The sequence below is a fragment of the Acinetobacter sp. BY419 genome (assembly GCF_019038395.1).
Lineage (GTDB): Bacteria > Pseudomonadota > Gammaproteobacteria > Pseudomonadales > Moraxellaceae > Acinetobacter.
Genome location: NZ_JAGFXZ010000020.1, coordinates 1 through 57,671 on the forward strand (window position 1 = coordinate 1; position 57,671 = coordinate 57,671).

Genomic DNA, 57,671 nt, shown 5'->3' on the forward strand with positions numbered 1-57,671 from the left:
TCTTGGGTAAGGTGAGTATAGTTCATGATGCAACTTTGACTTTGGTCGGTCGGAAGCAAAATGCTAGCTCATCTTGCTTCTTTCCAATAATTTAATCTCTGTTGCACTTCATTTGAGAATCTAAGAAATAAAAAAGCGACCTCTTTCGGTCGCTTTTTTATGGCTGCTGTAATTGCTTTTTGCGCTGCAATAAAGTGTGGCCTGTGGCCGCTTTATAAGCTCTGGCCAAAGCCGACTGATCGGAATAATCCAGCTGCTCGGCAATCTCGGTCAGACTGAATTCCTGCTGCAGCAAGACTTCGCAGCGTTTGATTCGCTGCTGTTCCAGAAGCTTTTTAAACGAGGTATCATGGGCATTGAACAAGCGCTGCAAGCTTCGTTTCGACATTAGCAGCTGCTGAGCAAGCTGTTCAACTTTAATCGCCTGCTGCCGGGTTCTCAGCTGCTCGGCAATGATTTGTTGTGCTTGCTGTAAAGTACTTGCAAATTGTGGTTTGGCCGCAATCGCCTCTTCTGCCTGACGAATCAGCAACTGTAACAGCATGGGATCGGCCTGCTCCGCCCCATGTGCCAGTCCTTGCAAGTCCAGCTCTAGCCCATAATGAGACTGGGAAAATTTAACTTCACTGGCATAAAACTGTTGATAGTGCATTTGCGCCATGTCAGAGGCATGTGCAAAACGTACACAGCGCAGTAACAGCAGATGATCCTGCAAAATGACGCGCCCCAATTGCACCATCGCCGCCATGGTCAGCTCATTGAACAGATTATATTTTTCGTCTAAATAGGCCCAATAGAGTTCAATACTCTGCTCATGCTGTTTTAGCAGCAAAGGAACGACTTCACTGCCATCAATGACCAGTCGTTGAAAGCGCATGATATGGCGGATCATTTCCGAGACACTGCTGCTTCGCGAAGCCATATAACCGAGCACACCAAAATGCTCCGGGCGAATGAGCTGTACAATCTCGAAAATCAGCTGCGGACAATTTAAATATTGCCGGGTGGTTAAAAGAAGATGGTTGAGTAAGTCCAGCGGCACTTGGCTATCAAAAGGCTGGTCGATCAGTGTTACCAGTGGGCCATGTACATCTTGCAGAAAGTCTGCAGTTAAAGGTTCAATCCCCAAACTACGTAAATAAGTTGCCCAGAGCTGAATGTAGCCATTCGATATTTTAATTTCCTGCATGCGCGATTCTCGATGACAGCTGCAATCTGGCCGGTCTTATTTTCATTTGGCATAAAATGTATAAAAATTGGCAAGCACTGTCAAAACAATTGCTGTATTCCCCGACATACTGTCAGCATCGTCACAAAAAAGAATGTACAAGATGAATGCCGTATTAAAATCTTCGATAAAGCCCGTGGTACGGACCCAGCTTGATTTTAAACTGGATGAAATCCCGCGTTACTGGTTTGGCGGCGACCCCTTTCTGACCCGTATGTTTGATGCATTAAGTCTGACCTTTCCTGATGGCGAGCGTTATTTTATTCAGAGCGTTCGCCTGTTCCGCGATCAGATCACAGACCCTGACCTGCAACAACGTGTGGCAGATTTCATCCGGCAGGAGGCACAGCACGGCATTGCCCATGAAAAAATGAACCAGCTGATGCGTGAACAGGGCATGCCAGTCGATGATTTTATCGAGCGATTGAATAAGATTTTCGCCTATGACCTTAAACATCGTTCAGCACAGTTCAATATTGCAATCACTGCTGCTGCAGAACACTTAACCGCACTCATGGCGGAAACTTTTTACGGCCAGAAATCCACGTTAAAAGATGGTCATCCTTATGTGCGCGCCATGTTCGCCTGGCATGCAATTGAAGAAATGGAACATCGGGATGTGGCTTTTGACGTGATGAAAGATGTCGCGAAGACACCTGAATGGATGCGCAAAATAACCTTGCTCAGTACCACATGTTTGATGTTTGGTTTTACCACCTATCGCGCCAATGTGATGCTCAAACATGATGGATTCAGCCCCTTACAACAGTTACAGATGAACTGGAAAGGGCTTCCCTGGTTCTTTGGTCGCCACGGGATATTGACCCGTATGGGTCCACAATATCGGGACTGGTTTAAAAAAGATTTTCATCCCAGCCAGCATCCAGTCATTGCCCAATACGATGTATGGGTGAAGACTTTAGCAGAAACCAATGACCCGATTCAGGCCGGCGAAGCCTTCTGGCAGGCCGCCAAAGACTAAGTTTAAATCTAAAAAAGCCTTCAAGATTGAAGGCTTTTTTAGCTAGAAATGTCTTATCATCAATGTATCACCACTTGGCATAATGCTGCTCAAGCAAGGCATATTCATTCAATAAAATAATTTCCTGATCATCCTGCTGAATGGTGCCGCAGACTTTGGCCTGCCATTGGCTAAACTGGCTGCCGACCAGACGCAGATTCAGGTTTTCATAACGGCGCCAGCCTGTGCTCACCATCAGATTTAATTTTTCATCCAGCGATTTAATCGTCCAGTTGTTTTCAGATTCCTGCTGAAACAAGACATCAGCCAGTGGATAAATCTTGCCATTGATCCACAGACAGTTTTCATTGCCAAAACTTTCATTCACGCCTGAAGCCAGATTAATTCCAATCCGGTTCTGGTTCACATCCCAGAAATTACAGGACAGCCAGAACCAGGCAGTTTCCGGCCGCAAAAAGCCACAGGTATCATCGAGAGAGGCAAAGCTGCGTTCATTAAACTGGATGGTTTCACCCTGCTTGTTAATGAAAAAACCCTCACAGCCCAAAGTGGTCAGTTTCTGGGTATAAGTCCAGCCATTAATGCCGTTCGGACTACACATACTCAGTGGATCAGTGCCGGCGCAGAAAATTCGCGCACTGAGTTTAATCTCGCCATATTTAGTAACGTTGATATAACGAACGCCATTGGCATGCTGGATATCAATCTGAAAAGGTGACTTGTGAAAATAACTATGATTAAACAGTGGCTGTTCATCCAGCACGGTATTACGTGACAGGAAATTAATCGCATTCCATTCCAGCACATCATTGGTCATATGGTTATAGACATAGACAAAACCATGCCCTGCCCAAGCAATATCGGCAATTGCCAAGCCAATGGTATAATGCTCGTGCTGAATACTACAGAACTTGAACTTTTTATATTTTAGATGCTTACGCCAGCCTGATAGCACATGACCATAAGGATTTTTGTATTGATATGCCTGATAGTCAACACTTTTTGGAAGCTCTTTGAAACGTCCGTAACGCGGTTGTCCATTTGCCTGAATTAAATCCATTTAAGACATTCCATCTCAGTCAAAACTGTTATTCCTTGACAGTATTATGCCGATTATTAGATTTTGATAAAGATTTTTTTACGTCATTCGTCGAATCATCCAGCCCGCCTTGGTGTAACTAAATCATAAGCAGCCTCAAATAGTCAAATAGGTATTTTCCCAGCAATTCGCGCTAAAACCTCCTTCTACCAGTTGTATGTAGCGACCATAAACCTGATCAATCGCAATACAGTCGTCTACATCCAGCACACGGTCGGTATGCTGCTTTTGCCAGTGCCTGGCGAAATGGGCTTTACCGCGCTGTTTGGCCACCATGGCATTCTGCGCAATCACCAGCACATAACGATGCAGCTCGCCAAACTCGCGTGGATCATATCCACCCAGATTAATCAGCCAAAGTTTTTCATTGGCCTGATTCGAAGCAGCATCAGCAAAGTGAAGTGCATAGGATTTACCCTCGAACTCCAGCCCGTTGATTTGCGCCCAGGCATCAATATGCAGACCTTTCTGTTCAGCAAACCAGGCATTTTTCAATTGCGGATAGGTGTCTTCAAGATTCTCCCCCACTGCCAAGACCACATCATGAACTTCTGTATTGGCACGGGCATGACGTCCACCGAGCATCACAATAAACAGGCTGGGCATATATTTTCCTTTTTAATCGATTTTTTCAGTTTCTCTAATTTAAGGATAATCAAGCGGATTCCAATGCGTCAATGCGATGAATATTTTCAGTTCTGTCCAGTAAATATTCTTATATTGAGCTGCAAGTAGCGACTTTAAGTCCAATGCAGTCATCTGGTCCTGATAGTGTAGTTTCAGAATGGCAAGCGCTCGGCTGGGGATCAAAATTCATGTTGCATGTACCAAATCTGATCTTGATCAATTTCCAACCAAAACCCTCGGGGTTTTTAGCACTAAGAGATTAATTTTCTGTACAAAATACAAACACCGCCAAACCACACAAATCTGTACGAATTTTCACCCAAATCGCAATCAAAAAGCATATTTCATTGACTGAAATGCGCTGAAAGACGATACTCTCAATGTTTATATTCAAGCAAATCGGTTCGAAGAGGCTGGGCCAAAAGTTCGGTCCTCAGAAACTCAATCCAACGCAAGGGGCTATATATGGCTGGTGGAAAGTCAACTATCATTTACACACTGACCGACGAGGCGCCATTACTGGCGACTTATTCTCTGCTGCCGATCATTGAGACCTTTACTAAGCCAGCTGGCGTTGAGATCGTCAAAAGTGACATCTCTGTAGCTGTGCGCGTGCTCTCCGAATTTTCAGATTACCTAAGCGAAGAGCAAAAGGTGCCTGACACTCTAGCTGAGCTAGGTCGTCTTACACAAGATCCAGACACGAACATTATCAAACTCCCAAATATCAGTGCTTCTGTTGGTCAGCTAACAGCGTGTATCAAGGAACTTCAGTCCAAAGGTTATGCAATCCCTGACTATCCTGAAAACCCGACCACTGATGAAGAAAAAGCAATCAAGGCACGTTATGGCAAGTGCTTAGGCTCTGCCGTAAACCCTGTACTACGTGAAGGTAACTCAGACCGTCGTGCGCCTGCTGCCGTTAAAAACTACGTTAAAAAACACCCGCACTCTATGAGCGAGTGGAAACAGTGGTCTCAAACTCACGTTTCACACATGGATGAAGGTGACTTCTACCACGGCGAAAAGTCAATGACTTTAGACCGCGCACGTAATGTGAAAATGGAATTGATCACTAAGTCTGGTGAAGCGATTGTTCTTAAGCCTAAAGTTGCGCTTCAAGAAGGCGAAATCATCGACTCAATGTTCATGAGCAAGAAAGCACTTTGCGACTTCTACGAGAAAGAACTTGAAGACTGTCGTGAAGCGGGCATCCTGTTCTCTTTACACGTTAAAGCAACCATGATGAAGGTGTCTCACCCAATCGTATTTGGTCACTGTGTAAGAATTTACTACAAAGAAGCATTCGAAAAACATGGCAAGCTTTTTGACGAGCTTGGCATTAATGTCAATAACGGTATGGCGGGTCTTTACGAAAAGCTTGAAACTCTACCAACCTCTGTACGTGAAGAAATCATTGCCGATTTACATGCTTGTCAAGAACACCGTCCAGCTTTAGCGATGGTTGATTCTGCAAAAGGCATCACTAACTTCCATTCACCAAACGATGTGATTGTAGATGCTTCTATGCCTGCAATGATTCGTGGTGGCGGTAAAATGTGGGGCGCTGACGGCAAGCCTTACGACTGTAAAGCAGTCATGCCTGAATCAACTTTCGCACGTATTTACCAAGAAATGATCAATTTCTGTAAATGGAATGGCAACTTCGATCCAAAAACAATGGGTACTGTACCTAACGTTGGTTTGATGGCGCAAAAAGCGGAAGAATACGGTTCACACGACAAGACTTTCGAAATTCCTGAAGCAGGTGTTGCGAACATCACTGACCTAGAAACAGGTGAAGTGTTGATGTCTCAAAACGTGGAAGAAGGCGATATCTGGCGTATGTGTCAGGTGAAAGATGCACCGATCCGCGACTGGGTAAAACTTGCTGTAACACGTGCACGTAACTCTGGCATGCCGGCAATCTTCTGGCTTGACCCGTACCGCCCACACGAAAATGAATTGATCAAGAAAGTTGAAAAATACTTGAAAGATCATGACACTGACGGTTTAGACATCCAAATCATGTCACAAGTTCGTGCAATGCGTTACACACTTGAACGCGTTGCTCGTGGTCTGGATACGATTTCTGTAACAGGTAACATCTTACGTGATTACCTGACTGACTTGTTCCCAATCATGGAACTTGGTACTTCAGCGAAAATGCTTTCTATCGTGCCATTAATGGCGGGTGGTGGCATGTACGAAACAGGTGCAGGCGGTTCTGCTCCTAAACACGTGCAACAATTGGTTGAAGAAAACCATTTGCGTTGGGACTCTCTAGGTGAATTCATGGCTTTGGCTGTGTCACTAGAAGAGATGGGTATCAAAGAAGACAATGCTGCTGCGAAGTTATTGGCTAAAACTTTAGATAAAGCGACTGGCAAATTGCTGGATAACGACAAGTCACCTTCACGTCGTACTGGCGAGTTGGATAACCGTGGCAGCCATTTCTACCTGGCAAAATACTGGGCTGAAGAACTTGCTGCGCAAGACGAAAATGCTGAATTGAAAGCGAAGTTTGCTCCGCTTGCAAAAGCACTGGCTGAAAACGAAGACAAGATCATTGCTGAACTTGCTGAAGTTCAAGGCAAACCAGCAGACATCGGCGGTTATTATGCTGTGGATCAAGCGAAAGTAAATGCAGTAATGCGTCCAAGTAAAACCTTGAATACAGTGCTTGCAACTGTTTAATGACTTGAAAAAATCAATTTACCCTTAGGTTAAATTGATTAAAAAAAACCGGCGTCTAGGCGCCGGTTTTTTATATATTGTTATTTGAAATCATTACTTAAGCCAATCTTTGTTGGTATTGAATACATCAACGAATGACAACAATACGCTTAGTTAGCGTGAATCATCTGCTCAGTCATACCAAAATTCTTTCGCCATGCTTGTGGACTAGTGCCATATTTTTCACGGAAGTTTTTTCTAAACAGTACTGTGGTATTAAACCCGGAAAGCTCAGATATCTTTTCGATAGAGAGCTGAGTGGTTTCCAGTAATTCACAGCTATAACGGATTCTTTCCGCATTCAGCCATTCCACCAAGGTCATGCCCGTAGCCTTCTTAAAATGACGACTAAAGGTTCTGCGGGTCATATTCACCTGCCCTGCCAAGGCTTCAATACTGTGCTGATGCGCTAAATTTTTTCTTAGAAAATCCAGCAACAGATTGATTTGTGCATCCTGACTCGACTTTGCCATTGGCTGCTCAATAAACTGTGCCTGCCCGCCCTCACGATGAGATGGAATCACCATCACCCTAGATACCTTGTTGGCAATTTGGGCATTATATAGTTCACGTACCAGATACAGGCAGCAGTCCAAAGCAGCGCCTGTTCCCGCAGAAGTAATGATGCCGTGATCTTCAACATAGAGTGCATCGCGATCAAGCTGAATTTGTGGAAAACGCTGACTAAAATCCTGCTCCGCCATCCAGTGGGTCGCAGCCTTTTTATGATCGAGCAAACCGGCATATGCCAATGCATAGGTGCCGTAGCATAGTCCAACTATTCTTTTTCCAGCTTGCTGAGCACGCTTCAATCCAGCAATCAGTGCCTGATCGGGCTGGTGATTAAAATCATCCCAGCCTGGAATAATGATGACATCGGCATCCTGCATCAGCTCAGGCCCTCCATCAGGCATAATCATCATCGATTGTTCAGTGTTTACCGGCTGAGCATCCAATGAAAATATTTTCAGTTCAAACAAGGCCTGATCTTCAATTTTGATCTTAAAAATAATATAGGGAATAGAAAAGTGAAAGGGATTGATATGGGGATATACAAATAGTCCAACCACAGGTAAAGCCATTTCATCCACCTCCTTTTAAAGAAGTAATATAGCATTTTGTCCCAATAGTTTCGATGATTGTCTTTAAGGACAGTTTTTTGAGTTTTTGATTTCTAGCATCATGCCAGCATCAATCAATTTCTGGACTTCTAAGATGAATAAACTTTTAAGCAGCTCGCTTATCGCCCTTTCTCTGGCCACAGCGTCATTGAACCTATCCGCACATGATCAGGCTGTACCACGCGATACTTCAAAAGCCATCCATATACAGGAAATCCGTAATGCGACCATTAAAGTCACTTATGCCGACACGACTTTTTTAATTGACCCGATGTTTGCCCCAAAAGGCTTTTATGAAGGCTTCCCAGATACTCACCGTAGTTATCTGCGGAACCCATTGGTCGATTTACCGATGAAGCCTAAAACCGTTTTAGAAGGTGTAGATGCTGTGATCATCACGCACACGCATTTAGATCATTGGGATGATGCTGCACAAGCAGCGATTGCGAAAGATACGCCAGTATTTGTACAAAATGCAGCAGACCAAAAAATCATTGAGGCTCAGGGCTTTAAAGATGTTCGTATCTTAACCAAAACAACTTTTGAAGGGATTCAATTAACCAAAACCGGTGGTCAGCATGGTACCGATGCCATGTATCGAAATCCGGCGCTAAAAGCCGGGCTGGGTGAAGCAATGGGTGTGGTATTTGAAGCAGCAGGTCATGAAACTGTTTATGTAGCGGGTGATACCATCTGGCGCCCTGAGGTGGATCAGGCGATTAAAACATTCCAACCGGAGGTGATTGTATTGAATACCGGCAATGCGCTGGTCAATGGCTTCAAAGAGTCTATTATTATGGGCAAGGAAGATACCTATCGTGCCACTCAACAAGCCCCAAATGCCAAAGTAGTTGCAGTTCATATGGATGCAATTAATCATATGTCCGTCACACGTGCCCAACTTGCTGAATACGTCAAAGCCAAAGGCATTCAGGATAAAGTCTTGATTCCGATTGATGGTGAAATCCTGTCTTTCTAAGCTGATTTAAAAAAAAGTGGATGTCATATCCACTTTTTTCGTTTAAAGAAAAAAGAAGCGTCACAACCATAAGCTTTATTAATTTTAATCTTGTAAATTCAACTTATTATTGAGGATTTTCCTGTCTTTGCTGTGAAACTTTCAATAAACACCCACACTTATTCAGATACTTATTTAGGTACTCATTTCCCAGAGTGATCATCTTATTCGGATTGAATAAACTGCAAGAAAATAGCGAAAGCATTTAGTTCAGACAATAAAAAACCCCAAGACTGAATATGCTTGGGGTTTTTAAAATTTTGGTCCCGAGGGTCGGACTCGAACCGACACGTCATCTCTGACAGCGGATTTTGAGTCCGCCGCGTCTACCAATTTCACCACCTCGGGAGTGGATGAAAGGTATATTACCCTGTTTCGAACAGATGTCAACGCAGAATATTTACATTTGTTTATTTTTAAAACAAATGGCATTTTTTCGTTTTAAAATCGAGCAATTCCCGCCATAAAAAAGAAAAAAGTTTATACTAGCCGCAGTTTTTTTAGCGTAAATTATCATGCAACTTTCTGATTTTAATTTTGATCTCCCCGATGAGCTAATTGCTCGCTATCCTCTGGAAACACGCAGTGCCTCTCGCCTGCTGCATCTCGATGCACAAGGTCAATATCATGACCATCAATTTACCGACATTCTGGATTTACTCGAAGACGGCGACTTGTTGGTATTAAACGATACCAAAGTCATGAAAGCCCGCTTAAAAGGTAAACGTGCTTCAGGCGGTGCAGTAGAAGTACTGGTTGAGCGTATGATGGATCAGTTCATTGCACATTGTCATATCAAAGCCAGTAACTCACCGAAAGCCGGTGCGGAACTGTTTATTGGTCCGGACGCAGTTAAAGTGACGGTGCAAGGCCGTCATGAAAATCTGTTTATTGTGGAATTCTCACAACCGATTCTAGACGTTTTAGACCAATACGGTGCGTTGCCAATTCCGCCTTATTTCAACCGTGAAGCGGAAGAGATTGATACCGAACGTTATCAAACTGTGTTTAATGATCCAACCAAACTGGCCAGCGTTGCAGCACCAACCGCCAGCCTGCATTTTGATGCCGAGCTGCTGGCAAAACTCGAAGCAAAAGGAATTCAAAAAACTTTTGTAACCCTGCATGTTGGCGCAGGTACTTTCTTGCCAGTACGTACCAATGACATTCAAAATCACATTATGCATAGCGAGTGGTGTCAGGTGTCCGATGAATCGATGGCACTCATTAAAGCAGCAAAAGCACGCGGCAATAAAGTGATTGCCGTCGGCACCACCGCTACCCGTGCCACTGAAAGTGCAGCACAGGCCAATGGTGGTGAACTGAAAGGCTGGACCGGTGATACCCAGATTTTCATTTATCCGGGTTATGAGTTTAAAGTGGTCGATCGTTTGATTACCAACTTCCATTTACCAGAATCGACCCTGTTAATGCTGGTGTCTGCCTTGTCCAATCGTGACAATATCCTGAATGCCTACAAGCATGCTGTAGACAGCAAGTATCGCTTCTTCAGTTATGGCGATGCCATGCTGATTGATCAGGCACAATAAGCGAGCATACCTGCCCATGCCGATCGAGTCTGTGCAACAGTCCATTCATATTCGTCGCAAGAAAAATGCAGTGGTGTTTCAGAATATCGCTCGGCTCTGGGATTTAGGCCGTCAAGCCAATAGTCATCAGGATCTGCTGGATGGACTGCATCCCTGGAATGGTCCTATTACGCTCAAGTTTGAGAACAACTTACCGCTCGCGCTTGCCGGAATTGGACTTTTTCTGATGGCAAGTGTTTTTATTGCCCCGGAAAATATCTGGATTCAGAGCAGTATTTTTCTCGGCTGTCTATGCATCTTCTGGGCCTATATTTGCTATGAACAACAGCAACCCTTAGAAGAAGTCATTGCTTTTCTGGAAGAACAGGCTCTGGCCAAAAAATATCAGCTTGCCTTTCAACAACAGCCGCAGCATATTTCAATTCCTTTAAATCCCTTGCAGTTTATTGGGCATTTAAAACGCTTATTCCCAGTATTCAATCAGGGCTCTTTGAGTAACGAGATCCAGCGTTATGCCAGCACGGTGTGGGAAGATGAAAACGGCCAGCAACATCAGGTGCTACTGTTTCAATATCACTATATTGATGAAGTACAGGTTCGCAACAAAGAAGGTCAGCCGGTCAAACTGATGCAGGTCCACAAAGACCTGTGGGGCGTATTTGTGTTTGATATCCAGATTCAGGGACTGGCGGTCACGACCTCCAGAAAGAAATTTTATTATCCTTATAGTCATCCCTGGCACAGCAGCGATATTCATACCAATCAGCGCTTAAGTTTTTATGGCTGTGATCCGATGCAGACTGCCAAATTACTCAGTCCGGGCTTTGTACTGCGTCTGGCCGATTTTTTTGAACAGCGTCAGGGTGATTTGCTGTTTCATCCGGAAAATAAAATACTGTGCTATCTGGGGCCACATGATTTATTTCAGGTGTCGAGCAAGCAGAATAACATTAGCGATATTCCCACATTGCGCGGTCATCTGAGAACATTTAAATTAAAACAACTCGAAAAGTTACAACATGATCTGCTACAGTTTTTAAAATAACTTTTTCTGCATCATTTTTAAAATATGACTATGTATTGGGGAGATCTCGGATGGGATTTTTGATTTTATATTTAATCATCGTTGCACTGATTGTTGCGATCATCATGATCCGCAACAATATTGTCCGCCACCACAACTCCACGATTCGCGCCTGGTCTGATGTCGCCAGTTATGAACGGCAAAAACTGAAAATTCTGGACGGGCTGCAACCGCTGGTCGAACAATATTCCTCTTTTGAAAAAGGCACACTGGAAAAAGTCACCGAACTGCGTCAGAACATCATGAACCTGAATATCACGGATGCCGATATTTCCCAGTTGCAGCGCATCGAAAGCCTGAACAAACAGCTGATGCATAGCCTGAATGTAGTGATTGAAAATTATCCTGAACTGAAAGCTAATGAAATTTATCTGAAAATGATGGGTGAAATTGAAGAACAGAATGAAAATGTTGGTGCTGCAATTACGATTTATAATCGCAATGTCGAGCTGTTTAATAACCAGATCCAGATTTTCCCGCACAACATCATTAACAATATGCTGCTCAGGAAAAAAGTGGTGCGCCCTTTCCGTGATCAAAGTGTGGCCCAGAGTTTTGATTATCGTCCAAATTTTCACTAAGAATCTATTTGACCGAATCCGCAGTTTCTGGTCCTGCCCCAAAAAAATACAGGAACTGCAGAATAATTTCTGCTTCTTTATAAAAATTCAATTGAATGATGCACAAATAAAATTACAGCGTTGAAACTCTAGAACGCTAGCGTTTAGTGTCGGAATCAAGGAAAATAGCGCCCTTTAGCTACTAACCATCAGCGAACTGTTTTTTCGCCTTGATTTGGAACTCCTATGAAGTTTGAAAAACTAGCGCAGTCGGGCCGTGCCCGTCGTGGTCGTTTAACGCTTGAACATGGCGTGGTTGAAACCCCGATGTTCATGCCAGTGGGGACTTACGGTACGGTCAAAGGCCTGTTACCGCGTGACATCAAAGAGATTAAGTCTCAAGTAATTCTGGGCAACACCTTCCATTTGTATTTACGTCCAGGACTCGATGTGATTCGGGAACATGGCGGTCTGCACGAATTTATGAAATGGAATAATCCGATTTTGACCGATTCAGGCGGCTTCCAGGTATTCAGTCTGGGTGCAATGCGTAAAATTAAAGAAGAAGGTGTGACCTTCCGTTCACCCATCGATGGTTCAAAAGTATTTTTATCTCCTGAAATTTCAATGGATATTCAGCACACGCTGAACTCTGACATTGTGATGATTTTTGATGAATGTACCCCCTACCCCGCGACGCATGAAGAAGCACAGAAATCGTTGCAACTGTCTTTGCGCTGGGCTAAACGCTGTAAAACCCAGCATCATGACGTACTGAAAAACCGCAATGCTTTATTCGGCATTATTCAAGGCGGTATGTATGAAGATTTACGTGACGAATCTTTGAAAGGCCTGCTTGAAATCGACTTTGATGGTTATGCGATTGGCGGTCTGTCTGTCGGTGAGCCTAAAGAGGAAATGATCAAGGTACTGGATTATCTTCCAGAAAAAATGCCAGCAGACAAACCCCGTTATTTGATGGGTGTCGGCAAGCCGGAAGATATCGTAGAAGCAGTGCGCCGTGGTGTGGATATGTTTGACTGCGTGATGCCAACCCGAAATGCACGTAACGGTCATTATTTTGTGACAGATGGTTTGGTGCGGATCCGTAACAGTCAATATCGCCATGATCAAGGTCCACTTGATCCACATTGCGATTGCTATACCTGCCAGAATTTCACCCGTGCTTATTTATTCCATCTCGAGAAATGCGGAGAAATGCTCGGCTCAATGCTCGGTACCATTCATAATCTGCGCTATTACCTGCGTTTGACTGAGGCCATGCGTGATGCATTGGACAATGGCACATTTGATGAATTTGTCCATGACTTTTATGCCCGCCGTGGTCTGGAAGTGCCACCTTGTCCGCAAGATTAATCCATCAGCATTTGCGCTGAGGAAAAAGACAATGTAAATTGCAAGAATATGTCAATTTATTATCGAGTTGATCACCAGTTTTTTATTTTAGGAAAATATAATGAGCCTTTTTATTTCGACTGCTCACGCTGCAGGTGAAGCTGCTGCACAACCCAACATGATGGCAAACATTTTGATGATTGCGGTTTTTATTGCAATCTTCTATTTCTTGATCTGGCGTCCTCAATCTAAACGTGCCAAAGAACACCGTGCTTTGGTCGAAAGCCTTGGCGTTGGCAGTGAAGTGGTATTTGCAGGCGGATTAATGGGCAAGATCACCAAGATTGAAGGTGACTTCGCAGTGGTTGAATTAAGCCGCGGTGTAGAAGTCAAAGTTCAACGTGCAAGTGTAATCTCAGTTCTACCTGAAGGCACTTTAAATAACCTTTAATCAAAAATAGTCGTGCCCTCGCACGACTTTTTCATTTTAAGAAGAAAACGAATGCGTTACCCAGCATGGAAATATGTACTGATCCTGGTTGTCCTGGTGATCAGTACTTTATATGCCCTGCCAAGTTTGTATCCAGATGAACCTGCTGTACAGATTTCGGGTGCCAAAGCTGGTACTCAAATTGATGCAAGCATCGTACAAAAAGCAGAGCAAATTTTAAAAACTGAAAATATTGCCACTCATGACAATAGCTTTAGCAACAATGCGGCCTTATTACGCGTAGATTCAAGTGAATCGCAACTTAAAGCCAAAGAGGCTTTACGTCGTGGTTTAGGTGATAATTACGTGGTTGCGCTTAACCTTGCCCCAACCACCCCAGAATGGCTGCAAAAAATTGGTGCCAAACCAATGAAGCTCGGTCTGGATTTACGTGGTGGTGTTCACTTCTTGCTTGAAGTGGATATGGACAAGGCCATTGCCCAGCGTATGGAAACTTCTGCGACGGATCTACGTCGTCAGTTGCGTGATAACAACCTGAAATTTAATAGCCTGAACTTAAGCAACAACACGATTGTGGTGCAGTTTGCCAATAACGATGATCGTGCTGCAGTGATGGACTACTTGCGCCGTAACGGCAATGAGTTTACCCAGCAGGCTGTTGCGACCGATACCGGTTCGACCTTACGTTTGAACTATACGGATGTGCGTAAGCAAGAAATTGAATCTTATGCAGTGAATCAGAACTTGACCACTTTACGTAACCGTATTAACGAGTTAGGTGTGGCTGAGGCACTGGTTCAAACCCAGGGCAGCAACCGTATTGTGGTTGAATTGCCGGGTGTACAGGATACAGCGGAAGCGAAACGTGTCTTGGGTCGTACCGCGAATCTCGAGTTCCGTCTGGTGTCTGACCTGAATGATCAATACATCGATCCATATACCGGTCAGGCAGCGGGTGCATTGCCACCAGGCACAGAAGTATTCGCTTATGAATCACTGGACAGTGGTCGTCAGCTACTCTTGAACCGTAACCGTATCTTAACCGGTGAACGTGTTCAGAATGCATCGAGTGGCTTTAGCCAGGACACTGGCGGTGCTGAAGTTAATATTACGCTGGACAGTGCAGGTGGCAAACTGATGTCGGATGCGACCCGCAATGCGGTTGGCAAACGTATGGCAGTCTTGTTCATCGAGAACAAACAGCGCATTAACTATGTGGAAGACCCTGCGACTGGCACTCAAACTGAAGTTCGTACACCGTATACTGAATCTGTGGTAATCAATGCTGCAACCATTCAGGCGGTACTGGGTTCTCAGTTCCGTATTACCGGTCTGGACTCACCGCAAGAAGCTGCTGAACTTGCATTAATGCTACGTGCCGGTGCTTTGGCTGCGCCAATGTACTTCGTTGAAGAACGTGTAATTGGTCCAAGTCTGGGTCAAGAGAACATCGACAAGGGTGTACTTTCAACTCAGATCGGTTTCCTCTTGGTCGCAATCTGGATGGTGGTGTTCTTCCGCCTGTTTGGCCTGATTGCCAATTTTGCGCTGATATTTAACCTGGCCATGATCCTGACAGTCATGTCATGGATTGGTGCTTCGCTCACCCTTCCGGGTATTGCCGGTATCGTGATTACCATCGGGATGGCGGTCGATGCCAACGTGCTGATCTGTGAACGGATCCGGGAAGAAATCAAATGGGGGGCTTCGCCGAAACAGGCGATTGTGGCGGGTTATGATCGTGCTTATAACACCATTTTTGACTCCAACCTCACCACCTTCTTGGTTGCATTCATTCTGTTCGCGATTGGTACAGGTCCGATCAAAGGCTTTGCTGTAACACTCATGATTGGTATTGTCTGCTCGATGTTTACTGCTATTACAGTAACCCGTGCGATTGTACAGCTCATTTATGGCAAAAAACGTAACTTGAAAAAGTTGAGCATTTAAGGAGATCAATGATGACTGAAAATACTCAACTCAATCCAAAACAGTATGGTCGCCCTGAAGACGAGCGCATCATTCCGTTTATGAAGATTGCGATGCCTGCGGCATTGTTTTCGATTCTTATCACTGTTGCGAGTCTCTTTTTTATTGCCACCAAAGGCTTAAATCTGGGTCTGGATTTTACTGGCGGTATCGCGGCCGAGCTGAACTATACCAATCCGGTGAAGCCCGAAGATGTTTCCAAAGCACTGAGCCAGGCCGGCTTTAATGATGCAGTGGTTCAGACCCTGGGTTCTGAACGTGACCTAATGGTGCGGATGCCAGTTCAGGACGATATCGAAGCAGAAGATCTGCCCAACATGATTACCACTGCTGTACAGTTGCCAAACAATCCGGCAGCGGTACCCAAAGTGGATGTAGTCGGTGGTCAGGTCGGTAACGAGCTTTATGTCCGTTCTGGTGGTGCTGTAGCACTGGCGCTCCTGTTGATGCTGGTCTACGTCACCATCCGCTTTGAGTTCAAGCTGGCTATGGGTGCAGTGTTGTCACTATTCCATGATATCGTCGTAACCCTCGGGATTTTTGCGATGATGCAGTGGCCGTTTGACCTCACCGTACTTGCAGCACTGCTGGCAATTATCGGTTTCTCACTGAACGATAATATCGTGGTCTCTGACCGTATCCGTGAGAACTTCCGTAAGATTCGTGGTGCAGAACCGGTAGAAATCGTCAATATTGCCCTGACTGAAACCTTACGTCGTACCATTCATACTTCGATGACTTTATTACTGGTAGTCGTTGCCATGATGATCATGGGGGGTGATGGTCTGAAATGGTTCTCGATCGCGATGTTTATCGGTGTCTTTGTCGGGACCTATTCATCCATTTATATCGGTACGGCATTTGCCTTATGGCGTGGCCTAAACCGTCAGGACTTTATTGTTCAGGTGAAGCCAGAATTTGAAGACGATAACCAGATTCCATAATCTGTTATCTTTCATTTTCATCTTTCAGCCCGTCTTATGATGGGCTGAATTATTTCTGCTGTCTGGATATGCCGTAGCAGGAAGAACCGCAATAACAGGATGGATTTTCTCAATATCGGTTTTTTGAAAAATGACCTTCCGGCTCTCATCCAGACTTTGAAATTCATAATTATCCTGAGTTTCGCCTACCCGTTCCAAAATGAGCTGCAAGCCATTGGCCAGATACACACAGCACATGCCGGAAGTGGACAACTCGGCATATTGGTCACAAATCAGCCACCAGCCTGGTTTTAAGCTGGGAAAATAATACGATCCTGCCACCTGAATCGCATAATGCTGCGCTTGCAGATGAAAAACATCCTGATTGAATGAATGGGCTGAATCCATGGGCATGAGCATAAATGCCTGCTGTTGTACCACCTGCATGTGTAGCAGTACGCCTTGCTCATGAATTGGAGACAATTCAGCTTTCGGTTCAACCGACTGATCCAGAGTCAAGACCTCCAGATTCAGTTGTTGCTCCAGCTCCCTTGCCGCTTTCTCGCCAATCTGGCGTTTGCTATTCAGTAATTGCGTGATATATGACGCAGACAAGCCATAATGTTCACAGATCTCTTTGCCGGTTTTAAAGTGCTGCATCTCGATCAGCAGATCAATCACCTTGGCCAGATTATTTCGTCTACGTTCAAATATTTCAGTCGCGCTCATCTCGGTCTGCTGGTCTGTTTTTTATCCATGTCATTCAGATACATTACAATAAAAAAGCCCGCAATTAAATTGCAGGCTTTTTTAAGCTTAAGCGTCAGGAATTAAGTACCCTGTACCAGACGGCGTGCACTGATAATTCCCGGTTGCTGCTCAAGACGGGCCAGCAGCTTGGAAAGTTGCGCCAGACCTTTTACTTCAATCAGGAGCTTCATATTGGCTATACCGTCCGCTTCCGAAATGGTATTGACCTGACGGATATTGATCTGATCCGAGAAAATCACCTGGGTCAGATCTTTCAGCAACCCACGTCGATCATAAGCTTCCACCACTATCTGTACGCTCTGACCACGTGTTGGCTGCATTTCCCAATCAGCTTCTACAGCACGTTCAGGCTCTTGGGTGATCATGCGGATATAATCTGGACAGGCCACCTTATGAATGCTCACCCCACGATTCAGGGTAATATAGCCGGCAATCGATTCACCATGCACCGGTTGGCAACATTGCGCTACATGCAACTCAACATTATCCAGACCGTCAATCAGAATGCCATGGGCTGACAGCGTATGACTGGCACGCGGATTCAAGGCCGGTTTCAGCACCAGCTCAGGTTCATCCTGATCCAGATGCATGTGACGATTCACCTGATTAATCAGGGCATGCAGGCTGATATCACCATTGACCAGGTTGACCAGAATGTCATCACCGGTCTTGACATTAAAATGGTTGCAATAATCACTCAGATCAATCGATTTCGGGTGAATCGCCAGACGTGACAACTCTTTGTTCAGCACTTCACGGCCGACTTCCAGATTCTTGCTTCGGTCCTGCTGACGGAACCAGTGACGCAGCTTGTCTCGCGCCCGGGCAGTCTTGATATACCCCAATGAGTTGACCAGCCAGTCCCGATTTGGTTCCCGATCTTTTTTGGTCAGAATCTCGACCTGTTCCCCGGTTTTCAGGGTATAGGTCAGTGGCACATAGCGCTGGTTCACCCGTGCCGCATAGCACTTGTTCCCCACTTCGGTATGTACATGATAAGCAAAGTCGAGTACGGTCGAATCACGTGGCAGCTCTTTGATATCACCATCACGACTAAACACATAAATCTTTTCGAAACCTTCAAAATCCTGAATATGCTCAAAATTTTCTATTTCATCTTCTGATTCTTTATGGGCGCTTGTTTCATTACGTTCTTGATAATGTTCCAGCACCGCACGCAAGGAATGTAAACGATGATTAAAGGAGCGATCCGTGGTTTTTGAGCCTTCCTTATAATTAAAGTGTGAACATACTCCAAGTTCAGCTTCCTCATGCATAACATGGGTACGAATCTGAACTTCAAGCGATTTGTTTTCTGCAATTACAGCGGTATGCAGGGAACGATAGCCATTGGCTTTTGGATTGGTAATATAATCATCAAACTGATGCGGAATATGACGCCAGATCTGATGCACAATACCTAAAGTGTGGTAACACTCCGGCACGCTTTTGACCAATACCCGCAAGGCACGAATATCATACAGCTGATCAAAACTCAGGTTCTTGCTTTTCATTTTCCGATAAATCGAATAAATGTGTTTCACCCGCCCATTAATTTCAGCATCGATGCCATGTTCAGACAATTCATTGCGTAATTTCTCAATCACAAACTGAATATACTGTTCACGCTCCAGGCGTTTTTCATTCAGTAGAGAAGCAATTTCTTTATAACGTTCGGGTGCAAGATAACGGAACGCCAGATCTTCCAGCTCCCATTTCAACTGGGCAATACCCAAACGGTGGGCCAGCGGCGAGTAAATGGTCAGAATTTCTCGAGCAACCCGTTCCTGACGCTCGCGTGAGGAATTAGCCAGTTCACGTAAGGCATAGGTACGTTCGGCCAGTTTGACCAGAACGACACGCACATCTTCGGTGACCGAAATCAGCATTTTGTAAATGCCGGACAGATGTTCACGCTGGTTATTATTGAAATGATCTTCCAGACGTTTATTTTTTTCAATTAGTTCAGACAGCTTACCCATCGCCAGCGTGCCTTTGACCAGGCTATGCACCTGTTCACCGAACTTTTCCAACACTTCGCTAAGTGGCATAACGCCTTCACGTACCGCCCGATACAGCATGGCTGCGGACAAAGTATCTTCATCGACATGCAGATGTGCCAGAATATCCGCCATCTCAATACCGGTATAGAAGGTATTGGAGCGGTGCTGGACCGTACTTTGCAGCTCTCTTTCTAATGTTAAGTGGGCGACTTCTTCGAGCTGCGTTAAAGGTGCGCCATCTAATATGCCACGAACCCGATCTAACCATTCGGTCAGATCGTGGTGTGCTTGTTCGGCATGTTCTACAGTCGTCTCCTGTGACAACTCATTGAGTCGCCCAGGGAGTTGCTCACGTACTGTGACCATACCCATCTCCTACTTTTAAAAACATCATTTCTTTAATCGTTTATTTGATTTTCTTTTTCGAACAATGCGATTGATTCCACATGTCCAGTATGTGTAAACATATCCATCACTCCCGCTTGGGTGAGACGATAGCCCTGTTGTACCAATAGTCCTGCATCTCTGGCGAGTGTCGCAGGATTACATGACACATAAACGATTCTTTTTGCTCCAAACTGAGGGATATAATGCATCACTTCTTCTGCCCCGGCACGTGGCGGGTCGATTAATAATGCATCAAAACCTTGATTTGCCCAAGTATGGTGCGAGAAATCTTTGGTTAAATCTTGTGAATAGAACGCTATTTGTGCAATACCATTGTTTTTGGCATTTTCCGCACCACGGCGAACCATTTCTTCACTTCCTTCTACAGCAATCACTTGGCCCGACGCACCAACACAGCGCGCCAGCGGCAAAGAAAAGTTTCCTAAACCACAAAAGAGATCCAGAACCCGCTCCCCCTGTTGCAGTTGTAGCAAATCACATGCCAATCGCACCATTTGCGGATTGATACTTGAATTTACCTGGGTAAAGTCCAGAGGATTAAAGCCGAATTTCACATCAAAGTCATCAAGACCATAGTGTAAGCGTGAAGATCCCTCTGGCTTATCTATCCGCGAGAGTGTCTCTTTGCCGGCAGGCTGTAAATAGAGGTGCCAACCTTTCTGTAACGTAAATTCGCGCAATTGGTTGACATCTTCGGCAGATAATTTTACAGTTTCGCGCACCAGCAAGGCAATTTCCTGATCACCCATGGCCAATTCTATATGACCAATGTCGGCCTTACCATTGAGACGTTGCAGCAATTGTTTAAGCGCTGTAACCGAACCGAATTCCCGATCCAGAATCATGCAGCGATCAATTGAGGTCAGCTTATTGGACTGATTTTCCCGAAAACCCACCAGCAACTGGTCTTTAGCAGGCAGATAACGCACCCCGATCCGGGCCTTGCGGCGATAATCTTCTCGCTGTGAACGTAATGGTGGCAACCATTGCTCAGGCTGAATACCGGCAAAATGCTGCAGATGCGATTTCAGCACATTCTGTTTCAGCTCAATCTGGGCATCTGGCGCAATATGCTGCATATTACAGCCACCACAGATCCCAAAATGCGGACAGATCGGTTTGACGCGAATGTCAGAAGCATCGCCCAGCAACTCAAGACTATCGGCTTCTTCTAGTTTTTTGACTTCACGGGTAATGCGGGCACGCACGGTTTCACCCGGCAAGGCATAACGAATAAAAACCTTCTTGCCGTGTTTATGCTGTGGATGATCCGGATGTGAACCATAATGAGCGATGCCACGTCCCTCATGCGAAAGTGACTCAACCTGAAAAATATACTCGGGTTGCTGGGTAGGACGTGTTTGCGCTCGATGTTTCATGAAAACCTAGGATGTGGAGATGGGAAAGTCAAAACGGGTAAATTCAGTTCGTTGCGAAGTCTCACGCCAAACTGACAAGAAGTCCGCATGCTGCGGCTGAGTATGCAAATATTGAATCGTACTTTGCAGCAGATGCTGATAATCTGGCAGTAACAGCTGTCCTTTTAACAACAGCCAGCGAATATAGACCAGCCAGGTATTCAGGACGTCCCCTTCACAATAAGAGGTCAGTTCGGTCCATTGCTGATTGCGGACATACTCGGGTATACGGTAAACGCCATCACCGCGCTTGCCCGGATACCCCAGCAAATGTGCAACATCGTCCAGCTTCTGGAAATGACGGGCATGGAACATGGCCATCACATCCATCAGGTCGACATGACGATGATGGTAACGATTCTGGTAGTTATTATAACGCTTTTGCGTATCAATTTCGCCCTGATCGAACAGACTCGGTGCAGAGAGTCCATGATACATGGCGCGATATAAAATCACTGGTAAATCAAACTGTGAGCCATTCCAACTGACCAGTGTCGGGTGACGCTTGTCAAAAATAGACAGAAATTTTTTTAAAATTTCCGCTTCAGAATGCTGTTCCCGGCTAAACGAAAACAGCTTCATGCCCTGTTCGTCGATCCATAAACCAGAAATACAGACAATTTCATGCAGCGGCAAACGCTGAAAATCCGAACCTGAATCCTGACGGCGTAATTTGGTCAGGGCCTGATCTAGATCTGCCTCAGGCAGCTCCAGACCAAACAGATGCGCGCCTGATTTGAGATCGGTTTGGGTTTCAATATCGAAAGTTAAAACAGGCAGACGCATAAAACAGTGCTCAAATAATTATTCAGGATCTTGTACAGAGAATAACCCTGTAGACAAGTAACGGTCACCACGGTCACAGATAATACACACAATCACGGCATCTGGATTTTCTTCTGCCAGTTTGATTGCAGCCCAAACTGCACCACCAGACGAAGTTCCGGCACTAATACCTTCTTTCTGCGCCAATTTGCGCATGGTTTTTTCAGCTTCAATTTGTGGAATATCAATAATACGGTCGACCCGGCTACGATCAAAAATCGTTGGTAGATATTCTTCCGGCCAGCGACGGATCCCGGCAATACTTGAACCATCTGATGGCTGTAAACCAACAATCTGGATATCAGGATTCATTTCCTTCAGGTATTTAGAGACACCCATAATAGTACCGGTTGTACCCATAGAACTGACGAAATGAGTAATCTTGCCAGCGGTTTGCTGCCAGATTTCAGGGCCTGTGGTCAGGTAATGTGCTTCGACATTGTCCGGATTTCCGAACTGATTCAAAACCAGACCCACGCCATCATTTTGCATTTGGGCAGCCAGATCACGTGCGCCTTCCATGCCCTGTTCTTTGGTCACTTCAATCAGCTCGGCACCATAAGCCCGCATCGCGTCCTTACGTTCCTGACTCATATTGTTCGGCATGATCAGCTTCATTTTATAGCCACGCATCGATGCGACCATCGCCAATGCAATCCCCGTATTTCCGCTCGTCGCCTCAATCAGGGTATCACCCGGTTTGATCTGCCCGCGTTTCTCGGCCTGCATGATCATATTATAGGCCGGACGGTCCTTGACCGATCCTGCCGGGTTATTGCCTTCGAGTTTCGCGAGTACTGTAGCTTGAGTGTGACTTGCCAGACGCTGTAAACGCACCAGTGGCGTTTTGCCGACATAATGGTCTAACAAAAATTCGTCTGCTTGAAAATCAGGGGTGGTATTACTCATTATTTGCACCTATATCGAGGTGCGGCTATTGTATGAAAAAATGCTTTTCCCTGCACCCATTTAGCAAGGCTTTTTCAGAAAACTCGCTAAAACTCACTGAGTATCAAGCCTTACACCCTATTTTCCAGTTATTTGGCAAGATGAAGTAGCCAGCTTAATATTTAATAGAAGATAAAAACTCTATTTCAGTCGGGCGCTTTAAAATATTGCAGTCCCCGGCTCTTTACTCTTGTTTAACTTGAGCAAAATTGACTGAAATATCATGTATATTTTAGCGCTTAATCCAAACATTTATAAAAATAATGCTTAAATTTTAACTGTGGATTTAAAGCATGCTAATATGCCAAGCATAATGAAAATACTGCTTAAATCATGTCAACGATCAACAAAAAGCTGTTTAAACGCCTACACTTAAATCATGCCTATGGACAACTGATTGCGCTCATTTTTGTGCCGATTACCATTTTGGCCTGCGTCGGCGCCATGCTGGTGTTGACTGAAACCTCGAATGCCGCGCGTGCACAGCAAAAGCAGATGGCTATTGCGATCCTGACCCGATTTCAAGGCACTTCAGAATATGCGCTGGATATCTTGAGCCTGTACCCATGGCAATTTGACCAGGCCCACAGTGCCATGCAAAACATGCTGAATGAAAAGCATCTGGTGCGGGCAGCGGTGCTGGACGAGAATGGCAAAAGCCTTTTGGGTATCGGCTTTCAGGAACAGGCGCCTTGGCCTCATTTTGAGAAAAGTGGCAATTTTGTTGGTCCGATTCTATATAAAGACAATCATATCTATGCCATTAAAGTAAATGAAAACAGTTTTTCTCCGGGTTGGCTGGCAATTGAACTGGATAACCAGCCCTTGGCGATTGCCCGCTACCGGGTATTAATCGTACTGATTGCGACCGGATTACTAACTTTATTATTGCTGCTCCTCTGTCTGAATTTCTATTCACGGCGCTGGATTGCCCCGATGTATGAAATTCGCATGCAGTTGCAACGCCTGAATGCCGATACCCTCGGCCAGCATATGGTGATTAACAGCACCGGAGAGCTGCGCTTATTGCAACGTGATATCGCCAATGTGGTGAAACGTCTGCATTTCAGCTTTATGGAACTGCGTGAACATACTGAACAGACCGAAGATGACCTGCGTCGTACCCTCGATACCTTAGAAGTACAGAATATTACCTATCGTCAGGCACGTGATCAGGCAATCTCGGCCAACCAGGCCAAGTCAGTGTTTCTGGCCAATATTTCCCATGAATTGCGTACCCCGCTGAACAGTATCGATGGCTTTATTCACCTATTATTGCGTCAGGGCAATCTCAGCAATGAGCAAAGCCTGTACTTGCAGACCATTCGTAAATCTTCTGCGCATTTGCTGGCGCTGATTAACGATGTACTGGATTTCTCCAAAATTGATGCCGGCAAACTGGAACTGGAAACCGCCCCTTTCGATCTGGAAGAGGCCATCTTTGATGTAATGGACATGCTGTCGCCACTGGCCGCGCAAAAACATATCGATATGGCGTTCTACTATGCAGACAGCGTGCCTAAACACGTGATTGGTGATGCCTTACGTTTTAAACAGATTCTGACCAACCTGATTTCGAATGCGATCAAGTTCACCCCAGATGGAGAAATCATCGTCAGGGCACGTGTAGAACATGATGGTGTTGAGCAGTGTGTTTTACATTTTAGCGTGCAGGACAGCGGCATTGGCTTAAGTGGTACCGACCGTAAGAAGCTGTTTGAATCTTTCTCGCAAGGTGACACCTCGGTGACCCGTCAGTTTGGCGGTACCGGTCTCGGTCTGGCCATTTCCAAGCAGCTGGTCAGCCTGATGCATGGCCAGATTGGCTTTGAAGACAACCAGGAACGTGCCCCGACCGAAAAAGGTTCAACTTTCTGGTTTACTGCGCAGTTCCTGGTCGATGAAGATACCGTGATTGAGCATCCAGATTTTAGCGAATTGACTGTGGTGTCTTATCTTGCGCATCCGGCAACAGCAAATGTATTGCGTCATTATCTGGAAAATTATCAGGTCAAGCATGTTGAATGTGCATCGATTCTGGATCTGTTTAGCCGTCTAAATCATTTACAGAATACAGAGAACACCTGGCTAATCGTGGATCATAGTGGCGACAGTGAAGTCCTGTTACGCGAGATCCGTTCGCGTTATCAGGGGCATTTGGCCGTATATGGTTACCAGATGCAGCTGGATCCGAGTATGCTCAACGACCATCGTGCCCGTGCCCTGCATCAGCCCTTAAGTCGCAGCGCGCTGATTCAGTTACTCGGCAATCAGCCTGTCTTCGACCAGGAATATCATGAGGATTTTAATGGTCAAGGCCTGCATATTCTGGTCGTCGATGACCATTTACCCAACCTGATTGTTCTGGAAGCGCTACTTGCCGAACTGAGTGTGACTACCACCAAAGCTTTGAGTGGACAGGAAGCGATTGATATCATCCAGCGCCGTTATGAGCAGAAACAGCCGGCTTTTGATCTGGTATTTATGGATATTCAGATGCCCGTCATGTCGGGGATCGATACCACCCGTGCCATACGCTCGCTGGAATCCACCTTTGAAAATCATAGCCGCCTTCCGATTATCGCTTTGACGGCGCATGCGCTTTCTGATGAAAAACATAAATTATTGCAAAACGGTATGGATGATTATGTCACCAAGCCTATTCAGATCGAGCAGATTGTGCAGATTCTGACGCACTGGACCACTGAGCATTTTAAACGGCTTCCGGTGCTGGAACGGGCGCATGTCATTGATGCACTGGATCCGAATATTCTGGATTGGCAACAAAGCCTGCAACTGGCAGCCAATAAGGAAGATCTGGCGGTGGATCTGTTGCGCATGCTGGTCGACAGTTTTGCCGATGAACTCACTGAAATGCAGCAACTGATTGAACTGGAAGATTTCCCGCAACTGGAACATGTGCTACACCGTTTATACGGCGCAACCCGCTATGTCGGCGCACCGACTTTGCAGAAAGTCATGGGCGGCTTTGAACAGTTCGTTTCAACCCTGCGCAAAGAACGTCGCAAGGCTGACGAAAGTTTTGTCCAGGATGTGCTGAAATATTTTGATGAACTCAAGGCCGTGGTCGAACAAGTTGAACAGGCCGCCCAGCAAATTTTGAGACAACATTTGAATTAAACGCTGAAGCTGCTCAGTCCATGACTGAAGAAGTGTGACTGGGCTGTCATGCAAGCCCCAAGGCTGCATGCTATGCTCAGAACAGGTAAAAATAAGGAAGAATGCCATGTCACTTGTGCGCTTGGAAAAAAATAAGGGCATTGCCACTGTTACACTGAATCGTCCCGATAAACGCAATGCCATGAGCTTTGCCCTGCTGCGCGAACTGGTCGCGACTGCGCAGAAAATCAAAAAAGATAAAAGTATCCGTTGTGTGATTTTAACCGGCGAAGCTCAGGTCTTTAGTGCCGGTATTGATCTGGCAGATTTAAATAATCCTAAAAATCGTGCCTATGCTGCCTGGGAGCTGATTCGTCCGGGTCAGAGTCTGTTTCAAAAAGCTTTTCTGGTCTGGCAGGAATTGCCTGTCCCCGTGATCGCTGCAATAGAGGGATTCTGTTTTGGTGCCGGCATGCAGCTTGCTCTGGCCGCAGACATACGCATTGCACACCCTGATACTAAAATGTCGATCATGGAAACCCGTTGGGGACTGGTGCCAGACATGGGACTCAGCCGTTCTCTGAAAGGCTTGATTAGTATTGATCTGGCCAAAGAGCTAACTTTAACTGCCCGGATTTTTGATGGTGCGTATGCCAAAGAGATTGGTCTCATCACCCATGTCGATCAACAACCTTTGGCAAGAGCACAAGCTTTGGCTGAGGAAATGCTGCAACGCTCTCCAGATGCCTTGATGGCCTCTAAATTTGTGCTGGATGCCATGCAGCACCGTCCGAACAAATCCCTGCGTATGGAAAAAATCTGGCAGCTCAAATTACTGCTAGGTAAAAACAGCCAGCTGGCCCGCAAAAAAGACAAGAACCCAGAGGTCCAGTTTGTGCCACGCCAATATAAATAAAATCGAGTCTGAGTTAAAGTAAGGAATAAGAGAAAGTATGCAGTTGAATCGCGATACTAAAATTGCCTTTTTAGGCATGGGTTTAATGGGCACTCGCATGGCCACGCGTCTGCTTGAGGCAGGGTTTCAGGTAGCGGTCTGGAACCGTACTCCTGCTGCCTGTCATCCCTTGCTGGATTTGGGTGCGACTGCACTGTCTTTAAACCAGATTGCCGATTATCCGGTGATTCTCACCTGTCTGGCAGATGATCATGCGGTGCAATCAGTCTTTGAGCAGATCGAGCCCTATTTAGTCACTGATCAAGTGATTGTCGATTTCTCCAGCCTTTCGGTACAGCAGACCCAACGACTTGCTGTACAAGCGCAGGCCAGACAGGTGACCTGGATTGATTCTCCGGTTTCAGGAGGGACGGTCGGTGCTGAACAAGGCAGTCTGGTGATTTTTGCCGGTGGTGATGCCGCAACGATTGAACATCTTGATCCAATCTATGCCGCACTTTCACAGCGCGTCACCCGTATGGGCGATACCGGTACTGGTCAGGCCACTAAAATCTGTAACCAGCTGATTGTCGCGGCCAATAGTACCTTGATCGCGGAAGCAGTAGCATTGGCGGACCTTGCTGGGGTAGATACCCGCTTACTGGCACCTGCCTTGGCCGGTGGTTTTGCCGACTCCAAGCCTTTTCAGATTCTGGCACCGCGTATGGCCACGCAAACATTTGAACCGGTGCAATGGAAAGTACAGACCTTGTCTAAAGATCTGAATAATGCCGTGCAACTGGCCCAAAGCTTTGATTTGGATGTTCCGGTCGCGACTCAGGCCTTATCACAACTGCAAGCCCATCAGGCTCAAGGCTTTGCCGAAGCTGATCTGGCCACTGTGATCCAGCAGCTAAAACATACATAACACTTGATTTATGCAATCTTGAATATTTAAGAGAAATACATGATTAAACTCGCTGTCAACCTGTCAATGATTTTTACTGAAGTGCCACTCATTGAACGCTTCGCACTGGCTCGAGCACAAGGCTTTAATCATGTGGAAATCCAGTTTCCTTATGAGCTCGGTATTGGGCAGATTCAAAACCTGCTCAGCACCCATCAGCTGAACTTATGTCTGATCAATGTTCCTGCAGGTGATTTAATGCAGGGTGGTGATGGTCTGGCCGGCATTCCAGGAAGGGAAATCGAGTTCCGTCATGCTATTGAGCAGTCCATCCAGTATGCCACGGCATTGAATGTCCCCCGGGTCAATATTCTGGCAGGAAAACAGCCTCTGGATTGTGACCTGTTGCCCTGCCTGAATACGCTGGCGAGTAATCTGAAAATGGCCTGTTCAATGCTGGTTGAACATCAAATTGAACCGGTCTTTGAAATGATCAATGGCACCGATATGCCACGTTTTTTAATTCAAAATGTTGCACAAGCACAGGAAATGCTGGAAGCGGCCCATCATCCGGCTTTAAAAATGCAGTATGACTGCTACCACATGGCGATGATGGGCGAAGATGTACTGGAAACTTTGCAAGAAAATATTGCCTCGATTGGTCATATCCAGTTTGCGGATTGTCCGGGGCGGCATCAACCCAATACAGCCTGTATTCAATATCATGATATATTTCAGTGGTTAAAACATAGCCAATACCAAGGATATGTCGCTGCCGAGTATAAACCCAACGGGCATTCCAATGATTCCTTTGGCTGGAAAGCCGAGTTCTTTGCTGAGCATGACTGAGTGGGCTGCAGCTTCATTTGAAATTCCGGACTAAAACCGCTATATTAGACCATGCATAATTGTTAGGAAATTACACACCCCATGAATTTAGAACCATCGCCCAGCGCTTCTAATTCTCACGATCTTACTATGAATTCAAATTCTCAGGCTGTACAGAACTGCTTAAAAGTCGTACATGCTGCACTTGAAGATGTAAAAGCAAAAGAAATTGTTGAGCTTGATGTCAGCGGTATCAGTAATGTGGCTGATGCTATGGTCATTGCAAGCGGTACATCGACACGTCATATCAAATCACTGGCCAATAACGTTGCTGAAGAAGCACGTAAAGCTGGCTTCCGCCCGCTTGGTATTGAAGGCGAACGTGATGCTGAATGGATCCTCATCGACCTCGGTTATGTTGTGGTTCATTGCATGCTTCCAACAGCGCGTAAATTCTATGACCTAGAAAGTTTATGGCGCAATCCTGCAGAAACAAACTCTGTAGCGTAAAATCGAATATTAAAAAAAGCGACCTGTGTAGGTCGCTTTTTTATGTCTTCAAATTCTGAATGCGCTATATTTTTGCTGCCGGTCGTGCCTGAGCCGTTCCAGATTCAATCTATAAAAATTATTTTGATATCTAAGCTCAATCGTTTGAGGGCGTTATATTATTTTAAATTATTGGATTTATTTTAAAGTCGCCTTTGTTCATGGCATTGAGTGATGTATCAATTTCCCACAATCTGACTTCTATCCATGTATAAAAAAACCACCCGAAGGTGGTTTTTTTATTTTTTATAATTTCCGCTAATCCCTCTTTACAAAAAAGGGGAACTTAAGAGGATTCTAATTAGTGCCCACCGCCATTAATGGCTTTGGTCATGTCTTCAACCACTTTTTTCGCATCACCGAAGATCATCATGGTCTTGTCATTATAGAACAAGTCATTGTCCAGACCTGCATAACCGGTCGCCATAGAGCGTTTGATTACCATGATGGTACGTGCTTTATGTGCTTCCAGAATCGGCATACCATAAATTGGTGATGCTGGGTCATCTTTTGCCGCAGGGTTCACCACGTCATTTGCACCAATTACCAATACCACATCTGTTGCCGGGAAGTCGGAGTTGATTTCGTCCATCTCTAAAATGTCTTCATAGGGTACGTCGGCTTCTGCAAGCAATACGTTCATATGACCTGGCATACGACCTGCTACCGGGTGAATCGCAAAACGTACTGTCACGCCCTGTTCTTTCAACAAGTTAGCCAACTCTTTAACTGCATTCTGTGCACGACCTTGTGCCATACCATAACCCGGCACAATCACCACACTGTCTGCATTCGACATCAGGAAGCCCGCATCATCTGCAGAACCTGAACGATGGTTACGTGGCGCTTTATCGCCTGCATCTGCTGCTGCAACCGCTGTACCGCCCATCGCACCACCAAACAGGACATTGATGATCGAACGGTTCATGGCTTTACACATGATATAAGACAGAATTGCCCCCGATGAACCCACCAGTGAACCTGCAACGATCAGCATGTTATTTTCAAGCGTGAAACCAATCCCTGCTGCAGCCCAACCCGAGAATGAGTTAAGTAGTGAAACCACCACCGGCATATCACCGCCACCGACTGGTGCAATCCATACCCAACCGAATGCCAGTGCAAGCGCAGTCATTGCCCAGAACGATGTCATATCACCGGTCAGGAAGAAGTGAATACCAAAACCTAACATTGCAATAAAGATAATCGCTTGGACTGGTTTTACCCATGTACCAGAAATGGTTTTTGCCCATTTCTTTGCAGCCAGTTTACCGTAAGCAAAAACTGATGCCGTAAAGGTAATCGCACCGACAAAACAGCCCACGAACAATTCAAATAGATGAACACGGCTCATTGCATGGAAATTGACGCCATTGGCAGCCAATAGGTCTGGACCAAGTTCGATCAATTTGTTGTTGTGAATAATTGCTGCAACTGCAATCAACACCGCAGCCAAACCCACCAGGGAATGCATCAAGGCTACAGTTTCTGGCATCTGGGTCATGGGTACGGTACGTGCACGGGCAATGCCCACGATTGCACCCAGTACCATTGCACCAATGATCATCCAGACCACCGGATTGTCTGCAACGAAGAAAGTAGTCAATACTGCAATCGCCATGGCGATCATGCCGTAACGGTTGCCTTGAATCGCAGTTTTAGGGCCTGATAAACCACGTAACGTCAGGATAAAAAGAACGGCACCAATCAGGTAGAACCAATCCGCATATTCTCGAATCATTTCCATGGATTAACCCTCTTTTTTCTTTTGCTTAGGTTTAAACATTTCCAGCATGCGTGCAGTCACTGCAAAGCCACCAAAAATATTAATACTGGCCAGGAACACCGCGATTGCACCCAATACACTCACCACGTTAATGGTCTGGAAATCGACACTGCCTTCCACGCCGATCACCGGCAAACCAACGGTCTGGATCATCGCACCGACAATAATGATCGAGGACAAGGCATTGGTTACTGCCATCAACGGCGTATGCAATGCTGGTGTTACACCCCACACCACGTAGTAACCTACGAAAATGGCAAGGACAAAAATCGTAATTGTTTCAACCATGAGTCTTCTCCTTAACCACGTTTCAGCAGCACTTGGCCGCCATGAGTGACAAGTAGGGCTTTTTGAATTTCTTCTTCTGGATTCAGTACAAAATTCTTGTCGGCATCAAATAACGTTTCAACGAAGTTAAATACGTTACGTGCATATAAAGCCGATGCTTCAGTCGATACAGTTGAGGGGATATTTGGAATACCGAGAATTTTGACACCGTTTTCAGTATGTACAGTTTCACCGCATTTCGAACCTTCAACGTTACCGCCCGATTCAACTGCCATATCTAAAATGACTGAACCCGGTTTCATCTTCGCAACTGTTTCAGCACGGATTAAACGAGGTGCATCACGGCCTGGTAAAAGCGCTGTGGTAATCACGATGTCAGCATTCGACACTGCCTTATCAACAATTGCAGCCTGATCGCGGATGTATTCTTCACCCGGCATCCAGCCATAACCATTCTTGGCAGCATCAGCCGCTTTCTGCTGTTCTTCAGCCGACATCGGTACATCCAGCCATTTACCACCTAAAGACTCCACTTGCTCTTTGGCGGTTGGACGCAAGTCTGTGGCTTCAACGATGGCACCTAACCGTTTTGCTGTTGCAATCGCTTGCAGACCCGCCACGCCTACACCCATGATTACGACACGAGCCGGTTTGACCGTACCCGCAGCAGTCATCAGCATCGGGAACATGCGCTGGTATTCAGCCGCGGCCAAAAGCACCGACTTGTATCCTGCAAGGTTGGCTTGAGAAGACAAGACATCCATGTTCTGCGCACGAGACAAGGTTCGTGGCAAAAGTTCTAATGCAAATGCAGACACGTTTTGTGCCGCGAATTGGTCAAGCTCAGTATTACGGTAAGGATCAAACATCGCCACGATGGTGGTGTTCGGATTGAGTTTTTGAATTTCCTCACCTTTGGGTGCACGAACTTTTAAAATCAATTGACTACCGGTGTAGGCATCATCCGTAATTTTGGCACCAACTTGTTCATAGGCACTATCGATATAGGCAGCTTTAAGCCCTGCACCACGTTCGACAATCACGCTATGTCCTGCGCTGATCAATTTCTTTACTGTCTCTGGCGTCGCAGCGACGCGATTTTCACCGACAACAGTTTCGGCTGGAATTCCGATCTGCATGAGCGTTCCTCAAGCTAATTTTTCTTAAGTAAACATCGCTTAAACGATGCTTCCCCTCAGGATGTGTTTTTGTTGAATTTTTGGATTCTAATCAAACTATTTGAAATTACTACCTACTATTTATTTAATAAATGCCTATATATTGAACTGATGATTCATAAAAATGCTGCTGTCATGGTAGATGGCTTAAATACGCCAAATATTTATATTTGATTATTTTATAAACGATATTCATTCCGCTGAATGAAATACCCAGATTCTGTTGTATTAAACAGGCACAGATTTCCGATTTATTTTGTTACATTGATCATTCTGACAATTATTACCTTATTTCTAGGTACATGCGCAGATTTTGAATCTATCTAATCCCTACAGATAGCGGCGCTTTAGCCCAGCCATTTTTTTATTGTTGACTTTTCTGACAAATTTAGCACTCAAGCAAGAGCACTGATTTTAGATGCTAAAATCGTATTTTATGTAATGATATAATTTGTTTTAAGAGGATCCTTAGCAGAGAAAATTGATGCATCTGACAAAAAATAATCTCCAAAAATTTATAAGACTCAGGTCTCAAACCCTCAGATAAAGAAGAAGAAAAAACATTGAGGACTATTTATTATATTAATATCCGGAACCTGATTAAAAATTAAAAATCCAGTTTTTGCACCAAATTTGGGCAAAAAAATTAGAGTAAATATTCAACTTTATGGACCTTATTACTCTTTTTTTGTTCTTCCTGCAGGGAGATGCGCTTTAAAAACGCGACTCCCTCATGAACAGACAATAAATCCTGTAAATATTCACACATGCTTTCCGTTGCAAATTACTTCTTTATTTAAGCTGCATGAGTCCTGAGCATTATCAATGCTGGAAATATTTCTCTACTTTTAAAACATTAACTTCTAGCCTATAGTGCGCTCAATTCCGACATTATTCTCCTTCCTCATTTAAATTCTTCTGGTCTTAAGACAAGGTTAGCGCCATGAACACGCCTCTCGATATTAGTCAAAATAAGCCTTTATTATGGCTGATGGCGATTGCATGCGGTTTATGTGCCGGAGCCAACTATTATTGCCAGCCGCTGATTTCATCGATTCAGCAATATTATCAGGTGCCTGAATCACAAGTGGCGCTCACCGTCACCTTTGCTCAAATCTCTTATGCCTTGGGTCTGCTGTTTATTGTGCCTTTGGGTGACATACTAAATAAAACCAAGCTGATTCCCTTTCTCATGCTGGGTGCGGCGGCAGGTTTATTTATTTGTGCCGCTGCGGTGAACCTGCCGATGCTCTGGGTGGGTACTATCATTGCCGGATTGTTTTCTGTGGCTGCGCAGATTCTGATTCCCTTGGCCACCATGGCAGTCAAACCGGAAAAAACTGGAGAAGTGGTAGGTTTCCTGATGAGCGGCTTGCTGGTCGGTATCCTGCTCTCGACCAGTATCGCTGGATTACTGTCGGATCTGTTTCACTGGAAAATGATTTACATAGTCAGTGGCATCAGCATGCTGGCTTTAAGTTTTTATTTAAGAGGAAAATTGCCGAGTCTTCCGCGTCTAAGAATCAGCTATGCAGCGATTTTTAGATCCATGGCACAATTACTTCAGCAGGAACCGCGTCTGGTTTTGCGTTCACTTACAGGTGCCTGCGCTTTTGCTGCCATGAGCATGTTGTTCTCGACCATCGCTCTGCTGCTGACCCAAGAACCTTTTCAGCTTTCTGATGTTATGGTTGGTCTGGTGACACTGGTGGGAGTGTTTGGTGCACTTTCCACACAAGTAATTGGGAAATGGGCCGATCGTGGCCATATCAAAACCCTAAGCTGGGTCGGCTGTTCTATCCTGATTGGGAGCTGGCTGTTCCTATATTTTGGTGCGGTATCGCTGCTCAGTTATATTCTGGGTTATGGACTCATTAATCTCGGACTCGCAATTACTCATAGCTGTAACCAGAACGTAATTTTTCGCCTGCGCCCGGATGCCAAATCACGGGTGAACTCACTCTACATGACCTTGTACTTTATTGGGGGAGCTTGTGGTTCGGCCTTAGGCGTATACGCCTGGCATCATGGTGGATGGAGCATGACCTGTCTGGCAGGGCTCGGGCTGGCTCTATTTGCTACATTATTCATCCTGCTGGATCAATGGCATCATGCACGGAAGTTAGCATGATGCTTAATCCTATTTAGCTGACTTGCGCTGCCGGATAATAGGGCTTATTCAAATCCAGCGTTTTTGAGTTTTCCAATAAAATACAGATAAAAACTGGCAATAATGCTGCCAGAATTCGGCAACTTTCCTCGAATGACTTATGGTTCAATGAACTTTGGCAGGTCATGCCGCCATGTATGAGCTGATGATGTAAGGTATATAAACGATCAAATAACAGCTTTAGAACTTCAACTGAATTTTTTTCCTGCAAGGCATTCTGTATTTGTTGCTTCTGATTCTCAAGTACTGCCTGACAGTTTTCCAGACTAATTTTTTGATTGCGATAATCCCAAAAGCTTTGATTTAAATATGAGCTATCTAATAGTGAATGAATCGGCTGGCTATATTTTTCCCAGACAATATGGCTGATTTTCTGCTCTGTATCGTTATGGCAAAGTATTTCTAAAAATTGATGTAACTTGTCTTGCCCCTGAATCAGATCGCCCTCCTCTGCATAAATAGACTGAAAGCTGATCCACAAGCTGATAAATTTAAAATCCAGATCTCGATCCAGCTCCAGTGATTTTTTAAACCAGCTCACTCCACGATGAATTCTTAAATTAAAATGTGCCGAATTTTGTGCTTTATAGCTTTTGTAAATTTCCTCCAGTAACAGCATCATTGTTCTCCTTATTTATGGCGTTTTTTATTCCTCTCTCACTATTAAAATATACCACTGAGAAATGACTGGGAATTCCAATTTCATTTTTAGCTGACATTGTCATAGCTCAACAGGAAGCTCGCCCTACTAGGCTTGTTTTTTAATTTTATTTTCCTCCCCCTCTTTTTTTTAATATCAGCAATTCGGTACGAGTACATCAGCCGTACCTACCAGGTACCAAAGCATTATTTTTTCCTCTTTTTTCGAAAAAGCATAAATGGAAAGTGTATTGAAAATGAACAATAAATAAGGCTTTAAACTGATTTTTGAGCGTGAGAACTATATAGGCTTATTCAGATAATATTTCTAAACCCCCTTATCTAAAATAAATAGTTCGGGAATTAATCTAACTTAACCCCTCATTATATTATTTTCGTCACAATAAAATAAACGTTTATAATATCAAAAATACACACCACAATTTAATATAAAAATTAAAACCTAATATAAGAAAACCACCTTACACCAAGAATTAAAATTAATGAACATTTAAGTTAATATTCATTAAAAATAAATTATTTTTAAATTCCAAATAATACCAGGATTAAATATATAGTAACAATTACTCTTTAATATGTGAAAAATAACATATTGACCTTAAAACACTTTTCAAAAAAGATTATTAATTACAAAGTTTTAAAAAAATTAAATAAAACCAAGTTTAAATAAAATAATATTTTCATTAAATAAAATATATACTTACATAAAAATCATATTTTGTTCCAAAATGTAACTAAACCTCAAAAACTTCTTTAAAAAAAATATTATAAACACTAAATATTTGATTAAATTAAGTTCAATATAAAAGAACATGATTTGCATTTTTCTCAATCAAGCATAATATTTTTATAAAGTCACAAACAAATATATCAAATCAAAAAAAATAGATCAATTAACACAATTTATAGTGAGTCTATAAAATGATGGAATGGATACAAAATGAATTAAGTCAAAGCCCTTCAATTCTATTGTTTTTATCTTTGGCAATAGGCTTTTGGATTGGTAAATTTCGATTCGGTAAATTCCAGCTTGGCGGCGTTGCTGGCTCATTGCTTGCTGCCGCTGTACTCAGTCTTATTGGTGTAACTGTTGATAATGGCGTCAAAGCCATACTCTTCGCAGTGTTCATTTATGCAGTCGGTTTTGAAAGTGGTCCACAGTTTTTTAAATCGCTGGGACCAAAATCTATGAAAGAAGTTCTGTTAGCGGTATTTTTGGCAGTTTGCGGACTGGCTACCGTGCTCATCATGGCAAAAATCTTCCACCTAGATAAAGGGATGGCAGCAGGTTTGGCATCAGGCGGACTGACCCAGTCGGCAATTATTGGTACAGCAGGCGATGCAATTTCCCGTCTCGACTTGCCTGCCGCGGAGATCCAGAAGCTTCAGTCAAATGTCGCGGTTGGATATGCATTAACCTATATTTTCGGGTCACTCGGTGCCATCATTATCTGCGCAAGTACCGTGCCAAAATTTATGGGCCGTAGTATTCGTGATGATGCGCTCAAGGCTCAAGCTGAACAGCTAAAAGGTGCTTATCAACTGGCGCCTGGGCAGGAACCGGCCATGCCTGAAATTGTTGGGCGTATTTATAGAGTCCAGCAGGCCTCAGGACAAACAATTGCAGAGCTTCAGTCAAAAATCCCCAACATTACCATTGAACGGATTAAACGCGGCACTCAATTTATCGATGCCTCTCTAGAAACCAAGCTCGAGACAGATGATATTATTCTGGTGATTGGTCGTAGAGCGGGTGTCGTTTCAATTGCTCAACATATCGGGACTGAACTGGAATCCTCCGAAGGCATGGAAATAGTCATGTCTACCACGGATATGATTCTCAGAAACTCCAAATACATCAATCGCACCCTAGGAGATGTGAGGGCTAACACCCCAGAGTATCTAAAACATGGTGTTTATGTGATTGGAATTAAAAGAAATAATGAATCAGTACCCATGGATGATAATACTGTTCTTCGTAAAGGAGATGTCATTACTGTCTATGGTACAAAAAATGATCTTGACCGGATGGTCAAAGAGGGTGGTCGTGCTATATCCCAAAGCATAAAAACAGATTGGGTTTTCCATGGCCTAGGTTTGGTTGTTGGTCTGTTAATCGGTTTAATTGTTATCCGTATTAGCAACATGCCGTTAACGCTAGGTGCAGGCGGAGGAGCACTTTTATCCGGTTTATTGTTTGGCTGGCTGCATAGCCGCAATCAGGTACGAGGCAATATGCCTCTGGCTGCCTCTCAAATTCTCAAAGATTTAGGTCTGGCCGGTTTCGTGGCGGCCGTAGGTCTGGAATCTGGCTTGCAGGCCTATCATACGATTATGCAAAGTGGCCTATCCCTGTTTATGATTGGAGTCGTGATAACAGTGGTTCCACTCATTCTCTCCATGTTTTTTGCCCGCTATATACTCCGTTATGACAACGTCGCAGTAATGGCCGGAGCATTATCAGGTGCCCGAAGTGCCAACCCTGCTTTTGGTGCGGTTTTGGATAAAGCCGGGAACTCTATCCCAACCGTTCCATTTGCCATTACTTATGCATTAGCCAATGTATTTTTAACCTTGCTTGGTCCACTCATTGTGGCGCTGGCTTAAATACACAAATAAATTTTAATTTGATCCAGCTTACAATAATTTTGGAGATTCCCCATGGGAAACGTTGATTATTCAAAATACTCAAAACTCAGTCCATTTGAACTTAAAGATGAACTGATTGCATTGGCAACCAGCCGCACGGATCGCATGATGCTGAATGCAGGCCGTGGTAATCCAAATTTTCTTGCCACTGTTCCACGGCGTGCCTTTTTTCAACTCGGTTTATTTTCTGCAACTGAGTCAGAATTTTCATTTTCGTATATGCCTGAAGGTCTAGGCGGGTTTCCACGTTCACAAGGATTACAATCGCGCTTTGAACAATTTATTTTAGCAAATCGCGATAAACCTGGTGTCGTTTTTCTAGGTAAAGCAATTTCCTATGTACGTGACCAGCTGGGACTGGATGCAGACGCTTTCTTGCTTGAAATGGTCGAAGGTATTCTAGGCTGTAATTATCCTGTTCCTGACCGAATGCTCAGAATCAGTGAAAAGATTATTAAAGAATATGTACTTCGTGAAATGGGTGTCCAGAGTATGCCGAAAGAAGGACTGGATCTGTTTGCAGTAGAAGGGGGTACTGCTGCAATGGCCTATATCTTTAACTCATTAAAAGAAAACAAGATAATTTCAAATGGTGACCGTATTGCCTTGGGTACGCCTATTTTTACCCCCTATATTGAAATTCCCAAACTTAATGATTATCAGCTTGAGGAAGTCATGATCCAGGCTGATCCTGAGCTTAACTGGCAGTATCCGGAATCTGAATTGCGTAAATTAGAAGATCCATCCATTAAAGCATTTTTTCTGGTCAATCCAAGTAATCCACCTTCAGTGAAAATAAATGATGAAGGACTGGCCATTATTGCAGATATTGTCAAGAAACGTCCTGACCTGATTATTTTGACTGATGACGTATATGGAACATTTGCGGATAATTTCACTTCACTATTTGCAATATGTCCTGACAACACCATATTGGTCTACTCCTTCTCAAAATATTTTGGAGCAACGGGCTGGCGTCTGGGCGTCATTGCACTCACCAAAAACAATATTCTGGATCAAAAAATTGCAGCACTGTCCACCAAGGATAAAAAGGAACTTGCAGAACGCTACTCCTCAATTACCACTGATCCGGCAAGTATCAAATTGATTGACCGGATGGTGGCAGATAGTCGAAATGTAGCCTTAAATCATACTGCAGGCTTATCCACCCCCCAGCAAGTACAGATGGTCCTTTTTGCCTTGTTTAATATGATGGATTCACGTCAAAACTATAAAAAAGCTGTTCAATCGGTCGTACGTGAACGGGATGCAGCACTGTATCGACAACTGGGGGTAGAAGTTCCCCAAGACCCAAATAGTGTGGATTACTACACGCTGGTAAATCTGGAAAATACTGCACGTACTTTATACGGTGATGACTTTGCAGACTGGATCATGAAAAACAAAAATCCAACTGAACTGTTGTTCCGAATCGCTGATGAAACTGGTGTGGTACTTCTACCTGGTTCCGGTTTTGGTGTTCAACACCCTTCAGCCCGTGCATCACTAGCAAACTTGAATGAATATCAATATGCTGCGATAGGTATGTCTTTAAGTAATCTGGCTGCTGAAGCTTATGAAGAATACAAAAAAGAGGGTAAAAAGAAAAAATAATATTTGAATGAAGCAGGCTAAGCCCATATCAGGATCCAAGAATCTAACTAGAGCATGTTTCTGATTCTTTAGTAAATCCTTGCTCCGAGTGGACTGAAATTGCGAGCAGGAATTAGCAAAGAATAATATTTTATATCTGCCCTAAAAGACCTCAATGATCTTTTAGGGCTTACTTAATAAATAACAGAGAAACTTTATGCTTTCCTATGAGCCATTTTCTGACTCCAGTCAACTTAGCAAAGAGTGATAACTCTGGGCGGCCTATAAGCCGCACCAGCAAATGAATCTATTTTAATAAGAATTTATATCAAATAATAATTTGCTTCCGCTACACTACACATCTTGTTCTTCGTTTAGAAGCTGAAGTACATGGTTTAAAAAACAGATGGAATGCACTTCACTTCAATGATTATACCCAGCCAAAGCTACTGATTTTAATTTAAGATCTATGGTGATTTATATACAAGCTATTAATTTATATAAATATATTTCTGTATTTTCTCTTTAGTCCTGCCCTTAGGCCTTCTCTCCTCTATTTCTTATACACCTACCCGCTCAAGTCTGTTTACTTTTTGAGTTCCCTCTCAGCAAGACTAGCTTTCCGGTTGATCCCGAAGCTGTCATGATATTTAATTAACACTTTCCAATGCTCTTTTACCTCCAATCACCTTGAGCAATTTATAGCATGAATTATTTTTGAATTATGGTGTAAAATTTGGCGCTAAATGCAAACTGCATCCTCTATCTAAATATAGATTTTTTGCAGCTTGCACCACCATGATTAAAGGCATGATTTTTTAATGACTCTCACTAATCCCATTGAAACCACTCAATCTCCACGAATCAGTGTCGCACCGATGATGGACTGGACGACCAAAGACTATCGTTTCTTTGCCCGCCTGTTTAACCCGAATGTCATTATGTACACTGAAATGGTGACTACAGGTGCGATCATTTATGGTGATGCCAAACGTCATTTGGACTTTAATGCGGAAGAACAGCCCATCGTCTTGCAACTCGGCGGCTCAAATCCAAAAGATCTCGCGATCTGTACCAAGATGGCACAGGACTGGGGCTATAGCGAAGTCAATTTAAATGTGGGTTGCCCGAGCGATCGGGTGCAGAATAATAAAATTGGTGCCTGTCTAATGGCAGAGCCTGATTTAGTTGCAGAATGTATTGCTGAAATGCGGCATGCGGTGGATATTCCAGTTACGGTGAAACACCGGATCGGGATTGATGATATGCACTCTTATGAAGAGATGCTGCATTTTGTCGATACCGTAGCCAAAACCGGCTGCAATAATTTTATCGTGCATGCACGCATTGCCTTATTAAAAGGCCTATCGCCTAAAGAAAACCGCGATGTTCCGCCACTACGTTATGAAGATGTCTATCGTTTAAAACAGGATCGTCCTGATCTGCTGATCGAGATCAACGGCGGAATTAAAACCTATGCCGAAACGCTGGAACATCTCAAACATGTAGATGGCGTGATGATTGGTCGTGAAGCCTATCATAATCCTTACTTACTGGCTGAACTGGGTCAACTGTGGAATCTGGATACACCAGACCGTTTTGACATTATGCAGCAGATGTTGCCTTATATTGCCCAGCGAATGGCAGAGGGTGCACCACTCTCAATTATTACCCGTCATATTTTAGGTCTATTCCAGAATTTGCCAGGTGCACGTAAGTGGCGCCAGGCCTTGAGTGGTGGCAACGCCAAAACCTTGAAAGATGTGGAAACTGCGCTGTTTAATATTCAGGAAGCGATGCAGCGTACAGAAGATTATCTACGTGAACAGCAGCAGGTTGAATCCTAAATAAAAAAGCACCGATCATCGGTGCTTTTTTATAGAGACTATGCACTGCTTATTGTGTATAAGCAGTGATATTGCCGACTGGAATCGGCTCTTCTCGATAAGAAACGCTGTGTAATGCTGGTTCAGCCACGGGAGTGATCAGAGGGAGCTGCTGTTCTTTTGGCTCACCTGCGGGTTCTAGGCCATCTAAAGCTGAGGCCAGTTGCTGTAATTCCAGGTCCAGCTGCTGGCGATACTTTTCAATTTCAATCTCATCGATAAAAGCAAAGGCATCATCTTCAATCGACCAGCTATAGCCGCCATCTACCTGAAAGACTTTCACATGGATTGGATATTCCTCACCCTGATAATTCAGATGAGAAACTGCCTGAAACTGATTGCCCTGACGCTGGATAATTTTGACCTTTTTCACGGTAAAACGATAGTGTTGATAATCCTGATTGGAATTAAGTTCACGTTGCATCTGCGTTTGGATATTTCTGGCCAGTTCATCCATTGAGACAAAATAACTGCACCCAGCCAGACAGGCGACCATCCATAACATCATGATTTTTTTCATAGCGCCCCACTCTTTTTCTTTCCACTTCCTGCTTATAGTTTATATATGCAGTATTTTTATCTTTGCTTATTCTGTGACCCATTTTATGCTTTTTTACAAAAACAATAAACAAACAACGCTTCGATTAAGACTAAATATTTATGGTTTTTAAGGATTTTTTTGAATTAATAATAAAAAACCAGTTAAAAAAAGCCCTGATTAATTCAGGGCCTTTTTTATACAGATCGTTCTAAAAATCATCGTCACTGGACGGATCACGATGCAAGGCATCATGAATGGCTTCGACCAACTGCTGGGCAATTTCCTGCTTGGAGGCTTTTTCGAGATCACGTTTATCGAGCTGATATTGCTCGGCAAAGAATACCGTCATAGCATTTTCATCCGAAGCAAAACCGATATCCGCACGCGAAACATCATTGCAGGCAATCATATCCAGTTTTTTCGCCACCAATTTACCTGCAGCATATTCTTCAATGTTGCGGGTTTCTGCAGCGAAACCGACCATAAATGGTCGCTTTTCCTGCTGGGCAATGGTTGCGACAATATCCGGATTTTTCACCAAGGCTACATTCAGTTCATCCCCAGCTTTCTTGATTTTATGCTCGGCCACTGCCGCCACACGATAATCAGCCACTGCCGCCGTAGCGATAAAAATATCGCAACCATTTTCCAGCATTTGCATACTTTCATTCAGCATTTGAACGGCAGAAGATACATTCTTACGTTTCACGCCATTTGGCGTACCCAAACTCACCGGACCTGCGATCAAGGTGACATTTGCCCCTGCAGCATAACAGGCTGCGGCCAGTGCAAAGCCCATTTTCCCGGTACTGTGATTGGAAATATAACGTACTGGGTCAATCGCCTCGCGGGTCGGACCTGCGGTAATTGTGACCTGCTTTCCAGCGAGCAGACCAAATTTTTCGGCAATTGCACGCTGGGCTTTATGGAAATATTCGGTCACCTGCCGGGCTAAATCTTCTGGTTCAGGCATACGGCCCAAGCCAACATCACCACAAGCCTGTGAACCGGCATCCGGCATGATTACATGCACACCATCTTCGATCAGTGTCGCAAGATTGCGCTGGGTGGCTTTGGCTGCCCACATTTGCTGGTTCATGGCAGGTGCCACCCAGACCGGTGCTTTCGTCGCCAGATATAAAGTACTTAACAGATCATCCGCCAGACCTGCTGCAAATTTTGCCAAGGTATCACAGCTAGCTGGTGCTACCATTAACAGATCTGCCCAGCGTGCCAGCTCGATATGTCCCATGCCGGCTTCTGCTTCAGGGTCCAGCAATTCGGTATGTACGGGATTGCCCGATAAGGCCTGAAAAGTTAAAGGTGTAATAAAAGCCTGTGCACCGTGGGTCATCACCACCCGCACATCAAATCCGGCATCTTTCAGACGACGAACCAGAATCGCACTTTTATAGGCAGCAATACCGCCAGTGACGGCCAGAATGATATTTTTATGCGGAATTACACTTAGATCAAAGCTCACGAACAGATTACCTTGCTGTTGCAGTGGGGCTCACAATAGCATTAAATAATCGCATTCCCAAGAGATCGGCTTGCGGGAAAACTGATAATTCATAATAAATAAGTATAATCATCATGCAATTTTCTATTAAAAACTGGCCGGAACAAGAACGGCCGCGAGAACGCTTAATCCAATATGGGGCAGAAAGTCTCTCTGATGCCGAACTACTCGCCATCTTTCTGCGCTCGGGTTCACAGCAGCATTCGGCAGTTGATCTGGCTCGTTTGCTGATTCAGCATTTTGGTCATTTGACTGCGTTACTCGATGCCCCTTTACAGGAAGTTATTCAGTTTCATGGCATGGGCATCAGCAAATACACCCAACTGATGGCCGTCAAGGAACTTGGACGGCGTTATATTGCCGAACACCTGAAGCAGGATGCACTGGAACTGACCAATTCCAAGCGGCTAAGAGACTATTTACGTTTTGAACTGCTCGGTGAGACTCAGGAAGTATTTGCCGTACTGTGTCTGGATGCCAGTTTAAGAAAAATCGCCTTTAAGAAACTGTTTTATGGCTCAATCAATGCATGTGATATTTCTATTAACCAATTGCTGCGTTATGCCATTAGCCAACAGGCGACCTCGATTGTGATTGCGCATAATCATCCACTAGGTCGGCCCTCTCCATCCAAGGCCGACCTGGCATTGACCCGCCAGATTCAACAGGCCTGCCAGCTGGTAGATATCCATCTGATCGATCATTGCATTATCGCCCTGGAAGGCAGTTTTTCCTTTGCTGAGCAGCAACTCATCAAACCTGAAATGCAGTTTTGAATAGCACTTGACAAAGCAGGCACAACTCCACAAGATCATTAAAAAATTGTGATGATTCCAATAAATGATCGTACGTGACCAGCCGAGTGTTTTTAAACTGCTGTTTTCCTGGCGGGGGACGATATTACCTAAAGTTTTACCGCCTTTAGGTGTAGTGATGCTGATTTCAGCCATTATCGGTGGCTTGTCACATATTGGCTCTTTTCATTTTCCAGAATTACCCCTAGTCGGCTTTACCCTGATTGGGGTCGTGCTGTCGATCTTTCTCGGATTTAAGAATTCGGCCTGTTATGACCGCTGGTGGGAAGCCCGTAAACTTTGGGGTATTTTGATTGCCAATGCGCGTCATTTTGACCGGGATTGCCGGATGCTGTCCCAAGGTCGCCGTGAACGGGTGATTCAGCACGTGATTGTCTTTGCCAATGTACTGCGAGATCGCCTTCGCCATCAGACAGCTAATCCGACTGAACTGGTTGAAACCAGTGGTATGAGCCAGCAGGCTGTGACCCAACTCTACCAGCAGGCCAATGCACCGCAATATACCTTAAGCCTGATTCAATGGGAATTGATGCAGGCGTTAAAGGACGGGGAAATTTCCGACATCATCTATATGCAGATGAATAATCACGTGGCAGAACTGAGTATTGTCCAGACCGGTTGTGACCGGATTGCAACGACGCCTTTGCCTTTTGCCTATTCGGTACTATTGAACCGTACCGTCTATTTTTTCTGTTTTATTCTACCCTTTAGTCTGGGCTCAACCTTAGGTCTGTTTACGCCTTTGCTGGTCGGAATTTTGGCTTATACCTTCTTAGGACTGGACGCCTTAAGTTCAGAAATTGAAGAACCTTTTGGTACTCAGAGTAATGACTTGCCGCTAGATTCGATGGTACGTACCATTGAAATTGAACTGCTAGGAACTTTGGGCAAAGCAACGCCACCACCAATTCAGGCCAAAGATCATAATTTGCTTTAATAGATTAGCTTCCCTCACCCTTTGCTATCAGCGAAGGGCAATTCTTCTATCAAATAAAAAATTGGGATAAAGAAATTCCTAAACAAAACTCTCCCAGATTCCGATCTGGCCCGGTTTGAGACTCGGTACATTCCCGAGTTTAATCCAGGGCATATGGTCGCCATGAAAATCACTGCCAATCGAAACTTTCAGACCATGTTCCGCAATCATCCGATCCACCATCTGCCGGGTTGAACTGGGATCGATCGCCGGTGGCAGTTCCACTGCATCTCCACCAAACTTAGCAAAGATTTCGATCAGATAACGGATATTGGTTGCCGATAAATCATATTTGGTCGGATGTGCCAGTATTGCAAAACCGCCACTGGCATGAATCACCTGAATCGTATCTTCCAGACCCAGTCCATCAAATTTGACATAGGCTTTCTTGCCTTCCTTGATATATTTATCAAAGGCCTGTTGCGCCCGGGTCACGATGCCCTTCTCTACCAGTGTTTTTGCAATATGGGTACGGGTGACCCGATCCGGAATCTGATCTACTTTGGCCAGTACATCGGCATAAATATCCTGACCAATCAGTGGAATTAATAAATCACAGATTTGCTTGGAACGTTCGGCACGAATGATTTTTTGTTGTTGCAGGGCTTTTTGTAAAGGCTCAGGATTTTGCATATTCAGCGCAACAATGTGCACGCCATAATTTTTCTGGGTCGCTGGACGTGACCACTGACTGGATATCTCCACCCCGGAAATGATTTTAATCTCATGGTTTTTAGCAGCTTCTTGCGCTAACTCCAATCCATCCATAGTGTCATGATCAGTCAATGCCAAAGTATGCACCGATTTCTCTATGGCAGCCTCGACCAATTGTGATGGAGTTAAAGTTCCATCAGAAATATTACTATGTGTATGTAAATCTACGCCGTGCATCTCTATACTATGACATTTATTTGATCAGATTTAGATACTCTAACATGAAAGCACTTTTAGACTTTGTGCCACTCATTATTTTCTTTTATTTATATAAAACTGTAGATCCAAAAGACACTGACCATCAATTACTGCAATTGATCGGTTCTGCGGGGGGTGTCGACAATAATCACATTCTTGTAGCAACCACAGGTCTGATCATTTCCATGCTGGTCATCTATGGTGCATTGTTTGTCATGCAAAAATTCCGTCTCGATAAGCAGCAATGGATTGTGTTGTTTATGACAGTGATTTTTGGCGGCATCACCCTGATGCTTAGCGATGATTTCTATATCCGTCTGAAAGCGGTATTACTGAATCTGGTCTTTGCCGGTGTCTTTTTATTATCTCCTTGGTTTAGTAAGGATAAAAAGCCTCTAATCCAGCGTCTGTTTGGTCCGGTTTTCAATCTCAGTGAAAAAGGCTGGATCAGACTGAACTATGCCTGGGTGGCCATGTTTGTGCTGATGTCATCTCTGCATACCTTTTTCGCCTATTTGTGGAGGGATGGAAAATATTGGGGAGAATTTACCGCATTCGGTGACATGATCGTGATGTTTTCCTTTATCATTATTCAGTTTATTGTATTGCGCAAATACTTTAAAACTGCTGAATAAGTCCAACTATAAACCATTGAGAATATCATGCCACTATTCGTTGTTAGCTGTACCGATCGGGAAGGTACAGTTGAAAAACGCCTCGCGATTCGCCCTCAACATCTTGCACGCCTGGAACAGTTAAATGCTGAAGGCCGCCTGATTGTTGCGGGTGCCATGCCTAAAGATCCGGCCAATCCACAAGCCGGCTTTTATGGCAGTACCATCATTGTCGATTTTGACAGCCGTGAAGTGCTAGATACATGGTTACAGGATGAACCTTTTTTAAAAGAAGGTGTGTACGAACACATCGATATCAAACAATTCAATAAAGCATTCCCTCAAGGATAAGGTTCATGCGTGTTGTTACTGCCAGTATCATTGGCCTATGTTTTATGATTTCTCCAGTATGGGCAGTTGAAGTTGCACCTGATCCTGCTCCTGTGACTCAGGAAAATCAGACAGCGCAACCTCCAAGGACAGCGGCGACCGTCCAGACCCAGTCTCCGCCCAAACCTGCCATTATTCCTGCGGTAGCGTCTTCTGCACAGCCGGTGCCGCCTACCGAAAACAGGCCTTTAACCGCAGAAGAAATCGCCAAGCTGAAAGCGCAGCAAGAGGCTAAGGTCAAAGCCCTAGTTAAAGATCAGGCCACCCGTTTGCAGCAACTGGAAAAAGCCAATCTGGAAGCATTGTCCCAGAATCAGGAATTGCAGCTGAAAAATGACAACCTGGGGGTTCAGGTACAGGTGCTGCAAAGCGAACGCAGTGCACAGATGTTCCTCTACGGCGCCGCAACCCTGGCTGTCGGTGTACTGCTCGGCTTCCTGATCGCGAGCTATGTTTATACCAAACGTCGCCGTCAATGGTAAGCTATAGCCCTTCCCGATATCTTTAAGGTTGTACCCGTTTTGTCGCACGCAATTCAAACTGCCGATCTGGATTGGCAATTGGTGGACGGCATTGATGTGCCTGTGTCCAAGCAATTTGGTGATGTGTATTTTTCCATAGACAATGGCTTGCTGGAAAGCCGGCATGTCTTTTTAAATGGCAATGATCTCAGTACACGTCTGGCAAATTTAAAACCTTTTGAATATTTCTGTGTGGGTGAAACGGGTTTCGGTACCGGTTTAAATATTCTGGCCCTGTGGCAGCTTTGGCAACAGGTACGTCCAGATAATCATAGCCATCTGCATGCCATTTCAGTTGAAAAATTTCCGCTTTCAAAAGCCGATCTGACTCGAGCCTTAAATGCCTGGCCAGAACTAAAACCTCTGGCTGATCAACTGATTTCCCAATATCCAATGCCGATTGCCGGCTGTCATCGACTCAATTTTCCTGAAGAACGGTTTAGTCTGGATCTATGGCTGGGTGATGCGCACAATGTCTTCCCGGTGATGGAGAAAACTGCGCCTGTTAATGCCTGGTTTCTGGACGGTTTTGCACCTTCCTGCAATCCGGACATGTGGGAAGAAAAAGTTTTAAGCAATATTGTCCGTCTATCAGATTTTGGAAGTACCTTTTCCTCATTCAGTGTGGCTGGGGTATTGAAACGTGGCTTAAAGCAGCATGGAATTTCGATTTCACGCCCCAGAGGTTTCGGCCATAAACGTCAAATGCTGAAAGCCATCTGGATACCTTATGAAGAAAATAAAGAAGACGAAACTGATTTAGATCAGAAGATCACTCAAAAAAAAACTGAGCTAGATAAAGAGCTTAATACCAGACCTCGCCAGATTGCCGTGATTGGCGCTGGAATTGCTGGTTTAAGTAGCGCATGGGCATTCGCTCAACGCGGTCATCAAGTCACGATCTACGATCAAACAGCACCGCTTTCGGGAGGCTCTGGCAATCCACTGGCCTTGCTGAACCCTAAACTCTGCCCAGTAGAGCAAAGCCATGAACATCTGATGACCTTGGCCTGGCAACATGCCTTAAATCATTATCAGAAATTTAAGGCTTTCCGCCCGATTCAGGTCAGTCAATTGGCCTTAAAAAATCCTGAACAGCTGTTAGGTTTAGTAAGTGAATATCCTCAAGGCATTCTGAGTGTACAGAATGCAGAATCGCAAGAGCTTAAAACTGCATTCCCGAGCTTAACGCTGCTGGAAGCAGGTGCTGTTTCACCGCATCAGTTGCGTGATGAAATTCTGCAGCATCCTAATATCCAGTATAAGCAGGCGCAAATTGGCCATATTGAAGCTGCTGCAAAACCTCGGCTATTTTCAAATGCCAAGGGTGTAGATGAATTTGATCATGTGCTGGTCTGTACGGCACGGGAAAGCCGACAGTTTTTTGCAGATTACCCGGTTCTGAAACCGATACGCGGACAGGTCAGTTGGGTCGACAATCAGGCTCAGCCTTTAAGCCAGAATACGGCTTATAGCTATGGAGGCTATTGTATGCAACTGGACGCTGAGCATCTGATCTTGGGCGCTTCTTTCTATCCAGGTCGGGATGATACCGAGGTGTTAGCAGAAGATCATGCACATAACTACGAACTGATCCATAGTGTTTTTCCAGAATATGCTCTATCGTTACCTTCAGTTGATACCTGGCAAGGCCGTGCATCGGTGCGGGCACAAAGTCAGGACTATTTTCCTCTGCTCGGCAAAATGAAGGCGGATGAGGAAATCTACAGCTTTGCTGGCCTGGGTTCTAAAGGTTTTCTGTTTGCACCACTTTGTAGTGAAATTCTGGCCGCCCAGATTCTGGCTGAAGCCTGTCCGGTCCCATCCAGTGTAGTGAAGAAACTTAGTGTGAGGCGTTTTCAAAAGAAAGTGAAAACCAAGAAACCTTATTTTAAGCCTCAGATATAGAGTCCTCTATTTTAAGCATGTTCCCTCTCCCTATGGGAGAGGGCTAGGGTGAGGGTTTTATTTGATATTATAGAAACTTCTTACCTCTTCCTCTCCTTAAAGAAAAGGGGAAATTTCGTCCCATAAAAAAAGCGCCTTGCGGCGCTTTTTTTATTAACAGAAGGCTTTATGCATTCTGTTCAAGCGGTAAGCCTGCATCACGGGCAGCACGAGTACCACCCATCAGAATGACATATTCACGTGAGCTGTCAAAACCCTCTAGCTTTTCAGCAGCACGTGGAGCTTTACTGCCCCCACCACACAAGATGTAAATGGGTTGATCCGCTGACACCTGAGTTAGGCTCTCTGCTGAAAGATCGTTAATAGGCTGATTCACCGCCCCTTTCACGTGTGCTTCAGCAAAAGCACTTGAATCGCGTACATCCCAGATAACTGCATTTTCTGGGAACTCAAATGTTGTAATTTCTTGTTTACGGATCATTGTGCACTCCTTTGATGTAAACAACGCTTGGCAAATGAAGAAAACATCCCTAGCATCTCAGATATTCTTTCCATTTGTAAAGGTCTAAACCATGCCTTCTTTCGACATTGTATCTGAATTAGAAATTTTTGAAGTAAATCATGCTGTTCAAAACGTACAAAAAGAGATTGCGACCCGTTTTGACTTCCGTGGTCAAGACGTTTCTATTGAACTGAATGAAAAAAACAAGGAAATCAAAATCTCGACTGAAAGTGATTTCCAGTGTGAACAGGTCTATAGCATGCTCGAAAGTCACTTCTTTAAACGTAAAGTCGATATTCAGGCACTTGATCCGCAAAAAATGACTGCTTCGGGTAAAAACGTGATTCAGGTAATCAAACTCAAAGATGGTCTTGACTCTGATACCGCAAAAAAAATTAATAAAGCCATTAAAGAAAGTGGCATTAAAGTGCAATCTTCTATTCAGGGTGACAAGATTCGTGTAACCGACAAGAAGCGCGATACGTTGCAACAAGTGATGGCATTCTTGAAAGAACAGCAATTTGGTCTGCCTTTACAGTTCAACAACTTTAAAGATTAAGACCGTTCTGTGTCTTAAAGTAGGAATTATGATGCATAGCAACCGACTGACCAAACTGGTAAAAGCCACTTCCAGATTACCTCCAAGTATTCGCAGTACTTTATTGAGTAAAACTTTTGGCCGGGTTGTTCCAATGGTGGGATCAGCCAAGATTCGCTATGTAGAGCTGAGTCCAGACAAAGTCGTGGTCACAATCGCCAACCATAAAGCCATGCAAAACCATATTGGTCAGGTGCATGCCTGCGCCATGGCTTTACTGGCAGAAACAGCGACCGGCTTTGTGATGGCAATGAATGTTCCTGATACAGCAATTGTACTGATCAAAAGCTTAAAGGTTGATTTTAAGCGCCCGACACGCGGTGCCATGACTGCCGTTGCCACGCTCACGTCGGAGCAGCAAGCCCTGATGCAAAACTCGGATAAAGGTGAAACCCTGGTTCAGGTCACGGTCACGGATGAATCAGGTGAAGCCCCCATTCAATGTGAAATGCTCTGGGCCTGGATTGCCAAAGATCAGCTGAAAAAATCATCATAATTTCTGCAATAAAAATCCCGGCTCTGATTGCCGGGATTTTTATTTTAAGCCATTTATTGGGCGGGCTGTGATTCCAAGAACTTCTGTTTCGCTTCGTCTGGAATAAGACGCTTGTTACCTTTCACATCGACTGCAACAAAGGTAAACACACCTTCTGTCACGCGAATCGGTGGGCGTGAATCATCATGACTGTCCCAGACCTCAATTTCCATCTGGATGGAGGTCTTTCCAACTTTTAAAATTTTGGTATAACAGCTAATCACATCCCCGACTTTCACTGGCACCAGAAAGGTCATCTGGTTAATTGAAATCGTGGCACAACGTCCCTTTGAAAATCGCTCTGCGTGAATCGCGCCTGCCAAGTCCATTTGTGAAACAATCCAGCCACCAAATACATCACCACTCCAGTTGGTATCTGCAGGCATTGCGATCGTCTGTAGGGAAAGAATCCCCTCTGGTTTTACTTGAGAATCTGACACGTTCACTCCAGGCATTTGAATTAGGGTTGGGTAGTTAACTGCTGATCAAGCCATTTTTGCAGTTCGCTTGATCGTAATGCACCGCTTATTCTAGCAATTTCGTTGCTTTTATTCATCAACACCAGCGTCGGAATACTGCGAACATTAAATGCTGAACTTAAGCGCGGATTAGCTTCAGTATCAATTTTTGCAAAAACCACGTTTGGATATTGCTTCGCGACAGTCGCAAAATGCGGCGCCATCATTTTACAGGGACCACACCACTCTGCCCAGAGATCAATCAGGATCGGCAAGTCACTATGCGTGACAAACTGGCTGAAATTCTGCTCATTCAATTCAATCGGTGCCAGTGGAATCAGGGCCTGATGACATTGACCGCAAGCAGGATTCGCAGTGAGTTTATCCTCAGGGACACGGTTTTTGGCCAGACATTCCGGACATACAATAATCATCTAGCGCACTCCAATATGTTGATGTAAGAATTCTAGTTGGGTCGAAACTGCTTTTTCAAACCATTCGCCATGATAAATATCAAAATGCCGGATATTCCACTCATGATATTGTACAAATGGTGCAATATTGGTCGCAGTTTCCCGACTGGATTCAATAGGAATCAGACTATCCAGTTTTGCCGCAATAAATAGCACCGGAATAGTGATTTGTCTTACTTCCTGAATCGGTCGATAACGCATCACTTGAAAGAATGCCCAAGCGGGAATGTGACCACTCCAGTAATAATCCGGATTGACTATAGACAAATAACCTTCATAGCTGTCCTGTGTCGGCATAAAACAGAGTTCATGCGGATCAACCACTGGCAGGGTTTTCGGTCCCATACCGACCTTGGCACCCATATAATCCTGACTGGAAACTTTAAGCGCCTTGGGTAGTTGCTGCAAAGGATAAAGCTTGGCACTTTCTGCCCCATCGACAAAAGGTACCTGTACCAACACAGCCTGAATATTTTTAAGTTCTGCGGCCAGCATTAACACATGCCCACCACTCAAGGCTGTTCCCCAAAGCACGATCCGTTTACTATCAATCGATTTGCGTTCCTGAATATGGCTGATCATGGTTCGCCAATCATCGAGCTGGGCAGAAATTGATACCAGCTCACGTGGACGTCCGGTGCTGCCACCCCAATAGCGATAATCAAATAAAACCACTGCATAGCCTGCACTGGCAAAACGCTGGGCATATTGCACCAGTTTAAATTGACGTAAGGCAGCCAGACCATGGGCCATCAAGATCACGGCCGGTTTTTCTATATTTTTAGGCCGATAAAAATCTGCAGCAATCACTTCCTGGCCGCTTTTAACATACAGTGGCTCAACTGTATAAGCCTGCATACGCGCTCCATTGCGTTATCTTATGGTTATCATCATTTATAAAAATTTCAGAACAGGTTCAGCATGTTTTCCGCTTAATGCTATCATAAAGCATATCGATATAAATGAAATGATGGAGTGGCGTCATGAGTGAAAAAGTAGGCTTTGCTGGTCAAATCAATCCTGAACAGATAACTCAAGTGGTCGAGAAAGGTTTTAAATCGATTATCAACAATCGTCCCGACATGGAAGGTGGTGCTGAGCAGCCGACCAGTGCACAGATTGAGGAAGCTGCACGTGCAGCAGGTCTGGATTATGTATTCCAGCCGGTGGTCGCTGGTCAAATTACTGAGCTTGATGTACGCACTTTTGCCAATCATTATAATGAACTACCAAAACCCATCTTGATGTTTTGCCGTACTGGAAACCGCTCGAATAATTTATATCAACTGGCAAAACAGATGGACCTGCTGGATGACTAAATCATTTTGGAAAAGTGTCGTACTGGTAAGCTGTTTTAGCTGTACGTCACTTGTTTTTGCTGCACAGGATCTTAGTCGTGTACTGACCTCTACGGTAAGTGTTACGGGACAAATGACATTGGATAAGTTTGAGCAATTGATTCAGCAAGGCTTTAAGTCTGTGATTGTAAACCGTCCGGATCAGGAATCTGGCAATACGGTGTCGGTAAGTCAATTACGCTCCATTGCGGAGAAATCTCAGGTGAGTGTGATTTATCAACCTGTGGTGAGTGGCCAACTTTCTCAGGCCAATATTGAGGAATTTGCTCGATACTATAATGAATTACCGAAACCTATTTTGATGGTCTGTCGTAGTGGCACTCGTTCAGCAGCTTTGTTTAACCAGGCTAAATCTCAAGGATTGATTCATGAATAAGTTATTGATTATTTTATGTTGTAGTTTGGCATTCGCAGGTTGTAGTTCAATGAATCTAAAGCCGACTGTGGGTGTGAATGTGGGAACTCCACTATAAGGTTTAAGCAAATGAAAATGGTGCTCTTTGCGCCATTTTTTTTATATGATAATCTTACAAATAGTAAAACTATATTCTTTTATATAATTATTTTGGGGTAAAACATGAAGTTTAATAAAAGTGTGTTTGTAATCACTTTATCAGGTTTTTTAGCCGCATGCGGGGGCGGTGGTAGCGATGGTTATTATGATAAATCCCCTTCAACTGGAACCAATAATGGCGATAATTCAAGTATTCCATCTGGTGAACAAACCCCTCAACAAATCTTGGACACCATAAAACGTGAAGGCCAGTTCTTATTTGGAAATTACGATCCAAATGATGAAAAAATGGCTAAAGGATATATTGATCATGCTTTAAATGCTTTTGCACAAGGCCCTTTACAACTTGCCTTAGATGCCAAAAAATTATTTGATCAAGATAAGTCTGCTTTTGTATATCGCGAAAAATGTATGGGCTCAGGCACATATACAAATACTAGTTGTTATATTCTTTTTAACGATTTAACCATCAAAAATCAGTTAAATAGAGTAAGCCCTAATAAATATTCAGCATGGGATTTTGATGTTAACGATAATGAACTTACAGGCATGAAACTTTCAGATGAACAGATTGATAAGTTCACTGGAAAAACTATGATTATTATTTTTGACAATCGAAATGCTGATAAAAAATTTAATGATATTTGGGTAACGGGTGTATTTGGATATCCTTACAAGCAGTCCTGGGGTCTTACACAATCAGATCAATTGCGTATTGTAAGCATGAATGCAGCCAATAGTGAATATGAGGTTACTCTAACTTATGATGATGAAACTACAGAAACTAAAGGTGCGCTTAGTATTTATAAAGACCCGACTTCTACAGATGGTGAACTGTACGTCCTGCAAAACAACTCAAGTTTTGATGTATTAACTAACGATAATCCAAATACGCCTGAAGTCGAAACAGTTAATTTCGAAATTAATTCAGTTGTTGGCGATCCAGCAGCACTTGCAACGTACCGAGTCAAAGCGAACGCACAACAAATTCTTGATATTCCAAATGTAAGTGCAATCGTAGGTAAACGGGTAGAAAATGAAGCTCCATCAAAAAATGAAAAAAACTTTGTTGCAAGTATTCATTTTGAAGGAGAAAATATTTTCAGATTTAAAGAATCTTTAAATGGTAGTATTTTAAAATTCAAACATATTATTGATAGTGTTACCTATGAGGGTAATTCAACAAATAATAATGGCACTATTCAAACAATCTTGACCTCTCCAACAAATGTAAAATATTAATGTAACTATTTTATAAAAGCCCTCTTTAGAAGAGGGCTTTTTTGTATAGTTAAATAAAGTATATTTTATCAGAGATCTTCAATGTACGACCTTATCATCATCGGCGCAGGTACTGCAGGAATTAGCGCCTATAACGAAGCCATCAAATACACCCAGAATATTTTAATTATCAATGAGGGTCCGTGGGATACGACCTGTGCTCGTGTAGGCTGTATGCCGAGTAAACTGCTGATCTCGTCTGCGAATCGTATGCACGATATTCATTTCTCGAAAGACCTCGCTTTACAACATGATGCTAAAGTTGATACCTCAGGTGTGATGCAACGTCTACATAGCTTAAGAGAACGTTTCATTCGCGCCACCTTAAAAGGTGTTGATCAATGGGAAGCTTCACATAAAATTTCTGGTCAGGCGAAGTTTCTTGATACCCATACAGTCGAAGTCAATGGACAATCTTATCAAGCCAAAAGCTTTATTATTGCAGTGGGTTCACGACCTAATATCGATAAATCATTAAAGGAAGAATTAGGAGATAGATATCTAAGCTCTGATGAAATCTTTGAACTGTCTCAATTACCTGAGTCTTTAGCAGTGATCGGGAGTGGTGTGATTGCCATTGAACTGGCTCAGGCCATGCAACGACTGGGTGTAAAAACTACGATGTTTGCGCGTAGTCAGAAAATAGGCACTTTAAGCAGCCCTACTTTACAGTCATTAGCACAAAAAGAACTCAGTCAAGAGATCAACATCAAGTTTAAAATCTTGCCAGACCAAGTTAAAAAACAAGCTGATCACATCAAGATTGATTTTACTGAGCATGATCAAGTTCAAAGTATTGAGGTTGACTATATCCTGGGCGCTACAGGACGTCAGACTAATCTTGACCGCTTGGACTTAGATCGGTTAGATCCCGCCTTTACTGATATCAAAAAACTGCCTATCAATAAAAAAACCAAACAACTCGCAGAGATGCCGATATTTATAGTGGGCGATGCCGCCCCTGATGCACCTATTCAACACGAAGCTGCTCATGCGGGTAAGCAGGTAGTTCATAACTGTTTAAATTATCCTGAGATTAAACCGATTCCAGTACTCACCCCATTGGCAATCGTATTTTCTCACCCTGAAATGGCAATAGTCGGGCAAAGTTTTAAACAGCTAGAGCAGCAAAAGATTGAATTTATTCGAGGATTTGCCTCATATGAAAATCAGGGACGTGCGCTGGTACTCGCTGAAAATAAAGGTGGCATCGAGGTCTATATTGATAAAAAATCAGGTAAATTATTAGGCGCAGAACTCTTCTGTTCACAAGCTGAACATCTTGCCCATCTTCTCGCCTGGACGATTGATGCCGATCAGGATATTCATCAAATCCTTGCCAAACCTTTTTACCACCCAACGCTAGAAGAAGGCCTCAGATCTGCATTCAAACATGCTCGTCGTCAACTTCAGCAACCATAAGGGAATGTTGGCGATCCTTTAACACATTCACCAGACGAAGACTATGTGAAATCAAGCGCTCCAACCAGCGCTGAGCCGCCAACAACTCCAAAGTTTTCACTGCATTCAACTGATAAGTAGAGGCATAAATATTTATTTTTTCTCGTAATTCAGCATGATACTGTTTGCTCCATTTTTTTAAGTTTTCCAGCTCTATATAGAGTTGTTCAAGATCTTCAAATGAAGACAGATCCAGTCGAACATTTCCCTCATTTTCCACTATCTGGATAAAGTCCAGGGCAATCTGATAGATTGCAGGTTGGGTCCGGATATTTAATACATACTCTCGATTTTCCAGATCACTACGTAATACTTTTAAATAAACCATGATCCTCAACAAGCTAAATAGCCGGGCTTGATCTTGACTATTTTCGGGCACTATAATTTTTTCTAAATAATCCTGTAACTTATAAATTAATTCATCCTGCTGTTTTAACTCATTGGCCGAAACCAGTTCGGCCGACTTGATGGCTTTAAGTATCCAGAAATACTGGGTTCCTACTGTTTTAAAAATTACTTTTTCTGCTGTATTAATTGCTACCGCGGGTACAGCCAAACTGGCATCATCCAAAGCTTGTAATAATGAATCTTCGTGTGCCGGAATATATTTCACTAACAGCCGTTCAAAAGGCCCGATTAATGGCATAAAAAACAAGGCACCAAATACACTAAAAGCAGTGTGAAAG

The 57,671-nt window shown here is 44.1% G+C and carries 53 protein-coding genes and 1 tRNA gene (1 of these 54 running past the window's edge); 31 read left to right on the plus strand and 23 right to left on the minus strand.

The window, feature by feature from the left end:
- Positions 1-157: 157 nt before the first annotated feature.
- Positions 158-1,189: an AraC family transcriptional regulator gene (locus KUG37_RS09105; RefSeq protein WP_216940375.1), complete on the minus strand. Its 1,032-nt coding sequence runs from the start codon at positions 1,187-1,189 to the stop codon at positions 158-160.
- Positions 1,190-1,331: 142 nt separating this feature from the next.
- Here KUG37_RS09105 and KUG37_RS09110 point away from each other — a divergent pair, with 142 nt between their 5' ends.
- Complete coding sequence (locus tag KUG37_RS09110; protein WP_216936718.1) at positions 1,332-2,210, plus strand: metal-dependent hydrolase; 879 nt, start codon at positions 1,332-1,334, stop codon at positions 2,208-2,210.
- 67 nt (positions 2,211-2,277) lie between these two features.
- Here KUG37_RS09110 and KUG37_RS09115 read toward each other — a convergent pair whose 3' ends face one another.
- The 3 genes from KUG37_RS09115 to KUG37_RS09125 form a co-directional block, all read right to left on the minus strand.
- Positions 2,278-3,270: a DUF2804 domain-containing protein gene (locus tag KUG37_RS09115; protein WP_216936717.1), complete on the minus strand. Its 993-nt coding sequence runs from the start codon at positions 3,268-3,270 to the stop codon at positions 2,278-2,280.
- Between the two features lie 135 nt (positions 3,271-3,405).
- Entirely contained in the window at positions 3,406-3,915 is a 510-nt protein-coding gene (locus KUG37_RS09120) for a DUF1543 domain-containing protein (RefSeq protein ID WP_216936716.1), read from the minus strand.
- A gap of 39 nt (positions 3,916-3,954) precedes the next feature.
- A complete protein-coding gene (locus KUG37_RS09125) occupies positions 3,955-4,119 on the minus strand; it encodes a hypothetical protein (RefSeq protein WP_216940378.1) in 165 nt (54 codons plus the stop codon).
- A 282-nt stretch (positions 4,120-4,401) separates the two neighbouring features.
- Between KUG37_RS09125 and KUG37_RS09130 the strand changes: the two genes are divergently transcribed.
- On the plus strand, positions 4,402-6,633 hold the full coding sequence (locus KUG37_RS09130) for an NADP-dependent isocitrate dehydrogenase (protein WP_216936714.1): 2,232 nt from the start codon (positions 4,402-4,404) through the stop codon (positions 6,631-6,633).
- 149 nt (positions 6,634-6,782) lie between these two features.
- Here the strand turns inward: KUG37_RS09130 and KUG37_RS09135 are convergent, their stop codons facing one another.
- A complete protein-coding gene (locus KUG37_RS09135) occupies positions 6,783-7,754 on the minus strand; it encodes a GlxA family transcriptional regulator (protein ID WP_216936713.1) in 972 nt (323 codons plus the stop codon).
- A 133-nt stretch (positions 7,755-7,887) separates the two neighbouring features.
- On the opposite strand from KUG37_RS09135, the gene KUG37_RS09140 reads away from it, so the two are divergent.
- Positions 7,888-8,772 (plus strand): MBL fold metallo-hydrolase, encoded by an 885-nt coding sequence (locus KUG37_RS09140; protein WP_216936712.1) that lies wholly within the window; start codon positions 7,888-7,890, stop codon positions 8,770-8,772.
- Between the two features lie 300 nt (positions 8,773-9,072).
- Here the strand turns inward: KUG37_RS09140 and KUG37_RS09145 are convergent.
- Positions 9,073-9,159 (minus strand) — tRNA-Leu (locus KUG37_RS09145).
- Positions 9,160-9,326: 167 nt separating this feature from the next.
- Between KUG37_RS09145 and queA the strand changes: the two genes are divergently transcribed.
- From queA to secF, 7 genes are all read left to right on the plus strand, one after another.
- Positions 9,327-10,361 carry a tRNA preQ1(34) S-adenosylmethionine ribosyltransferase-isomerase QueA gene (gene queA, locus KUG37_RS09150; RefSeq protein WP_216936711.1) on the plus strand — a complete coding sequence of 345 codons (1,035 nt, stop codon included), beginning with the start codon at positions 9,327-9,329 and terminating at the stop codon, positions 10,359-10,361.
- Positions 10,362-10,377: 16 nt separating this feature from the next.
- Positions 10,378-11,406 (plus strand): hypothetical protein, encoded by a 1,029-nt coding sequence (locus tag KUG37_RS09155; RefSeq protein ID WP_216936710.1) that lies wholly within the window; start codon positions 10,378-10,380, stop codon positions 11,404-11,406.
- Between the two features lie 50 nt (positions 11,407-11,456).
- Complete coding sequence (locus KUG37_RS09160; protein WP_216936709.1) at positions 11,457-12,026, plus strand: LemA family protein; 570 nt, start codon at positions 11,457-11,459, stop codon at positions 12,024-12,026.
- A 225-nt stretch (positions 12,027-12,251) separates the two neighbouring features.
- Positions 12,252-13,382 carry a tRNA guanosine(34) transglycosylase Tgt gene (gene tgt, locus KUG37_RS09165; RefSeq protein ID WP_216936708.1) on the plus strand — a complete coding sequence of 377 codons (1,131 nt, stop codon included), beginning with the start codon at positions 12,252-12,254 and terminating at the stop codon, positions 13,380-13,382.
- Between the two features lie 100 nt (positions 13,383-13,482).
- Positions 13,483-13,812 carry a preprotein translocase subunit YajC gene (gene yajC, locus KUG37_RS09170; RefSeq protein ID WP_216936707.1) on the plus strand — a complete coding sequence of 110 codons (330 nt, stop codon included), beginning with the start codon at positions 13,483-13,485 and terminating at the stop codon, positions 13,810-13,812.
- 51 nt (positions 13,813-13,863) lie between these two features.
- Positions 13,864-15,762 carry a protein translocase subunit SecD gene (gene secD, locus KUG37_RS09175; RefSeq protein WP_216936706.1) on the plus strand — a complete coding sequence of 633 codons (1,899 nt, stop codon included), beginning with the start codon at positions 13,864-13,866 and terminating at the stop codon, positions 15,760-15,762.
- 8 nt (positions 15,763-15,770) lie between these two features.
- Positions 15,771-16,745, plus strand: coding sequence for a protein translocase subunit SecF (secF, locus tag KUG37_RS09180; protein ID WP_216936705.1), 975 nt, complete (start codon positions 15,771-15,773; stop codon positions 16,743-16,745).
- A 24-nt stretch (positions 16,746-16,769) separates the two neighbouring features.
- Here the strand turns inward: secF and KUG37_RS09185 are convergent, their stop codons facing one another.
- The 5 genes from KUG37_RS09185 to cysM form a co-directional block, all read right to left on the minus strand.
- The gene (locus KUG37_RS09185) at positions 16,770-17,453 is read right to left on the minus strand and encodes a hypothetical protein (protein ID WP_216936704.1); all 684 of its coding nucleotides are present in this window, start codon (positions 17,451-17,453) and stop codon (positions 16,770-16,772) included.
- 101 nt (positions 17,454-17,554) lie between these two features.
- Positions 17,555-19,864 (minus strand): bifunctional (p)ppGpp synthetase/guanosine-3',5'-bis(diphosphate) 3'-pyrophosphohydrolase, encoded by a 2,310-nt coding sequence (locus KUG37_RS09190; RefSeq protein WP_216936703.1) that lies wholly within the window; start codon positions 19,862-19,864, stop codon positions 17,555-17,557.
- Positions 19,865-19,896: 32 nt separating this feature from the next.
- On the minus strand, positions 19,897-21,285 hold the full coding sequence (gene rlmD, locus KUG37_RS09195) for a 23S rRNA (uracil(1939)-C(5))-methyltransferase RlmD (protein WP_216940380.1): 1,389 nt from the start codon (positions 21,283-21,285) through the stop codon (positions 19,897-19,899).
- A 6-nt stretch (positions 21,286-21,291) separates the two neighbouring features.
- Complete coding sequence (locus tag KUG37_RS09200; RefSeq protein WP_216936701.1) at positions 21,292-22,110, minus strand: 3'-5' exonuclease; 819 nt, start codon at positions 22,108-22,110, stop codon at positions 21,292-21,294.
- Positions 22,111-22,128: 18 nt separating this feature from the next.
- Positions 22,129-23,058 (minus strand): cysteine synthase CysM, encoded by a 930-nt coding sequence (gene cysM / locus KUG37_RS09205; protein WP_216936700.1) that lies wholly within the window; start codon positions 23,056-23,058, stop codon positions 22,129-22,131.
- Positions 23,059-23,430: 372 nt separating this feature from the next.
- Between cysM and KUG37_RS09210 the strand changes: the two genes are divergently transcribed.
- The 5 genes from KUG37_RS09210 (at position 23,431) to rsfS (ending at position 29,357) form a co-directional block, all read left to right on the plus strand.
- A complete protein-coding gene (locus tag KUG37_RS09210) occupies positions 23,431-26,238 on the plus strand; it encodes an ATP-binding protein (RefSeq protein WP_216936699.1) in 2,808 nt (935 codons plus the stop codon).
- A 106-nt stretch (positions 26,239-26,344) separates the two neighbouring features.
- Positions 26,345-27,133, plus strand: a complete 789-nt coding sequence (locus tag KUG37_RS09215; RefSeq protein ID WP_216936698.1) for a crotonase/enoyl-CoA hydratase family protein — start codon at positions 26,345-26,347, stop codon at positions 27,131-27,133.
- A gap of 37 nt (positions 27,134-27,170) precedes the next feature.
- Positions 27,171-28,040 (plus strand): NAD(P)-dependent oxidoreductase, encoded by an 870-nt coding sequence (locus KUG37_RS09220; protein ID WP_216936697.1) that lies wholly within the window; start codon positions 27,171-27,173, stop codon positions 28,038-28,040.
- Positions 28,041-28,079: 39 nt separating this feature from the next.
- Positions 28,080-28,868 (plus strand): hydroxypyruvate isomerase family protein, encoded by a 789-nt coding sequence (locus KUG37_RS09225; protein WP_216936696.1) that lies wholly within the window; start codon positions 28,080-28,082, stop codon positions 28,866-28,868.
- An 81-nt stretch (positions 28,869-28,949) separates the two neighbouring features.
- Complete coding sequence (rsfS, locus tag KUG37_RS09230; RefSeq protein WP_216936695.1) at positions 28,950-29,357, plus strand: ribosome silencing factor; 408 nt, start codon at positions 28,950-28,952, stop codon at positions 29,355-29,357.
- Between the two features lie 340 nt (positions 29,358-29,697).
- Here the strand turns inward: rsfS and KUG37_RS09235 are convergent, their stop codons facing one another.
- From KUG37_RS09235 to KUG37_RS09245, 3 genes are read right to left on the minus strand one after another with little or no spacing between them, the layout of a single operon-like run.
- Positions 29,698-31,143, minus strand: coding sequence for an NAD(P)(+) transhydrogenase (Re/Si-specific) subunit beta (locus KUG37_RS09235; protein ID WP_216936694.1), 1,446 nt, complete (start codon positions 31,141-31,143; stop codon positions 29,698-29,700).
- Positions 31,144-31,146: 3 nt separating this feature from the next.
- Positions 31,147-31,470, minus strand: a complete 324-nt coding sequence (locus tag KUG37_RS09240; protein ID WP_004281642.1) for a proton-translocating transhydrogenase family protein — start codon at positions 31,468-31,470, stop codon at positions 31,147-31,149.
- An 11-nt stretch (positions 31,471-31,481) separates the two neighbouring features.
- Positions 31,482-32,609, minus strand: coding sequence for a Re/Si-specific NAD(P)(+) transhydrogenase subunit alpha (locus tag KUG37_RS09245; RefSeq protein ID WP_216936693.1), 1,128 nt, complete (start codon positions 32,607-32,609; stop codon positions 31,482-31,484).
- Positions 32,610-33,591: 982 nt separating this feature from the next.
- Here KUG37_RS09245 and KUG37_RS09250 point away from each other — a divergent pair.
- Complete coding sequence (locus KUG37_RS09250; RefSeq protein WP_216936692.1) at positions 33,592-34,779, plus strand: MFS transporter; 1,188 nt, start codon at positions 33,592-33,594, stop codon at positions 34,777-34,779.
- 13 nt (positions 34,780-34,792) lie between these two features.
- Here KUG37_RS09250 and KUG37_RS09255 read toward each other — a convergent pair whose 3' ends face one another.
- The gene (locus KUG37_RS09255) at positions 34,793-35,437 is read right to left on the minus strand and encodes a HEPN domain-containing protein (RefSeq protein WP_216940393.1); all 645 of its coding nucleotides are present in this window, start codon (positions 35,435-35,437) and stop codon (positions 34,793-34,795) included.
- A 962-nt stretch (positions 35,438-36,399) separates the two neighbouring features.
- Between KUG37_RS09255 and aspT the strand changes: the two genes are divergently transcribed.
- The 3 genes from aspT (at position 36,400) to dusA (ending at position 41,567) form a co-directional block, all read left to right on the plus strand.
- Positions 36,400-38,085 carry an aspartate-alanine antiporter gene (gene aspT / locus KUG37_RS09260; RefSeq protein WP_216937495.1) on the plus strand — a complete coding sequence of 562 codons (1,686 nt, stop codon included), beginning with the start codon at positions 36,400-36,402 and terminating at the stop codon, positions 38,083-38,085.
- 54 nt (positions 38,086-38,139) lie between these two features.
- The gene (locus KUG37_RS09265; RefSeq protein WP_216937497.1) at positions 38,140-39,741 is read left to right on the plus strand and encodes a bifunctional aspartate transaminase/aspartate 4-decarboxylase; all 1,602 of its coding nucleotides are present in this window, start codon (positions 38,140-38,142) and stop codon (positions 39,739-39,741) included.
- An 818-nt stretch (positions 39,742-40,559) separates the two neighbouring features.
- On the plus strand, positions 40,560-41,567 hold the full coding sequence (gene dusA / locus KUG37_RS09270; RefSeq protein WP_216937530.1) for a tRNA dihydrouridine(20/20a) synthase DusA: 1,008 nt from the start codon (positions 40,560-40,562) through the stop codon (positions 41,565-41,567).
- Positions 41,568-41,616: 49 nt separating this feature from the next.
- Here dusA and KUG37_RS09275 read toward each other — a convergent pair whose 3' ends face one another.
- Positions 41,617-42,126, minus strand: coding sequence for a hypothetical protein (locus KUG37_RS09275; RefSeq protein WP_216937500.1), 510 nt, complete (start codon positions 42,124-42,126; stop codon positions 41,617-41,619).
- A gap of 229 nt (positions 42,127-42,355) precedes the next feature.
- Complete coding sequence (coaBC, locus tag KUG37_RS09280; protein WP_216937502.1) at positions 42,356-43,630, minus strand: bifunctional phosphopantothenoylcysteine decarboxylase/phosphopantothenate--cysteine ligase CoaBC; 1,275 nt, start codon at positions 43,628-43,630, stop codon at positions 42,356-42,358.
- Positions 43,631-43,743: 113 nt separating this feature from the next.
- On the opposite strand from coaBC, the gene radC reads away from it, so the two are divergent.
- A complete protein-coding gene (radC, locus tag KUG37_RS09285) occupies positions 43,744-44,445 on the plus strand; it encodes a DNA repair protein RadC (RefSeq protein WP_216940382.1) in 702 nt (233 codons plus the stop codon).
- Between the two features lie 64 nt (positions 44,446-44,509).
- The gene (locus tag KUG37_RS09290) at positions 44,510-45,421 is read left to right on the plus strand and encodes a bestrophin family protein (protein WP_216937506.1); all 912 of its coding nucleotides are present in this window, start codon (positions 44,510-44,512) and stop codon (positions 45,419-45,421) included.
- A gap of 78 nt (positions 45,422-45,499) precedes the next feature.
- Here the strand turns inward: KUG37_RS09290 and KUG37_RS09295 are convergent, their stop codons facing one another.
- A complete protein-coding gene (locus tag KUG37_RS09295; RefSeq protein WP_216937508.1) occupies positions 45,500-46,351 on the minus strand; it encodes a PHP domain-containing protein in 852 nt (283 codons plus the stop codon).
- A 44-nt stretch (positions 46,352-46,395) separates the two neighbouring features.
- Here KUG37_RS09295 and KUG37_RS09300 point away from each other — a divergent pair, with 44 nt between their 5' ends.
- The 4 genes from KUG37_RS09300 to mnmC are packed head-to-tail and all read left to right on the plus strand — an operon-like array spanning position 46,396 to position 49,805.
- Positions 46,396-47,007 carry a septation protein IspZ gene (locus KUG37_RS09300; protein WP_216937510.1) on the plus strand — a complete coding sequence of 204 codons (612 nt, stop codon included), beginning with the start codon at positions 46,396-46,398 and terminating at the stop codon, positions 47,005-47,007.
- 27 nt (positions 47,008-47,034) lie between these two features.
- On the plus strand, positions 47,035-47,337 hold the full coding sequence (locus KUG37_RS09305) for a YciI family protein (RefSeq protein WP_216937512.1): 303 nt from the start codon (positions 47,035-47,037) through the stop codon (positions 47,335-47,337).
- A 5-nt stretch (positions 47,338-47,342) separates the two neighbouring features.
- Positions 47,343-47,858 (plus strand): hypothetical protein, encoded by a 516-nt coding sequence (locus KUG37_RS09310; protein ID WP_216940384.1) that lies wholly within the window; start codon positions 47,343-47,345, stop codon positions 47,856-47,858.
- Positions 47,859-47,897: 39 nt separating this feature from the next.
- Positions 47,898-49,805, plus strand: coding sequence for an FAD-dependent 5-carboxymethylaminomethyl-2-thiouridine(34) oxidoreductase MnmC (mnmC, locus tag KUG37_RS09315; protein WP_216940386.1), 1,908 nt, complete (start codon positions 47,898-47,900; stop codon positions 49,803-49,805).
- A gap of 166 nt (positions 49,806-49,971) precedes the next feature.
- Here mnmC and KUG37_RS09320 read toward each other — a convergent pair whose 3' ends face one another.
- Positions 49,972-50,286: a rhodanese-like domain-containing protein gene (locus KUG37_RS09320; protein WP_216937518.1), complete on the minus strand. Its 315-nt coding sequence runs from the start codon at positions 50,284-50,286 to the stop codon at positions 49,972-49,974.
- Positions 50,287-50,377: 91 nt separating this feature from the next.
- On the opposite strand from KUG37_RS09320, the gene KUG37_RS09325 reads away from it, so the two are divergent.
- Both KUG37_RS09325 and KUG37_RS09330 read left to right on the plus strand, forming a co-directional pair.
- Entirely contained in the window at positions 50,378-50,866 is a 489-nt protein-coding gene (locus KUG37_RS09325; RefSeq protein ID WP_216937520.1) for a YajQ family cyclic di-GMP-binding protein, read from the plus strand.
- Between the two features lie 28 nt (positions 50,867-50,894).
- Positions 50,895-51,401 carry a DUF4442 domain-containing protein gene (locus tag KUG37_RS09330; RefSeq protein WP_216940389.1) on the plus strand — a complete coding sequence of 169 codons (507 nt, stop codon included), beginning with the start codon at positions 50,895-50,897 and terminating at the stop codon, positions 51,399-51,401.
- 53 nt (positions 51,402-51,454) lie between these two features.
- Here KUG37_RS09330 and KUG37_RS09335 read toward each other — a convergent pair whose 3' ends face one another.
- Genes KUG37_RS09335 through KUG37_RS09345 form a run of 3 tightly spaced genes read right to left on the minus strand, consistent with a single transcriptional unit; the run spans position 51,455 to position 53,229 of the window.
- Positions 51,455-51,880 (minus strand): acyl-CoA thioesterase, encoded by a 426-nt coding sequence (locus KUG37_RS09335; protein ID WP_216937523.1) that lies wholly within the window; start codon positions 51,878-51,880, stop codon positions 51,455-51,457.
- Positions 51,881-51,900: 20 nt separating this feature from the next.
- Positions 51,901-52,332, minus strand: coding sequence for a thioredoxin TrxC (trxC, locus tag KUG37_RS09340; RefSeq protein ID WP_216937525.1), 432 nt, complete (start codon positions 52,330-52,332; stop codon positions 51,901-51,903).
- The gene (locus tag KUG37_RS09345; RefSeq protein ID WP_216940391.1) at positions 52,333-53,229 is read right to left on the minus strand and encodes an alpha/beta hydrolase; all 897 of its coding nucleotides are present in this window, start codon (positions 53,227-53,229) and stop codon (positions 52,333-52,335) included.
- A gap of 125 nt (positions 53,230-53,354) precedes the next feature.
- On the opposite strand from KUG37_RS09345, the gene KUG37_RS09350 reads away from it, so the two are divergent.
- From KUG37_RS09350 to KUG37_RS09365, 4 genes are all read left to right on the plus strand, one after another.
- Positions 53,355-53,690, plus strand: a complete 336-nt coding sequence (locus tag KUG37_RS09350; protein WP_216938257.1) for a TIGR01244 family sulfur transferase — start codon at positions 53,355-53,357, stop codon at positions 53,688-53,690.
- Entirely contained in the window at positions 53,683-54,105 is a 423-nt protein-coding gene (locus KUG37_RS09355) for a sulfur transferase domain-containing protein (RefSeq protein ID WP_216938259.1), read from the plus strand. The genes KUG37_RS09350 and KUG37_RS09355 overlap by 8 nt, the downstream gene beginning before the upstream one ends.
- 201 nt (positions 54,106-54,306) lie before the next feature.
- Entirely contained in the window at positions 54,307-55,485 is a 1,179-nt protein-coding gene (locus tag KUG37_RS09360) for a hypothetical protein (protein ID WP_216938261.1), read from the plus strand.
- 81 nt (positions 55,486-55,566) lie between these two features.
- Positions 55,567-56,946, plus strand: coding sequence for a dihydrolipoyl dehydrogenase (locus KUG37_RS09365; protein WP_216938263.1), 1,380 nt, complete (start codon positions 55,567-55,569; stop codon positions 56,944-56,946).
- Here the strand turns inward: KUG37_RS09365 and KUG37_RS09370 are convergent.
- Positions 56,912-57,671, minus strand: the end of a protein-coding gene (locus KUG37_RS09370) for a Na/Pi symporter (RefSeq protein ID WP_216938265.1). The gene runs 860 nt beyond the window's last position; only the last 760 of its 1,620 coding nucleotides appear in the window; its start codon lies off the right edge, out of view; the stop codon is at positions 56,912-56,914. The two genes, KUG37_RS09365 and KUG37_RS09370, sit on opposite strands and share 35 nt — an antisense overlap.

Coding starts and splice junctions, on each gene's coding strand:
- KUG37_RS09190 (WP_216936703.1), bottom strand. CDS start 19,864: ATGGTCACAGTACGTGAGCAACTCCCTGGGCGACTCAATGAGTTGTCA.
- KUG37_RS09130 (WP_216936714.1), top strand. CDS start 4,402: ATGGCTGGTGGAAAGTCAACTATCATTTACACACTGACCGACGAGGCG.
- KUG37_RS09365 (WP_216938263.1), top strand. CDS start 55,567: ATGTACGACCTTATCATCATCGGCGCAGGTACTGCAGGAATTAGCGCC.
- KUG37_RS09295 (WP_216937508.1), bottom strand. CDS start 46,351: ATGCACGGCGTAGATTTACATACACATAGTAATATTTCTGATGGAACT.
- KUG37_RS09290 (WP_216937506.1), top strand. CDS start 44,510: ATGATCGTACGTGACCAGCCGAGTGTTTTTAAACTGCTGTTTTCCTGG.
- radC (WP_216940382.1), top strand. CDS start 43,744: ATGCAATTTTCTATTAAAAACTGGCCGGAACAAGAACGGCCGCGAGAA.
- KUG37_RS09320 (WP_216937518.1), bottom strand. CDS start 50,286: ATGATCCGTAAACAAGAAATTACAACATTTGAGTTCCCAGAAAATGCA.
- KUG37_RS09255 (WP_216940393.1), bottom strand. CDS start 35,437: ATGCTGTTACTGGAGGAAATTTACAAAAGCTATAAAGCACAAAATTCG.
- KUG37_RS09245 (WP_216936693.1), bottom strand. CDS start 32,609: ATGCAGATCGGAATTCCAGCCGAAACTGTTGTCGGTGAAAATCGCGTC.
- KUG37_RS09300 (WP_216937510.1), top strand. CDS start 46,396: ATGAAAGCACTTTTAGACTTTGTGCCACTCATTATTTTCTTTTATTTA.
- KUG37_RS09110 (WP_216936718.1), top strand. CDS start 1,332: ATGAATGCCGTATTAAAATCTTCGATAAAGCCCGTGGTACGGACCCAG.
- KUG37_RS09330 (WP_216940389.1), top strand. CDS start 50,895: ATGATGCATAGCAACCGACTGACCAAACTGGTAAAAGCCACTTCCAGA.
- KUG37_RS09235 (WP_216936694.1), bottom strand. CDS start 31,143: ATGGAAATGATTCGAGAATATGCGGATTGGTTCTACCTGATTGGTGCC.
- KUG37_RS09200 (WP_216936701.1), bottom strand. CDS start 22,110: ATGCGTCTGCCTGTTTTAACTTTCGATATTGAAACCCAAACCGATCTC.
- aspT (WP_216937495.1), top strand. CDS start 36,400: ATGATGGAATGGATACAAAATGAATTAAGTCAAAGCCCTTCAATTCTA.
- cysM (WP_216936700.1), bottom strand. CDS start 23,058: ATGAGTAATACCACCCCTGATTTTCAAGCAGACGAATTTTTGTTAGAC.
- KUG37_RS09140 (WP_216936712.1), top strand. CDS start 7,888: ATGAATAAACTTTTAAGCAGCTCGCTTATCGCCCTTTCTCTGGCCACA.
- KUG37_RS09275 (WP_216937500.1), bottom strand. CDS start 42,126: ATGAAAAAAATCATGATGTTATGGATGGTCGCCTGTCTGGCTGGGTGC.
- KUG37_RS09135 (WP_216936713.1), bottom strand. CDS start 7,754: ATGGCTTTACCTGTGGTTGGACTATTTGTATATCCCCATATCAATCCC.
- KUG37_RS09225 (WP_216936696.1), top strand. CDS start 28,080: ATGATTAAACTCGCTGTCAACCTGTCAATGATTTTTACTGAAGTGCCA.
- KUG37_RS09155 (WP_216936710.1), top strand. CDS start 10,378: ATGCCGATCGAGTCTGTGCAACAGTCCATTCATATTCGTCGCAAGAAA.
- KUG37_RS09220 (WP_216936697.1), top strand. CDS start 27,171: ATGCAGTTGAATCGCGATACTAAAATTGCCTTTTTAGGCATGGGTTTA.
- KUG37_RS09185 (WP_216936704.1), bottom strand. CDS start 17,453: ATGAGCGCGACTGAAATATTTGAACGTAGACGAAATAATCTGGCCAAG.
- rsfS (WP_216936695.1), top strand. CDS start 28,950: ATGAATTTAGAACCATCGCCCAGCGCTTCTAATTCTCACGATCTTACT.
- secD (WP_216936706.1), top strand. CDS start 13,864: ATGCGTTACCCAGCATGGAAATATGTACTGATCCTGGTTGTCCTGGTG.
- KUG37_RS09350 (WP_216938257.1), top strand. CDS start 53,355: ATGAGTGAAAAAGTAGGCTTTGCTGGTCAAATCAATCCTGAACAGATA.
- KUG37_RS09345 (WP_216940391.1), bottom strand. CDS start 53,229: ATGCAGGCTTATACAGTTGAGCCACTGTATGTTAAAAGCGGCCAGGAA.
- KUG37_RS09325 (WP_216937520.1), top strand. CDS start 50,378: ATGCCTTCTTTCGACATTGTATCTGAATTAGAAATTTTTGAAGTAAAT.
- KUG37_RS09240 (WP_004281642.1), bottom strand. CDS start 31,470: ATGGTTGAAACAATTACGATTTTTGTCCTTGCCATTTTCGTAGGTTAC.
- KUG37_RS09360 (WP_216938261.1), top strand. CDS start 54,307: ATGAAGTTTAATAAAAGTGTGTTTGTAATCACTTTATCAGGTTTTTTA.
- KUG37_RS09105 (WP_216940375.1), bottom strand. CDS start 1,189: ATGCAGGAAATTAAAATATCGAATGGCTACATTCAGCTCTGGGCAACT.
- secF (WP_216936705.1), top strand. CDS start 15,771: ATGATGACTGAAAATACTCAACTCAATCCAAAACAGTATGGTCGCCCT.
- yajC (WP_216936707.1), top strand. CDS start 13,483: ATGAGCCTTTTTATTTCGACTGCTCACGCTGCAGGTGAAGCTGCTGCA.
- KUG37_RS09265 (WP_216937497.1), top strand. CDS start 38,140: ATGGGAAACGTTGATTATTCAAAATACTCAAAACTCAGTCCATTTGAA.
- KUG37_RS09215 (WP_216936698.1), top strand. CDS start 26,345: ATGTCACTTGTGCGCTTGGAAAAAAATAAGGGCATTGCCACTGTTACA.
- KUG37_RS09355 (WP_216938259.1), top strand. CDS start 53,683: ATGACTAAATCATTTTGGAAAAGTGTCGTACTGGTAAGCTGTTTTAGC.
- KUG37_RS09115 (WP_216936717.1), bottom strand. CDS start 3,270: ATGGATTTAATTCAGGCAAATGGACAACCGCGTTACGGACGTTTCAAA.
- KUG37_RS09310 (WP_216940384.1), top strand. CDS start 47,343: ATGCGTGTTGTTACTGCCAGTATCATTGGCCTATGTTTTATGATTTCT.
- rlmD (WP_216940380.1), bottom strand. CDS start 21,285: ATGAAACATCGAGCGCAAACACGTCCTACCCAGCAACCCGAGTATATT.
- KUG37_RS09160 (WP_216936709.1), top strand. CDS start 11,457: ATGGGATTTTTGATTTTATATTTAATCATCGTTGCACTGATTGTTGCG.
- KUG37_RS09250 (WP_216936692.1), top strand. CDS start 33,592: ATGAACACGCCTCTCGATATTAGTCAAAATAAGCCTTTATTATGGCTG.
- KUG37_RS09120 (WP_216936716.1), bottom strand. CDS start 3,915: ATGCCCAGCCTGTTTATTGTGATGCTCGGTGGACGTCATGCCCGTGCC.
- trxC (WP_216937525.1), bottom strand. CDS start 52,332: ATGATTATTGTATGTCCGGAATGTCTGGCCAAAAACCGTGTCCCTGAG.
- KUG37_RS09305 (WP_216937512.1), top strand. CDS start 47,035: ATGCCACTATTCGTTGTTAGCTGTACCGATCGGGAAGGTACAGTTGAA.
- KUG37_RS09210 (WP_216936699.1), top strand. CDS start 23,431: ATGTCAACGATCAACAAAAAGCTGTTTAAACGCCTACACTTAAATCAT.
- queA (WP_216936711.1), top strand. CDS start 9,327: ATGCAACTTTCTGATTTTAATTTTGATCTCCCCGATGAGCTAATTGCT.
- tgt (WP_216936708.1), top strand. CDS start 12,252: ATGAAGTTTGAAAAACTAGCGCAGTCGGGCCGTGCCCGTCGTGGTCGT.